The organism is Duganella fentianensis, assembly GCF_964031615.1.
Lineage (GTDB): Bacteria > Pseudomonadota > Gammaproteobacteria > Burkholderiales > Burkholderiaceae_D > Rugamonas > Rugamonas fentianensis_A.
This window is the reverse complement of record NZ_CAXIQN010000005.1, coordinates 1-57,671: the sequence shown is the minus strand read 5'-3', so window position 1 is coordinate 57,671 and position 57,671 is coordinate 1. Positions and strand designations below refer to the sequence as shown.

Below are 57,671 nucleotides of genomic sequence, written 5' to 3'. Positions count from 1 at the left end.
TCTTGTGCTCGACCAGCAGCACCGTCTTATCGCGCATGGCTTTGATCTGATGGATCAGTTCCAGCAGCACGGGCACTTCATCCACACTCATGCCCGCAGTCGGTTCATCGAACATGAAGATTTCCGGATCGAGCGCCAACAGCATGGCCACTTCCAGCTTGCGCTGATTACCGTGCGATAGCGTGGCCGCGATCTGCTCGCGCAGCGGCCCCATAGTTACCTGCTCGAGTATCTGCGCCGTACGCTGGTTGACCGCCTTCTGCTCCGACCACACAGAGAACATGCGCATACCCACACCGGCGCGGCTCTGCACGGCCAGCCGGATATTCTCCTGCACGCTCAGTTGCGGGAACAGATTGGTCAGCTGGAAGGCGCGGCCTATGCCAAGGCGAGTGCGGCGCGCGGCGCTGAACGATGTCACGTCCTGCCCGTGTAGCCGCACACTGCCGCTGGTGGCGGCAAGCTGGCCCGAAATCAGATTGAAATAGGTAGTCTTGCCCGCGCCATTGGGGCCGACGATGGCCGTCAGCTCGCCGGCGCGGAAACTGGCCGTCACATCCTGCACGGCCTGATGCCCGCCGAAGCGGATACCAAGGCCTTCTGTGGCAAGGGTGACGCGGTGGCTATCACTCATGTGCTTGAACTATCAAGGTTTGTTATTGATCGGGATAGGCAGCTGATTGGCTGGAATCTCGCGCACCAGTTCCAGCAGATCCCACTCGTTCTTCTGCTTATCCTTGGCCTTGATGCGGAAGTGGTACATCGGCTGCATGGCCTGATGGTCTTCCTTGCGGAAGCTCATGGTGCCCTTGGGCGTCTCGAAATTCATGCCTTCCATCGCACCAATCAGCTTCTCGGTGTCGCTGCTGCCCTTGGTTGCACGCAGCGCCTGCACCACAGCACTGGCGGCTGCTGCGCCACCGGCCACGAAGAAGTCCGGCGGCGTACCGGCAAAGCGCTTCTTGTGCTCGGCCACCAGCCAGCGATTCATGGCGTTGGTAGGGAAATCATAGTAGTAGTACAGCGAGCCTTCCGAACCGGCGTAGGCGCTCCATCCCTTCATGACCGGCAGCAGATTCCCGCCCGGTACCAGCGTAATGTTGTAGCGGCCCGGCTGCAGATTGGCCAGCTTGTTGACAGGGCTACTGCCTGCCCATGCCACCACGAGGAAGCGCGGCTCCGGCGCTTTTTTCAGCGCGTCGATCAAGCGCTGGCCGGCCGCTGTGAAATCGGTGCTGGCCGGTGGGGCATATTCTTCATGTACCACCTTGGCCTTGCTGCCCATCTTGCTCAGGCAGTCGCGCGCAGCGGCGATGCCGTCCTTGCCGAATACATTGTCCTGCGCCAGAAACGCCAGACTGGCAGGCGCCATGGTGGCGGCAGCGCCAGCGCAGGCATCATGGAAGGAATTGCGCGAAGTCTTGAATACATAGCGGTTATAGAACTTGCCCGTGATGTCGGAAGCCACCGCCGCTTCCACCACCAGCACCTTCTTCATTTCCGCTGCCACGGGGAGCATCGCCAGTGCCGCACCGGAAGTAGTCGTGCCGACGGCGATATCGGCACCATCATCCACATAGGCTTCCGTCAGCAGTGCTTTGGCCATATCCGGCTTGCCCTGATCATCCTTGCTGATCACGACGATCTTGCGGCCTTCCACCGTCATAGTGCCTTGCGTCAGATATTCCAGTCCCAGCATGAAACCGGCTTCGGTCTGGCGCGCATAGGCTTCGAAGGCGGGGTGGCTTTTACTGGTGATCAGCGCGACCTTGAGTGGCGCGGCCTGTGCCAGCGCGGTGCAGGCCAGCAGACTGATAGCGGCCCAGACGGTATTACGCAGCTTGTGCGGCATGGCTAACTCCTATTTGATTGGGAAAGTGAATCAGCATCAGCGACTGGCCTACCAGAGCGGGCCGCTCCTGCCCTTCTATTTCGACACTGCAGTCTAATCCTACCAGCACCCGTTCGCCGGGCTTGGCCACGGCCGAGCGCAGCACGATGGAACTGCGCACACGTGCACCGCAGCGCACCGGCGCAAGAAAGCGCAGACTCTCGACGCCATAGTTAAGCACCTCGTCGGCGCCCAGCACATCGAGCAGCGCATGCAGACAGCTAGGCGCCAGCATGGACATGGTAAGGAAGCCATGCGCGATGGTGCCGCCCAGCGGGCTTTCGCGCCGCGCCCGATCAGGATCGGTATGCAGCCAGTAATGGTCGCCCGTAGCTTCGGCAAAACCGTCGATGCGCGACTGCTCGATGCAGACCCAGTCCGACAGCCACAGACGCTCGCCCACACGCGCCTGCACGCGCGCCACATGGTCAGTTGAAATCATCGTCATCCGTTGAACTCCGCTCACGGCACGACGGCAAGGAAAGCGCTCAATGCCGCCTGCGCCTCCACTTCATCCAGCATCGGTGCATGTCCTACACCGGGCACTTCCACCACCTTCATGTGCGGCGCATCTGCGCGCATGGCAGCGATCTGTGGTGCTTCGATCAGATCCGAGATACCGCCATACAGCAGCATAGTCGGCACACGACGCGCCAGCCGGCGAAACGCCCAGCGTGCCATCAGCGAACTGGTTTTTACTTTGCCCTGTTTGATGGCAATCGCGATGGCCGGATCGTATTGCGGACGGAAGCTGCCATCGGCATTCTGGCCGAACGTGCGGTGCGCCCAGTGCAGCCAGTCGGCATCCGTGTAATGCGGGAAGGCCACGGCATTGATGCCCTTGCAGGCTGCTGCTGCCGCCTGCCATGTATCGACCGGCACGCCTGTACCCACATAGCCGGCAATGCGCGACAGTCCGCGTTGCGACAGCTGCGGGCCCACATCGTTCAGCACCGCTGCGGCGATCAGGTGACGGTAGCGCATCGCCATCGTCATGGTGATGATGCCACCCATCGAAGTACCGATAAAGACGGCGCGGGAAATACCCAGTTCTTCCAGCAACTGCGCCACATCGCGCGCATACACTAGCGGATTGTAGTTGTCGCTGTTGCTGTCGTATTCGGATTTACCACGGCCACGGATATCCACCGAGATCACGCGGCGACCCTGCGCCGCCAGCCATGGCGCCACCATTTCGAAGTCGGCGCTGTTGCGCGTCAGGCCGTGGATGCAGATGATGGGGCAGCGTGCCGGACCGGCCGCAGGCGCATAGTCGCGCGCCATCAGGCGCAGACCATCGTGGCTACGCCAGCTCCGCTCGACGTAGGGAAGTTCGGAAGTAATCATAGGACTCCGTGCAGAAAAACAAAAACGGCGCACGACGCTCGCGCGCCGTGCGCCGTCTGTTACTTAGAACTTCACCGACAGCGAAGCTTTAACGGTACGTGGATCACCGTAGAAGGTGGTCACGGTATTGAAGAAGCCGCCGAAGGCATAGCCAGCCACTTTGTAGCGCTTATCCAGCAGGTTGCGACCATTCACAGCCAGTTGCAGTTTGCGGTCGCTGCTGGTCCATACCAGACCGGCATCCCACAGGCCGAAGCCTTCCTGTGCCAGCATCAGATTCTGTGGCACAGTCGCGTCGATCGAGGCGATGCCCGTCATGCGCACCATCTCGCTCTGATACACCTTGCTCTTGTAGGACACGGTGTTATTCAGCGACAGCGTACCGGCACGACCGAAGGCGGCAAACGGCCAGTCGTAGGTAGCGCTCAGGTTAGCCGAAGTCTTAGGCGTATTCTGGAACTCAGCCTGATCAGCCACATTGGCCAGCGTCTTGCCATTGGCGACCATCCATTCCTTATACTTGGCATCGATCGCGCTGAACATGGCACTCACGGTGAACTGGTCGGTCACGCGGGCAATCGCTTCCAGTTCCAGACCGGTGATCTTGGCCTTACCGGCATTGGTCAGCGTGCCGGCGAAGCCGTTCACGCTACCGTCGGCGGCGAAGGTAGGAATCGAGCCGGGAATCTGCACGTTCTTATAGTCGCTGTAGAACACTGCCACATTGGTCTGCAGACGGCCGCCATTCAGGTTGGACTTCAGCCCCATTTCGTAGGAGTTCACTTCTTCCGGCGCTACACCCTGACGCTTCTGCAGAGAAGCCGCCGTGTTCGGGCCGCCAGATGCCACCAGATCCATACGCGGATCGAACATGCCGCCCTTGAAGCCTACCGAATAGGAAGCGTACAGATTGTTCTGACGGTCGATCTTCCAGCCCAGACCCAGTTTAGGGGTGAACTTGGTATCGGTACGGTTCAGATCATTCTTGCCCATATCCGTATTGGCTGCGCCACCCACTGCAGCAGGGTTGCCCAGCGTAGGCGAGCCTTTCAGACCCAGATAGGTACGCTTGTAGATAGCAGCCTGACGTTCGTCGCTGGTGTAACGGCCACCCACGTTGATGTTGAAATCATCGCTGACGTTGTAGCTGGCATCGGCAAACGCGGCCCAGGTCTTGCTGTCGATGTCGTCGCGGGTGTACAGCGACAGGCCACCGGCTGCGTTGTACAGCACGTCGAATTCATTGAAGGCATTGGTCTTCATGTAGAACACCCCTGCCACACCCTGCCAGCGCGAGCCAGTGTAGGTGAGCTGGATTTCCTGACTGGCCTGACGGTCGGTATAGATGGCTGGCGCTTCGAACAGCGGCGTATTGAGCGAATCGAAATCGATCGGCGCATACGATTTGCTGCTACGGTATGCCGTGATCGATTTGATCGACAGGGTAGGATCGATGGTGTAGTCCACCAGCAGGCTGCCGCCTTCGGTGGTCACCTGCTGCTCGTGACCCAGCACCGTGTACAGATTGGCGCGGGTATCGTAAGGGCCGGACAGCGGGGTCTCGTTGGCCGGTGCCGGTCCATTGGTCAGACGATAGCCCTGCTTAGGCAGCGAATCATCTACCGTGCGGTCAGCCGACAGGCGCACGAACAGCGAAGACGATGGCGTCAGTTCGGCGCTAACGCGGCCAGCCACCACCTTCTTATTGTAGTTATCGAGGCCATTCAGTACGTTCTTGCCGTAGCCATCGCGGTTGAAGGTGGCCACGGTGCCGCCGATACGCAGCATGTCGGAAATCTCGCCACTGGCTTTCACCACCAGATCGCGCTGGTTGTAGCTGCCGATGGTGCCTTTCATGTCCAGCGTATTGCCTTTGGCCAGACGGCGCGTGACGTATTTGACAGCGCCACCGATGGTGTTACGGCCATACAGCGTACCTTGCGGGCCACGCAGCACTTCGATGCGGTCCAGATCGTAGATATCGGTCAGCGCGCCTTGTGGGCGGGCCAGATACACGTCGTCGAGGTAGATGCCCACGCCCTGCTCGTAGCCTGCCACCGGATCCTGCTGGCCGATACCGCGGATGAAGGCAGTCAGCGTGGTGTTGGTAGCACGCGAAGTTTTCAGCGTGGTGTTCGGCAGCGCATCAGCGAGGCCGGTAATATCGGGGATGCCAGCTTTTTCCAGTGCCGATCCGGAGATAGCCGTGACCGAACCCGGCACGTCCTGAATCAGCTCGGCGCGACGGCGGGCCGTAACGATCACCTTGTCCGGTTCGTTCGCAGCAGGGGCAGCAGCAGGATCGGCGGCGACGTCCGCAGCGGCGGCTGCGGCAGCATCTGCGGAAGCAGCAGCGGCAGCAAATGCCTGCCCGGCCGCCAGACCGGAAATGGCCGAAGCGGCCACCATCATTGCAACGGAACGACGCAGCACCAGCGTGCCTTGTTTAGAAAAACGCATAGCATCTCCTCCAGATATTTTTAGTATTTATATGCACCATGTCGGGCATTGCGCTGAAGTGTGCCCGTTATGACAACATAGATAAAGATGAAGCCATGCACGGCATGTGTGCAGAAATGCACAGCTCCCTCCGACATTGCCGTGATGCATTAAATTGCCCGCTCACGGCCTTCCCAGTAGGGCGCGCGCAGTTCGCGTTTGAGGATTTTTCCTGCGGCGTTACGGGGAAAACTGCTGACCAGCGCGACTGCGCTGACTCGTTGGTACCGTGCGGCAACGCGCACATTAATCCAGTCACGTAATTGCTCTGGGGTGCAGACCTTACCGAAAGTCTGTTTCATTTGCACCACAGCGAATGGTGTCTCGCCCCACTTTTCATCGGGCACACCGAATACCACCACCTCGGCCACGTCGGGATGGGTAGCAATCACCTCCTCGATATCGCGCGGATAGACTTTCACGCCACCGCTATCGATCATGTCCTTCTTGCGGTCGACCAGATACAGATAGCCTTCCTCATCGATGCGGCCGATATCGCCCGAATACAGCCAGCCATCGACGATGGTCTGCGCCGTCAGCTCGGGCTGGCCGTAGTAGCCGGACATCAGCAGCGGGCCCCGTCCGGCAATCTCGCCCGTCTCGCCCACCTCCGCTTCACTGCCATCCTCGCGCACAATGCGCAGTTCGAAGAACGGCGGCGGCACACCTACCGAGCCCAGTTTGCGCGCCGTATCGCGCCTATCCAGCACCGTGATAAAGCCTTCCGTCAGGCCGTACAGCTCGTGCAGCCGCCCCGGCAGCAAAGACTCCAGCGCCTGCTTGCGCGCCAGCGGCAGCGGCGCGCCCAGCGACAGCACCACCTGCAATGAAACCAGTTGCAACGGATCGAGATCGGGCAGATCAAGTATCGCCGCGATCTGCGATGGCACCAGCATGGTATGGGTGACTTTTTCGCGCGCCACAGCCGCCACAAACGCACGCGCATCGAACGCGCCATGCAGCACGTAGCGCGCGCCCTGCGCAAAGGCCGGCATCATCATCACGTAGGCACCGTTAAACACGATGGCACCCGTATGCAGCACCACCGATTCCGGCGTCAGCCGGAAGATACTGGCCATCAGCGTGGCATAGTGTGCGCGCACTCTATGGGTGAGCAGAATGCCTTTCGGCTGTCCCGTAGTGCCGCTGGTGTACATGATGTTGCAAGGATGTTCGGGCGTCAGCTGTGGACGTTGCGGCATCGGCGCGCAACCGGCAACAAAGGCGGCATAGCTGTGCGCTGTCGGTGCTGCTGCAACGCACACCATCTGCACCGGCACGCTCAGTGCGGCGATGGCCGCACTCACATCGGCCTGTGTAGCGTCGCTGGCAAACACGATCTTCGGTGCCGCATCCTGCAGCAGCGACTGCAACCCGCTGCACTGCAACAGTGGCGACAACGGCACAGCCACGGCGCCCATATCGGCACAGGCCCAATAGATGGTCAGCAGTTCCAGGCAATTTCCCAGCACTGTAGCCACGCGGTCGCCCGGTTGCACACCGGCTTGCGCCATGGCCTGCGCCAGCTGGCCGCAGCGTGCAGCAAACTCGCGCCAGTTCAGGCGCTGTTCGCCAAACACCACCGCCACCGCTTCCGGCTGATAGCGCGCGTGGTGCGCAAGCAGGCCGGCAATACACAAGGCATCCATAACATCCTCTAGGTCGGGAATTCAATGTGTGCGGATTTTAGAGACAAGAAACCACGACGGAAACGGGAATTCTTGCCAACCCGTTGTGCGTTGTTGCACAATCAATCGCATGAATAAACTGCCCGAGTGGACTGACCTGCGCTACTTTCTGGAGCTGGCCCGTGCCGGCACCCTGACGGGCGCTGCGCGCCGGCTCGCGGTAGACCACACCACTGTGGCGCGCCGCATACAGCGGCTGGAACACGAATTCGGTACGCCGCTATTCGACCACCGCCGCGAAGGTTATGAACTCACCGAGCAGGGCCGCGCACTGGTGCCCCATGCGGAGCTGATGGAAACGGCGGCCATGTCAGCGCTCGAACAACTGGCCGGAAAAATGCAGGGTGCACGCGGCGTGGTGCGGCTAGGCTCCCCCGAAGTACTGGGCTCCGTGCTGGTGGCACCGCGCGTACAGGAACTGGTGACCGTCAATCCGGAACTGCATCTCGATCTGCTGCTGCTGCCCCGTTTCGCCAATCTGGCCAACCGCGAGGCAGACCTCAGCATCACGCTGGATGCGCCGGAAACGGGGCGCTATATGGTCACGCGCCTGAGTTGCTTCCGCTACTACCTGTTCGGCTCGCGCAGCTATCTGGCCAAGTTCGCGCCCATCACGCGCAAGGAAGATCTGGCCGAGCACCTGTTCATCGACTACGTGCAGACGCAATTGATGAGCACAGGCTTGAACTATCTGGATGAAATCGGCATCGTGCCGAAACGGCGCTTCTGCGCCACCGGCATGCTGGCGCAATGCGAAGCAGCCAACGCCGGCATAGGGCTGGTGATGGCGCCGCCGTATGCAGCGCGCAAATATCCCGATCTGGTGCCGGTACTGCCCGATATCGTGTATGCCCACCGCACGCTGTGGCTGGTCGCGCCATCCGACCTATATGGCCAGAAGCGCGTGCGTACCGTGTGGGACTGGCTGCGTGCCACGGTGGAAAGCCAGAAAGACCAGCTATTCCTGCCGTCGCACTACACGCCGGGAATGATAGAGCCACGCATGGAGCCGGTGGCCGTCAACGTCTGACCGATAACGAATGCTTAGCCGATCCGGTGCACCATCAGACCGGCGCGCAGCCCCACCCGCACATCGGGATTCGGGAACACCACCAGTTCTTCCGCATGCTGCACCGTGTAGATAGTATCGCCATCGCGCGCAATCTCTTCGCCCTGACGCATAGCCGTAAAGTTGTGCGTCTCGCGGCCGAAGGCCATGCGGAAGTTATCGCTTAATTTGATAATCTGGCGCGCCGTGGCAAAGATGTGCGGCTGGCGTGCCTGCGTGGCTGGTGCCACACCGCGCAGCAGCGCATCGAGCGCCGCCGACGCATCGGCAAACTGGCCGATGTCGTTATTACCCAGCGTACCGATACGTCCCAGTTCGATGGTGGTGCCAGCCGCCTGATGATGCTCGGCCGAGTAGTAGCTATACGTGCCCACCGATGCCGGATTCATGATGACAGCGCCCACACCGGCATGGCCGAGCCACTGCAGCAATTGCTGGCGCGGCTGTTCCGCGATCAGCTCGGGCACGATGGCAAACGCGGGATATACGGAAGGCCGGATGGCCGTGTGCAGATCAAGGTGCCAGCGCACCGGCCCCGCATTCTGGAAGAACTCACTGGTCGCGGCCACCATCACATCGGCGCGTGCCGCTTCGGCCGTACCGGCCAGCGTACCGCGCTCGGTGCGGAACATGCGGTTCAGGTCCGCATCGATAAAACGCTTACCGGCACGGATCGCATCGATATTCCCCACGCACAGCATCAGATCGACGGCCAGCGCGGCCGGCTGCTGCGCCACGTCGAGCGATAGCTGATCGAGCAGATAGGCCAGCACTTCGATCGGCCCCGTCTCGTCGCCATGCACGCCCACCGACAGCAGCACAGCAGAGCGCGGTGGCGAGGAGGCGCCAGCCTTGATGGTAAGGATGCCGTCGGCCGGCTGGCCGACAGCATATCCGGCAGCAGTGAAACGCTGCGCGACCACGCTGAAATCTGCTTCAGCGAGGGCGCGCACTGCTGCAGGCAGTGCAGTACTGATCTGACTCATTGCACCTGCCTTAGCCTTAAGCTGCCAGTGGAGCAGCCGTCGCTTCCGACAGCGCCCACACATCCAGCATGGCCTGTTCCAGATCGCTGGCCAGCGCGAAGCCGGACAGGTCCAGCGCATTCACCACCAGCTCCACCGCTTCGGTCGGGCTATGGCTGCTGTCGGCATGCTTGAGTACCTGAGCCAGCAGACGCTGCTGGGTACGACGCAGCGCGTTCTGCGCATAGCTGCGCAGCTGTTCCTGCGAACGGTTCAGTGCTGGCAGCTTGAGGCCGCGTTCCAGCGTATCGATGCCCACCTGTGCACGCAGTGCCATGCCCACCTGAACGAAGGCTGGCAGGTCCATACCTGCCGGACGTTTCACGGCCAGCGCAGCAAACACGAAGGCGGCAATGGCTTCGATGCCATCCACTGCCTGCCATGCCTGCACGAATTCGGCGCGCAGACCGGCGGTCGATTCAGCGTCAGCCGAACCATCGGCCGCACCGATCTTGGCCAGCGTTTCCGGCTGGGCGAACAGCTTGCTCAGCTCTGCCACGCCAGCACGCAGCTGGTCGGCAGGCACGGCCAGCACGCCTTCGATCACAGCCTTCTGCAGCACGCGGGTGCGGCCATCGACCTTGATCGACACGGCACGTGGAATCTTCAGCGCATCGGCATCCAGCGTATTGAACACGGGTGCCAGATTCAGTGCCGACCAAGCCTGACCCCATGCCAGAATCACGTCGGACTCGCTCACGCCATGTTCGGCAGCGACCTGACGCAGCATCAGCGGGCCGCAGCGGTTGACCGATTCATTCGCCAGCACGGTCGCCAGAATCGCGTTAGCCAGCGGGTGCGCCAGCGCAGAGCGGGTGGCTACCAGCAGATCAGGGAAGTAAGGCGTGAGCACGGATTCGGCCCAGCCCAGATCCGTCAGCGGCAGCGCCGACAGGATGCGCTTGTAGCGGTTCTTCACGTTGGCAATCACCACTGCCAGTTCCGGCGTGGTCAGGCCGCGGCCATCAGCCTTGCGGCGTGCCAGTTCGGCGACCGATGGCAGTTGTTCCAGTTCACGCGACAGCGCGCCCTCTTCTTCCAGACTAGCGATCAGGGCAGCATAGCCATCCTGTACGCCGGCGTCGCCCTGTGCCTGGGCTTCGCGCACCAGCAACTGGGTCTGCAGCGTGTTATCGCGCAGTACCAGACGTTCGATATCAGCCGTCATGTCGTTCAGCACGCGGTTACGCTCAGCTTCGCTGAGCTGGCCCGCATTCATTTCCACGTCCAGCCACATCTTCGCATTCACTTCGTGGTCGGAGCAATCCACACCGGCCGAGTTATCGATCGCATCGGTGAAGATGCGGCCACCCGTCAGTGCAAACTCGATACGGCCAGCCTGCGTGGCACCGAGGTTACCGCCTTCCGTTACCACTTTGCAGCGCAGCTGATTACCATCGACCCGGATGTTGTCGTTGGCACGATCTTTCACCTGTGCGTGGGTTTCAGTGGAAGCCTTGATGTAGGTACCGATACCGCCGTTGTAGAACAGATCGACCGGCGCTTTGAGGATGCGGTGCATCAGTTCTTCCGGTGCCAGCGCGGTTTCTTCGATATCCAGCACGGTGCGGATTTCTGGCGACAGTTCGATCGAACGGGCGCTACGTGGGTACACGCCGCCGCCAGCCGAAATCAGATCCTTGCTGTAGTCTTCCCACGACGAGCGTGGCAGCGCAAACATGCGGGCACGTTCGTTGAACGATTTTTCCATGTCCGGATTCGGATCGAGGAAGATGTGGCGGTGATCGAAGGCTGCCACGATTTTCAGTTTGCGCGACAGCAGCGCACCGTTACCGAACACGTCACCCGACATATCGCCCACACCCACCATAGTGACTGGTTCGGCGTGGATGTCGTGATCCATTTCGTAGAAGTGGCGCTTCACAGCCTCGAATGCACCCTTGGCGGTGATACCCATTTTCTTGTGGTCGTAACCATTCGAGCCGCCCGAAGCAAACGCATCACCGAGCCAGAAGCCGCGCTGCACAGCGATGCCGTTGGCGATGTCGGAGAAGGTCGCCGTGCCTTTGTCAGCCGCCACCACCAGATACGGGTCGTTGCCGTCGTAGCACACGGTATCGGCTGGCGGCACGATCTTGCCCAGCACGCGGTTGTCGGTCACTTCCAGCAGGCTGGCGATGAACAGACGGTAGACGGCTTCGCCTTCTGCCGCGATGGTTTCACGCACAGCGTCTTTCGGCATCTGCTTGCAGACGAAACCGCCCTTGGCACCGGCCGGCACGATCACGGCGTTCTTCACCATCTGCGCTTTCACCAGACCCAGCACCTCGGTGCGGTAATCTTCCATCCGGTCGGACCAGCGCAGACCGCCGCGTGCCACAGGGCCGCCGCGCAGGTGTACGCCTTCAAAGCGACGCGAGAACACGAAGATTTCACGGAACGGACGTGGTTCCGGCACCAGCGCCAGATTGCTGGTATCGAATTTGAAGATGATCTTGTCGCCTTGCTGGCCGTTCTGGAAGTAGTTGGTACGCACGGTGGCGCCCATCAGGTCAGCCATGGCACCCAGCACTTCTTCGCTGTCAGCGTGGTTGATGGCAGGCAGACGGCTCTTGATGGCGGCCAGCGCTTCCAGCGCCGCAGCGCGGGTGGCTTCATCGTTGGCAGGATCGAAGCGCTGCAGGAAGGCATCCACCAGCTGCTTCACTACCACCGGCTGCTTGCGCAGGGTTTCAGCGATATAGCGTACCGAGAAGCGGCTGCCGGTCTGGCGCCAGTAGCTCATGTAGGCACGCACCAGCTGAATGTGACGCACGCTCAGACCACCGAGCACCACCAGACCATTCAGGCGGCCATCTTCGGCTTCGTTGTTGAGCAGGGATGCCAGCAGTTCTTCCGTCACGCCGACGATACCGTCACGCGCCAGTGCTTCGGCGCTGGCAGCATCCACCGCCAGACTGGTGACGTAGTGACGCTGACCGTCCACACGCAGCGCGTGGGTCTGTTCGCGATCCACCAGCACGCCGGCGTTATGCAGGGCCGGCAGAATCGCCGACAGGGCCGGTACGCGTTCTACCGAGTACAGACGGATGGTGGTGCCGCTATCGGCGATCTGCACGCGCACATTGACGCGGTTCATATCGCTGCGACGCAGGATCACGCCCAGATCGAGGAAGGCTGCCTGCGGCGTGGTGGTGGCCACGTAATCGACCGGCAGGGTAGCGCACATGCGGCGCAGGCTGGCGCGCAGCGCCACGTCGGCCACGGCATCGGCCTGTGCCGAGAACTGGTCATGCCAGCCGTCCAGCACGGATAGCAGCGGTTGCTGGATATCGCTTTCCAGATCGAGCGGATATCGAGCAGCGTGAGCGATCAGATACACACGGGCCAGTGGACCATCGGCCACCAGCGTCTGCGAGCTCACATGGCTGGCGCCCGAACTGGCTTGCAGCGCTTTGGCCAGCGCCGAAGCGACACCGGCGCTGTAACGCTCGCGCGGCAGATACACCAGCACATTCAGGTGGCGTGCGTACACGTCACGGCGGGCAAACACTTTGGTGCGCGGCTGCTTGTACAGCGACACCACGGCGCCGCACACTTCGGCTAGCCATTCGGTCTCCCCTTCCAGCGCTTCGGTGCGCGGCAGCGATTCCAGAATCTCGATGAATTTCTCGGCGCGGAAACCTTCCTGACGCACACCGGCAATGCTCAGCACCTTGGCTACGCGGCCACGGGCGAACGGCAGACGGTTCAGCGGCGTCGCGGTGGCAGCGCGGGTGAACAGACCAACGAAGCAGTATTCGCCCAGAATCGCGCCTTGCGCATCCGTGTGGCGCACACCGATGAAGTCCAGTTGCTGCTCGCGGTGCAGCGTGCCTTCCACGTCGGCCTTGACGATGGACAGGGCATTGGCGCGTTTCGACAGGGTGTCGAAGTCGCCCGGAATATTAGCGAGGCAGGTGCCGTACACCGGATGGGAAGTATCCTGCAGCACGCCGATACGGCTAGGGATATCGCGCTCCAGTTCACGCACACCGGCTTTCACCTGATAGTAGGCGTAGCCGAACGGCTCGAAGCCTTCGCTGCGCGCCCAGTCGAGGAAGGCTGCCACTTCCTTGCCTTCTTCGCCTTGCGCAGCCGCTTCAGCGCCGATGCGCTCGAACTGCGCCAGCATGGCAGCCGTATCGCGCCGCACCACGGCAGCGTCGCGCGACACCATTTCCAGACGCTCGACCAGCATGCCCAGTTCCGCTTCCGGCAGATCTTCCGTCAGCAGCACCAGCACATACGATTCCAGCTTGTCGCCGCTCTGGCCCACGGCAGTCACCGCGCCATCGGCATTGCGGCCTACTGCCAGCACGCCATTCAGCACCGCATTCACGCCCACGCGCAGTTTGCGCGCTGCCATCACGATCGAATCGACCAGATATGGCATGTCGTCATTCAGAATCAGCAGCGCAGTGGCGTTGCCGCCGCGGCCATCGTCGTAGCGCAGACGGGCAATCTGCGCAGCGCTGCCGCGCCGCTGGGAAGCCTGAGTGAAACCATCCCACAGTACCGGCGCCAGACTGGCAGGCGCAGTGCCGGCCAGATCTTCGTCGTCCAGTGCACCGAGCCAGGCGCTGATCAGCGCAACGACGTGGGTGCTAGCGGCAGCAGGCTGGCGGGCATTGACCAGTTCCAGCGTCTGTGCGCGCAGGTCTTGTGACATTTGTTTCATTGTTGCTTCTCCAATACGTTATGAGTATTTTTGCTTGCAGAACCGCGCCGGCTTGTGGCTGCGCGGCTGTGGTTGAATTCAAAACCTAGCCTCATTAGACACCAAATAGGCGCCAAATGTTAGACAGGAGCAATATCCTGTCTTACAAATCATACAGCCCGGGCAAACCGAGGATGCGGCTCAGTTCTTCCAGAGCCGTGTGCACCTCGATCGCCAGCGCCGGATCGGCCAGATCGGCCGGCTCCAGCCGGTCGCGGTAATGCTTCTCGACCCATGCCACCAGCGTGTGGTACAGGGATTCCGTCATCACCACGCCTTGATGCATGGCAGCCGCTTCGGCCTCCGTCAGCGCCACGCGCAGACGCAGACAGGCAGGGCCACCACCATTGCGCATCGACTGGCGCAGATCGAAGTGGATCAGTTCATCGACCGCGTCGCCACTGGCCACCAGCCCTTGCAGATAGGCGGCAACGGCGGCGTTTTCCTGACATTCGTGCGGAATCACCAGCGCCATCTTGCCGTTGTCCTTGCTCAGCAACTGGCTGTTGAACAGGTAGCTGGCCACCGCGTCGGACACCGACACCAGCGCCGTATCGACCCGGATGGCATTGAGTTTGGCACCCACGCCATCCATGGCCTGACGCAGCTGTTCCAGACTGTTGGCCGTGTCGGCAAACGCCTGCTCGTGATAGAACAGCACATTGGCATTGCCAACCGCGATGACGTCGTTATGGAACACACCCTGGTCGATCACGTCCGGATTCTGCTGGATGTAGACCGTGCGGCCAGCGGACAGGCCATGCAGACGGGCTACCGCCTGCGACGCTTCCAGCGTCTGACGGGCCGGATATTTCTGCGGTGCGGGCACGGCGACATCGAACTCCGAACGGCCGTAGACGAACAGCTCCACTGCGGAATTGCCATGTGCGCTGCACAAACGGGTGTGGTTGGCCGCGCCTTCATCGCCAAACGCGGGCGTACCGGGCAAAGCATCGTGCACGGCAAAGTGCTTCTCGTCCTTGAAGATGGCACGCAGCGCACGGGCCGACTGGGTATGCTCGTGGGCGCGATGCAGCTTGTTATTCAGATTGGCCGGCGTGAAATGAGTGCGGCCATCAGCCGTATCAGCCGACGGGCTAACGGTGGCCGCATTGGCCGTCCACATAGGCGAAGCGGAATAGGCGCAGGCCAGCAGCACCGGCGCTTCCTTGGCGGCGCGCGACAGCACCTCGGCATCCGTGCCGGTGAAGCCGACACTGCGCAGCAGACGGAAGTTAGGCCGGTCCTGCGGCGGCAGCAGCGCCTGACCGAAACCGCGCTGGGCCAGCGCACGCATCTTGGCCAGTCCCTGCAGGGCCGCCAGCTTGGGATTGGAAGCGCTCTTGACGTTGCTGAACGAAGCCACGTTGCCGAACGACAGACCGGCGTAGTTGTGCGATGGCCCTACCAGACCGTCAAAATTGAATTCGCGGGCGCTCATGCCGGCTCCTTAGAAGTGCATGCCGGGCGACAGCTTGGCCGGCATTTCCAGTACATTATTTTCGATCGACGCGACCGGATAGGCACAGTAGTCGGCTGCGTAGTAGGCGCTCGGACGGTGGTTGCCCGATTTGCCTACGCCACCGAACGGCGCGCTGCTGGCCGCACCCGTGGTGGGACGGTTCCAGTTGACGATGCCGGCGCGGGCACGCACCTGGAAAGTCTTCCACAGCTGTTCGTCGTTGGAGATCAGTGCCGCCGCCAGACCGAATTCGGTGGCGTTGGCAGCCTTCATGGCGGCGTCGAAATCAGCCACGCGGATTACCTGCAGCAGCGGGCCAAACCATTCTTCGTCAGGGATGCCCTGTGCGTTCGTCACATCAACGATACCGGCCGATACAAAGCCCGTATTCTCGTCCAGTTGACGCATCTGCAGCAGGCTCACACCGCCTTTGGCGATCATGTCGGCCTGTGCCTGCACCAGACGTTTAGCTACGGCGGCCGAAACCACCGGGCCCATGAACGGTGCCGGTTCGGCGGCCGAAGCGCCGATCGTCAGACGGCTAGCCACATCGACCAGACGTGCAACAATCGCATCGCCTTCCGCGCCAGCGCGCACGATCAGACGACGCGCGCAGGTGCAGCGCTGGCCGGCCGAAATAAAGGCCGACGAAATCGCCATGAACACGGCCGCATCGATGTCTTTAACGTCCCACACCACCAGCGGATTGTTACCGCCCATTTCCAGCGCCAGCATCTTGCCCGGCTGGCCGCCGAACTGCTTGTGCAGCGCGCTGCCGGTCTGGCAGCTACCGGTGAACAGCACGCCATCCAGATGGGCGTTCTGGCCCAGCGCCACGCCCGTATCGCGCGCACCGTTGACCAGATTGATCACGCCTTTCGGCACGCCAGCCTGCTCCCACAACTGCACGGTTTTCACGGCAGTGCGTGGCGCATATTCGCTAGGCTTGAACACCACCGTGTTACCGGCGATCAGGGCTGGCACGATGTGGCCGTTAGGCAGGTGGCCGGGGAAGTTGTACGGACCGAACACGCCGAACACGCCGTGCGGACGGTGGCGCAGCACGGCTTCGCCATCAGCCACCTTGGCATGGGTTTCGCCCGTGCGCGCGCCATACGACTGCACCGAGATATCGATCTTGTTGGCCATGGTGGTCACTTCAGTGCGGGCTTCCCACATCGGCTTGCCCACTTCTTCGGCGATCAAGAGCGCCAGCGCTTCGGCATCCTGCTTGAGCAGATCGCGGAAACGGGTGCAAACGGCAATGCGCTCTTCCAGCGGCGTCAGCGCCCACGACTCGAACGCGGCGCGCGCAGCGGCGCAAGCCTGTTCCACATCCTGTGCCGTCGATTCGCGGCTGGCCCAGGTCTGCTTGCCATTCGATGGATCGATGGTAACCAGTTCGGCACCGCTACCGGCGCTCCAGACGCCGTTGATGAAATTGCTCAGCACATTAGACATGGGGATTCTTCCTCGGATTGAGTGTCAGGGTACGCACGCTATCGCCGGGTTGGCAATGCAGGATCTGTTGTTCGTCTTCTGGCAGCGCGATAGCGCCGTTGACGGGTGCCGTCTGCGACAGGATCATGCGGAAGTCGCTCAGGTTGGTGTTCGAAATCAGCACAGGATCGCTGGCATCGGCATGCGGTGCGCAGGCGATTTCGCCCGCCATCACCGGGCCGATTTCAGCCAGCATACTTTCGCGCATGGCGCGCAGTTCCGAGACGCGGGCCTGCAGCACAGGGCCGGCGTCGAAAATATCGACATAGCCTTCGAAGTACAGGCCTTCCTGCTCCAGCAGGCGGCGCGCCGGCGCGGTCGAAGTGTGCACTTTGCCGATCACGTCCTGCGCATCCTGCGGCAGATAATCGACATACATAGGCTGGCGCGGCATCAGTTCGGCGATGAAGGATTTCTTGCCCACGGCGGTCAGCGCATCGACGTGATCGAACTCCATCTTGAAGAAGTGGCGGCCCAGACCTTCGTAGAACGGCGAACGGCCACTCTCCTCCTGATAGCCGCGCATTTCTGCAATCAGCTTTTCAGTGAACAGATGCGGGAACTGGGCGATGAACAGGAAGCGGCACTTGGACAGCAGCTTGCCGTTATTGCCCGTGCGGTAGTCCGGATGCAGGAACAGCGAGCACAGTTCCGTGCTACCCGTCAGATCGTTCGACAGGTACAGGGTTTCCATGCGCGTGAACACATCGATCTCGCGGCTCGAATGCACCAGCGTGCCGATGCGGTAGTTATAGAACGGTTCCGTCAGACCCACTGCGCCTTTGATGGCGCACACGCCGGCGATGCGGCCGTTGTCGGTGTCTTCCATCACGAACATGTAGTCGCGCTTTTCCGGCGCGATGGTTTCTGCGAACGAGGCCACCGCCACGGCCAGACGGTCGCTCATCATCTTCATGTCGGGCTTGAGGGTGGTCATGCCGCTGCCAACCTGCGTCGCCATGACATACAGGGCATCGAGATCGTTAGCAGTAATAGCGCGTACAACTAGCATAGTGGCTCCACCTTAGATACGGACACAGATCACGGTATCGCCTTCGGTCACGCGCAGGGCCTCCTGCACATCGGCCGACAGCGACACGTTGACTTGCGATTCCAGCGCCGCACAGTGGGTCACCACTGCACGGAATTGATGTTCGGCGGCAGCCGCCACGGCGTAGCGCACTTGCGGCTCGCGGCCACGGTCGGGCGCTTCGTCGGCCAGCGCCACACGGCGCTGCAGCGCACCGCTGAAGGTACGCAGCGAATTCTTGTGCGCCTGCAGGATAGGCCCACCGTCAAAGATATCGATGTAGTCGTCCGCTTCGAAGCCTTCTGCCGTCAGCAGGTTGAAGGCCAGTTCGCCGGACGGATGGATCTGCCCCATGGCAGCCTGCGCATCGCCGGGCAGCAGCGGCACATAGACCGGATAGTGCGGCATCAGTTCGACGATCAGCGTGCGGTTACGCGCACCACCGATCACCCGTTCTGCATCGAGGAAGTCCATCTTGAAGAATTTGCGGCCCAGCGCATCCCAGAACGGTGAACCGCCCGTGCTATCGGTCACACCGGCCAGCGGCACGAAGAAGCGGTCCGAGAAGCGGTGCGGTGCCAGCACGGCAAACATCAGCCGCGCGCGCGACAACAGTGCCGCTTCGGCCGTGCCGTGTTCGCGTTCGCCCACGTAGAAGCTCGACAGCTGCGAATAGCCGGTCAGCTCCGAGCACAGCGTCAGCGCATGCACGCTGTGGCTGATGTTCAGATCACGCGACACCTGCTGGATCACGTCATTACGGAACGAGAAATAGGTGCCGTTGGAACCTGCCGCCGCGAAGATTGCTGCCGTACCCACGATGCCGGGCTCGCCCGGCGCTTCCAGCACCAGCAGATAGGCTTCTTCGCTAGGGATATCGACGTGGGCGGCAAACGAAGCGATGGAGCGTTCCACCATGGCGACGATTTTCTCGCGCGTCTTCGGCAAGGTGTGCACACCCGGCATGCTCACCGCCGCCAGCGCTTCAAGGGCGGCAATATCCGTCAGCTCGACCGGACGAACTACATACATGTGGACTCCTTCGTGTGGTGCACAGTGCAATACGAACTAGCCCGGCAGATCATGCCGGGCCTAAATGAAAGACGGCGGAACCAGTCCGCCGTTACTACCTGCTACCTATCAGGCTGCAGCTTTGATCATCTGATCCAGCGACAGGCGCAGGATGCGATCCGCTTCGGCGATCTGCTCGTCGCTGACGATCAGCGCAGGTGCCAGACGCAGCACGTCCATGCCGGCGATCAGCACCATCAGGCCATTGCCTTCGGCTGCGCGCTGGATGTCTTTCGAGCGGCCTTTCCATGCATCCGTCACAACCAGACCCAGCAGCAGGCCGGCGCCACGCACCTGACCGAATACCTGCGAGTAGTCGGCCACCAGTTTTTCCATGGTCGAACGCAGCTTGGCGCTGGCTTCTTTCACGCGGGCCAGGAAAGCTGGCTGGTTGATGGTGTCGAGCACGGTCAGCGCCACGCTGGTCGCCAGCGGGTTGCCGCCGTAGGTGGTGCCGTGGGTGCCCACGCTCAGCGCCTGCGCCAGTTCGTTGGTGGTCAGCATAGCGCCGATCGGATAGCCATTGCCCAGCGCCTTGGCCGAGGTCAGGATGTCCGGAGTGATACCGTAGGTCATGTAGTGGAACAGATCGCCGGTACGGCCCATGCCGCACTGTACTTCGTCGAAGATCAGCAGCGCGCCGGTCTTGTTGCACAGCTCGCGCAGTTCTTTCAGGAAGGCCGGATCGGCTGGCAGCACGCCGCCTTCGCCTTGCAGTGGCTCGACCACCACGGCGCACACATCATCGCCAATCGCAGCGCGGGCGCTTTCGATATCGTTGAACACGATGTGATCGATCGATGGAGGCAGTGGCTCGAAGCCTTCGGTGTACTTAGGCTGGCCGCCGACGGACACGGTGAACAGGGTACGGCCGTGGAACGACTGCAGGCACGATACGATGCGCGATTTGTGCGCGCCGAATTTGGTGTGAGCGTATTTACGCGCCAGCTTGAAAGCGGCTTCGTTGGCTTCTGCGCCGGAGTTGCAGAAGAAAGCGCGGTCAGCAAAAGTGGCTTCGGTCAGCGCCTTGGCCAGACGCAGCACAGGCTCGTTGGTGTAGCCATTGCCCAGATGCCACAGAGTGTTGGCCTGACGGGTCAGGGTGTCCACCACGGCAGGGTGGCAGTGGCCCAGTGCAGCCACGGCGATGCCGGAGGTGAAGTCCAGATAGTGCTTACCATTCTGGTCCCACAGATCCAGCCCAGCGCCTCGTACTGGCACCATCGCTGCTGGTGCATAGGTCGGCACCAGAACTTCGTCAAAAGTTTGACGCGTTACAGGACGGTTGGCGATGGTTGAATCTAGCTTGGCGTTCATGGCATTCCCTATCAATGTTGGGTCAGTGCGGCACAGCACCGCGTGGACCCATTATAAAAAGCGGAATGCTAAAACTCTTTTCTAATGGCGACAAGGATTTTCACTTTTCCCCGCACGAATAAACTTGCCAGAAAGATCAACAACTTGGCGTACTAGGCCGGGGGTGCCAGTTTGCGCTGGCGCTCCTCGCGCGGGGTATTGCCGAACAAGGCACCAAACGCCGTGGAAAAGTGCGAGCCGGAGGAAAAACCGCACATCAGCCCCACCTGCACGATGGAATGATTAGTTTCCAGCAGCAACTGGCGGGCACGCTGCAGCCGCAGTTCCAGATAGTAGCGCGACGGCAGGCTACCTAAGTACTGCTTGAACAGGCGTTCGAGCTGACGGCGCGACAGCCCCACCAGATTGGCGATATCGTCGGTGGACAGCGGTTCTTCCAGATTGGTTTCCATCAGCGTCACCGCTTCGGACAGGCGCGGCTGCAAGGCACCGAAGCGCGCCTGCAAGGCCACACGCTGGCGCTCGTCATGGCCGCGCACCCGTTCCACGCACAGGCTTTCCTTGATATTCGCCTGCACGGTGGCACCAAACAGCGCTTCGATCAGGGTCAGGGAAAAATCGATACTGGCCGCGCCGCCGCAGCAGCTCAGGTGACGGCCATCGAGCGCAAACAGATTCGGCGTGAGCACGGCGCGTTCGCTAAAGCTTTCCGTCTCCGCATACAGCGACCACGGCAGCGCAATCCGCACACCGGCCATGGCACCAGCTGCCGCCAGCCACAGCACGCCCGCGCCGACGCCGCCCCAGTAATCGGCAGAACGGCAGCGCTCGATCACGGCGCGTATCAGTTCGGGCGCCAGCGGCGCCTGCTGCTCATCGGCCACCAGCAACGCGATATGCCAGCCCGGCTGGGCCAGCACCACCTGCGTGGGCGACATGGTTTCCAGATGCAGCACTTCGCGCCCCAGCGCGGCCGCGGCAAGGCGCAGCGGCTGTACCAGTCCGGCCCAGCTGATGGCGTCCGCCTCCCCTGCATTCACCAGCAGTATGCGCAGGGGGCGCTGTTGCGCCAGAGGGGCGAGAGCTTCGAAAGACATGGGCCGCTAGTTTACTCCGGTGCCAGCGCCGTAGCGGGACGTTCGGTACTCCACTGGCTGACGATCATGCCGGAGATCAGCAGACCGGCTCCCAGCAGGCCATTCCACGCCAGCGTTTCACCGAGCCAGAAATAGGCGAAGATGGCAGCGCAGCCCGGCTCGAATGCATAGATCACGGCCGCCTCGTTGGCGCTGCTGTGGCTTTGTCCCCACGTTTGCAGCGAGATAATCGCGGCCGTGGCCACCGTGCCCAGATACAGCAGGTTCCAGCCATAGGTATGCAGACCGGTCAGGATGTAGGCTATGTAATTCGGCAATTCTTCGGCGCGCTCGGCACTGCCCAGCGGTACTTCGCGGATCAGCAGCCAGATCGCCGCACACAGCGCCACGGTGACGATCTGGGCCGCCGTCAGCGTCATCAGGCGCTCGACCTTGCGAGTGGTGGTTTCCATCAGCTTGACGTAGATGCCAAAGAACAGCGCACATAGCAGCGCCAGCGTGTCACCCCGGCCCCACGTGAAACTGCCTTCCCAGCACAGCGCGAACAGGCCGGCCAGCGCCAGCGCCAAGGCCAGCATGATGCGGCGTTCCAGCTTCGCGCCCATCAGCACACCCAGCAGCGGGGGCACCATCACATTCAGGCCCGTGACGAAAGCATTGCGGTTGGAACTGGTCAGCGCCAGCCCTTCGATCTGGAACACGTAGCACAGAAACAACACCATGCCCGCCACCGCGCCCCAGCCGAGGTCGCGCAGACGGGCGCGCCACAGAAATGGCAACAGCAGCAGGCTGGCCAGGGCAAAGCGGCACAGCACGATCCAGCTGGCCGATAGATAACCCGTCATGTCTTTCATTGCAGGGAAAGTCGTGCCCCAGACGAGGGTAACGACGAGTAAAGCGCTAATGCCTCGCAAGTGTTGTGACATTTCTGGCAATCCAAATGAGCAGAGCCAACATTGTACGCTGCAGCGTTTCAGTTGGCGATGCGGCTATAATCATGGCCTATGGGTGAACGATTCTTGAAGAGCATCCGGCTGCTGGCCGAATGTATGCAGGGCTATGAGCGCCTCTCTGGCTGTTATGTACGCCAGAGCGGTCTGACGCATGCCCAGTTCGACATCATCGCCACGCTGGGCAATACGGCCGGCATGTCCTACAAGGAGCTGGGTGAAAAGACCCTGATCACCAAGGGCACGCTGACGGGTGTGATCGAACGGCTGGAACAGAAAGGGCTGGTGGAGCGCCAGCGCAGCGATTGCGACAAGCGTTCCTTCTTCGTCCGTCTGACGGCTGAAGGCGAACGCACCTTTGCCTGCGCCTTTCCGCAAGTGGTGCAGCAAAGCGGCAAAGCTTTTGCTCACTACAGCGAAGACGATTTCAGCGCCCTTGAAGCCAGCCTGAGCGCGCTCAAGGCCGCCATCATGACCAGTTTGCAGGAATGCCCGTCCACCCCTGACTCAACCAAGGAAAACTTTTGAAAACGACATTGATCGCCGGCGTCAAGCCAGCCAAATTCGACAAACACATCATCGGCAACCTGCTGCTGAATCAGGCAACGGAAGACGAAGTACGCATGGAAAAACTGCTGATCGGCGTGCGCAATGAAGAAGGCGAAATCTATCGCCTGATCGGCGCCACCAAACCGAACAGCTTCATGAACGCAGTAGAAGAACTGGGCGAACTGGATCTGATCGACGAACTGAAAGACTACGACGATCCGCAGGATGGCTACGACGCCATCTTCAGCGAAGAGTAATTCCTCACGACTCGTCGCGTATCCCCAACTCGGCGCGCCAGCTTTTCAGCAGCACGCCGCGCCGTACGGGATAGCGCTCCGCCAGCGTCTGCACGGCACTGATGCGGTCGATGCGGAAATGCCGGTAGGCGGAACGCATCTCGCACCATGCGGCCAGCAAGCGCTTGCCTTCGAAAAAGGCCAGCGCAAACGGCCACACCATGCGCTCGGTCGCGCGTCCCTGTTCATCGCAGTAGGACAGCAGCAAGCGCTGCTGGTAGCGGATCGCCTCGCGCACAGGCTGCACATGCACATCGCTAACAGCGCTGGCATCATCTCCGATCGGCACCCACAGACTAGTCTCGGCCATATCATCGCGCAGATCTTTCGGCGTGGCTGCCGCAATGCGCGCCAGCGCACTCTGCGCGGCAGTAGCCAGCGCCGCATCGCCCTGCCGCCGGACCCAGCGCGCACCCAGCACCAGCGCCTCGATTTCATCCACATTGAACATCAGCGGTGGCAGAAAGCTGCCCGACTTGAGGCGATAGCCGATGCCGGCCTCACCTTCCAGCGGCGCGCCCAGATCCCCCAGCGTCTTGATATCCCGATAGATAGTCCGCTCGGACACCCCCAGCTGCTCGGCCAGCCGTGCCGCCGTCACGGGATGACGATAGCCCCGCAACGCATCCATCAGCACAAACAAACGCCCACTACGACTCATCACCTCTCCAACCTTGGGGTCAGGTCGGGCAAAGTGCAGGTGTCAGGTCGGGCGCTGGTGCATTTTTTGAGAATTATCAAAAACTGCACTTTGCCCGACCTGACACCTGCCACTTGCCCGACCTGACCCCTCAAATAAAAAAATCCCCCGATGAACTGCGCGCTCAGCGGGGGATCGTTGCTTCCATCAGCGCTTAGACTACGGCGCCGTCGGTTTCGTCTTTTTCTTTCACCGGCTTGATCAGGTCTTCACGCTTCACACCCAGCCACATGGCCACGGCAGCAGCCACGAACACGGACGAGTAGATACCGAAGCAGATACCGATGGTCAGCGCCATGGCGAAGAAGTGCAGCGTCGGGCCGCCCAGGAACAGCATCGACAGCACCATCATCTGGGTACAACCGTGGGTGATGATGGTACGCGAGATGGTCGAGGTGATCGCGTTGTCGATCACTTCATGCACCGAAGCTTTACGCTGCTTGCGGAAGTTCTCGCGAATACGGTCGAAAATCACCACCGATTCATTCACCGAGTAACCCAGCACGGCCAGCACACCAGCCAGCACGGTCAGCGAGAATTCCCACTGGAAGAAGGCGAAGAAACCCAGAATGATCACCACGTCGTGCAAGTTAGCGATAATCGCTGCAACCGCAAACTTCCACTCGAAGCGGATGGCCAGATAGATCATCACGCCAACCACCACGGCAGCCAGTGCCTTCAGACCATTCTCGGTCAGCTCGTCGCCCACCTGCGGACCAACGAACTCCACCTTCTGCAGCGACACCGCTTCGGCGCCAGCCGCATCGGCACAGCTCTGCTTGACCACGTGCTCGCCCTTGGCGGTGACCGTGTCGATCTCTTTCAGGCTGCCGCTTTCAGCTTTGCACAGTGCATCGAACACCTGTGCCGAAGCGTCTTTCGGCGTAACGTTCTTCACCACCGGCAGACGCAGCATCACGTCATGGGCAGTGCCGAAGCTGGTCGCTTCCGGCTGTTCGTAGCCGATCTTTTCCAGCGTGCCGCGGATCCGTTCCAGATTCGCAGCCTGCTGGTAGCGCAGTTCCATCACCGTACCGCCGGTGAATTCCACCGACAGGTGTAATCCCTTATGCAGCAGGAAGAACACGGCCGCGACGAAGGTCAACGCCGAAACGACGTTGAACACCAGCGCGTGGCGCATGAACGGGATGTCTTTTTTAATGCGGAAAAATTCCATGTTTACAGTCCCTGTTTATCTCTGACTATTTCTGATCCGGTACCCAGACGGTACCGATGGCGATCGATTGCAGCTTCTTCTTGCGGCCGTACCACAGGTTGACCACACCGCGCGAGACGAATACGGCGGAGAACATCGAGGTCAGAATACCCAGCGTGTGTACCACGGCGAAGCCGCGCACGGGACCGGAACCGAACGCCCACAGTGCCAGACCAACGATCAGGGTGGTCACGTTGGAATCGATAATCGTGGCCCATGCGCGCTCGAAGCCGGCAGCAATTGCGGCCTGCGGCGAGGCGCCAGCCCGCAGTTCTTCCCGCACGCGCTCGTTAATCAGCACGTTGGAGTCAATCGCCATGCCCAGCGCCAGCGCAATTGCGGCCATACCGGGCAGCGTCAGCGTGGCCTGCATCAGCGACAGCAGCGCTACCAGCAGCAGCAGGTTGACGCCCAGCGCCAGCACGCTGAAGAAGCCGAACATCATGTAGTACACCAGCATGAACACGGCAATCGCGGCAAAGCCGTAGATGGTCGAGTGCATACCTTTGGCGATGTTTTCCGCACCCAGCGCAGGGCCGATGGTACGTTCTTCGATCACTTCCATCGGTGCCGACAGTGCGCCGGAGCGCAGCAGCAGCGCCAGCTCGGCCGAGTTTTCGGCGTTGCCCATACCGGTGATCTGGAAGCTGCTACCGAATTCGCTCTGGATGGTGGCGACCGACAGCACTTCCGGCTTGCCTTTTTCAAACAACACGATGGCCATGCGCTTGCCCACGTTGTCGCGGGTCAGGTCACGCATCTTGCGGCCACCATCACCGTTCAGGGTGATGCTGACAGCCGCCTGCTGGTTCTGGTCGAAGCTGGCAATCGCGCTGGAGATGTAATCACCGGTGATGACCACGTCTTTGCTCAGCACCACAGGCACGTTGCGGCCCACGGTGAACAGCTCGGAGTTGAACGGAATCGCCGACGACAGTTCGGTGCCCGGGGTGATCGAGTTATCCACCATGCGCACTTCCAGCGTGGCGGTACGGCCGATCACGGCACGCGCACGGGCCACGTCCTGCACGCCCGGCAGCTGCACCACGATACGGTCAGGGCCTTGCTGCTGGATGACCGGCTCGGCCACGCCCAGTTCGTTCACACGCTTGGACAGGGTGGAGATATTCTGCTTCACGCCATCGTCGATGGTCTGCTTGAGGGCAGCCGGTTTCAGGCTCACTACGGTTTTCAGCGCATCGCCTTCGCCGCTATCGACGAACGACAGTTCGCCCAGCTGGCTAGCCAGTACGTCCTTGGCTTTCTGGCGGGTGGCATCGTCGCGGAAGCGGATTTCGATGCTGTCGCCCACGCGGTCGATACCGGCGTGGCGCACATTCTTGTCGCGCAGCTGGCTACGCGCCGCAGCCTGAATACCCTGCACGCGCTTGTTCAGCACGGCCTTGGTATCCACCTGCATCAGGAAGTGCACACCGCCGCGCAGGTCCAGACCGAGGTACATCGGCAGGGCGTGCAGCGATTGCATCCATTTAGGGGTGTCCGATTGCAGATTCAGTGCCACCAGATAGGTCGGGTCGGCCGGATCGGCATTCAGGCCTTTTTCCAGCACGGCCTTGGCGCGGAACTGGATATCGGGATCGGCAAAGCGGGCACGCACGGAGGCGTAGGTGCCGCTGCCATCGAAGGCGATGCCGTTGTTGGCGATGTTGGCTGCTTTCAGCACATCGTCCACTTTGGCCACCATATCGGCCGTCATCTTGACGGTGGATTTACCACTCGTCACTTGAACCGCAGGCGACTGGCCGAAGTAGTTGGGCGCCGTGAACAGTGCGCCCAGCAGCACGGCCGCGAGGATCAGTATGTATTTCCAGAGAGGATAGCGATTCATAATTTCAACGTTGTAGTGTGGCGTTGGATGCAACACGGCCCGCGTCTAAGCGGGCCGCAGCAATTACAGCGTTTTCAGCGTGCCCTTAGGCAGCAGCATGGTGACGGAGTTTTTCTGCACCACCAGTTCGGCGCCGCTGGAGATTTCCAGGGTCACGTACAGATCGGTCACTTTGACCACTTTGCCCAGTACGCCGCCGGCGGTGACGACTTCGTCGCCTTTAACCAGTGCGTCCATCATGGCTTTCTGTTCTTTCATGCGCTTTTGCTGAGGACGGATCATCAGGAAATACATCGCAACGAACATCAGGATCAGTGGCAGGAAGCTACCGATGTTGCCACCCAGACCGAGTGCGTCGAGCGGGGAAGCGGATTGGGCGTATGCGTTAGAAATGAACACAGGTGACTCCGATAATAGTTAAAAAAATTAGCGCTGTATTCTAGCACTGGCCGGAAGGCGCTAGGACTTCTGGCCATATGGGAGGGATAAATCTTTTTACAAGACTCATCCCTGGCAATTTAGGCAATCTGTTGTTGTTTAAACACCACGCGCGCGGTCGGCATGGAATTGCAGCGTCCATGCGTGGAAACGGTCCTCGTCCAGCGCTTCGCGCATCTGGCGCATGATGTCGAGGTAGTAGTGCAGGTTGTGAATGGTGTTCAGGCGCGCACCGAGAATTTCCTGCGTACGGTTCAGGTGGTGCAGATAGGCACGCGAGAAATTGCGGCAGGCGTAGCAGGTGCAGCTCGCATCCAGCGGTTCCTTGTCATCCTTGTAACGCGCATTCTTGATTTTAACGTCGCCGAAACGCGTGAAAATCCAGCCGTTACGGGCGTTACGGGTCGGCATTACGCAGTCGAACATGTCCACGCCGTTCGACACACCAGCCACCAGATCTTCCGGCGTACCCACGCCCATCAGGTAGTGCGGCTTGTTAGGCGGCAGTTTCGGGCCCACGTGAGCCAGAATCCGCATCATGTCTTCTTTCGGTTCGCCCACCGACAGGCCGCCGATGGCCAGACCGGGGAAGTCGATCTTTTCCAGACCTTCCAGCGATTCGTCGCGCAGCATTTCGAACATGCCGCCCTGCACGATGCCGAACAGCGCGTTCGGATTCTCGCCACGGTGGAATTCGTCGTGCGAGCGCTGGGCCCAGCGCAGCGACATGCGCATCGACTTAGCCGCTTCATCCAGCGTGGCCGGACGGTCGCCGATCTTGTACGGCGTGCATTCGTCGAACTGCATGACGATGTCGGAATTCAGCACGCGCTGGATCTGCATGGAGATTTCTGGCGACAGGAACAGCTTGTCGCCATTGATAGGCGAATTGAAGTGCACGCCCTCTTCCGTGATCTTGCGCATGGCGCCCAGCGAGAACACCTGAAAACCGCCCGAGTCCGTCAGAATAGGCTTATCCCAGCCCATAAAGTCATGCAGGCCGCCGAACTTGGCCATCACATCGTTGCCGGGACGCAGCCACAGGTGGAAAGTATTGCCGAGAATGATCTGGGCATTGATTTCCTTCAGCTCCAGCGGCGACATGGCTTTCACCGAGCCATAGGTGCCCACCGGCATGAAGATCGGGGTCTGCACTTCACCGTGGTTGAGTTTCAGGGTGCCGCGGCGGGCCTTGGTCAGACCGCTGCTATCGGTCTTGAGCAGTTTAAATTCCAGCATGGTTATCCTTTATTTGCACGCGCTTGGGTGGTCAGCAGCATGGCATCGCCATAGCTGAAGAAGCGGTATTCATTAGCGATCGCATGGGCGTAAGCCTTGCGGATCGGTTCAAAACCGGCGAAAGCCGACACCAGCATCAGCAGGGTCGATTTAGGCAGGTGGAAGTTGGTGATCAGACGGGTGACCGTCTTGAATGCATAGCCGGGCGTGATGAACAGCGCCGTATCGGCACTGCCCGCTTCGAGCTGGCCGCTCTGCGACGCCGATTCCAGCGCACGCAGGCTGGTGGTGCCCACCGCTACCACATCGCGCCCTGCAGCACGGGCGGCGCGCACGGCATCCACAGTTTCCTGCGGCATGGTGTACCACTCGGTGTGCATCTTGTGCTCGGATAGCACTTCGTTGCGCACCGGCTGGAAGGTGCCGGCACCCACGTGCAGCGTCACGAAGGCAAAGTTCACACCCTTGGCTTTCAGCGTCGCCAGCAGCTTTTCATCGAAATGCAGGCCGGCCGTGGGCGCAGCCACGGCACCGGGCACCTTGTTGAACACGGTCTGGTAGCGGTTTTCGTCAAAGCTGTCGGCCGCGTGCTCGATGTAGGGCGGCAACGGCAGACGGCCATAGGCTTCGATGAGTTCGAATACATCGCCATCGAAATGCAGCGTGAAGAACTCGCCCGCGCGCTCGCCCACCGTGACCGTAAAGGCATCGGCCAGCCGGATTTTTACACCGGGGCCGGGCGACTTCGAAGCTTTCACCTGCGCCAGCACCGTGCGCGAGTCCAGCACGCGCTCGACCAGTGCTTCGATCTTGCCGCCGCTTTCCTTCACACCGTAGAAGCGCGCTTTCAGCACACGGGTATCATTCATCACCAGCAGATCGCCGGCCTGCAGCAGATCGACGATATCGGCAAAATGGCGGTCGATGATCTGTTCTCCATCGAGATGGAGCAGGCGCGAAGCACTGCGATCTGGCAGGGGGAATTGCGCAATACGCTCTTGCGGCAAGTTAAAATCGAAATCGGAAAGCGTGTACATAGACGAACTTCTGGAAACTGTTGACGAAAATACGGGTAGGCCCAAAACCGGTGCTAGCCTTACAATACTGGCGGCCAACCCTCTATTTTACGCTAGCGCCCGAAAATTGCTCGAATATGCCTGTTGCAAGCTCTAAACCCAGTCCCGGCGCGCCCGCCAAAGGCGCGCGCAAAACCGTCAGCCCGCAAGCCAGACTGGCCAAGCTGGGTCTGCACACGGACATGGATCTGGTGCTGCACCTCCCCATGCGCTACGAAGATGAAACGCAGGTCATCAGCATCGAAGAGGCCTGCCTGCACGGCGGCCAGACCTCGCAGGTGGAAGGCGTGGTGGTCAAGAACGAGATCGCCTTCAAGCCGCGCCGCCAGCTACTCGTGCATATCGCCGACGAAACGGGCGATTTGCAACTGCGCTTCATGAACTTCTACGGTAGTCAGGTCAAACAGCTAGCCGAAGGCACCCGGGTGCGTGCCCGTGGCGAGCTCAAACACGGCTTCTTCGGTGCCGAGATGGTGCACCCTGCCTACAAGGTGATCAACGAGGGTGCTCCGCTGCCCACGTCGCTCACGCCCGTCTATCCGGCCGGCGAGGGCCTGTCCCAGCCCATCCTGCGGCGCGCCATTGGCGACGCCATGAAACGCATCGACTGGACCGACACCCTGCCCGCGCAACTGCGCCAGCGTATGCAGCTCAGCGACTTCGAACCAGCCGTGAAACTGCTGCACTATCCGCCCCAGCAAGTAGACGAACACGCACTGGCCGACCGTACCCATCCCGCATGGACGCGCATGAAGTTCGACGAACTGCTGGCCCAGCAGCTGTCACTCAAACGCGCCCAGCGCGCCCGCCGCGCCAAAGGTGCGGCTGTGCTGAGCGTGACGGGTGATCTGTCGGCGCGCTTCGAAGCTTCGCTGCCGTTCAAACTGACGGGCGCCCAGCAGCGCGTGCTGGGCGAAATCCGCAACGACCTGCGCCACCCGTATCCGATGCAGCGCCTGCTGCTGGGCGACGTGGGCAGCGGCAAGACCGTGGTGTCGGCACTGGCCGCGACACAGGCTATCGATAGCGGCTATCAGGCAGCGCTGATGGCGCCTACCGAAATTCTGGCCGACCAGCACTTCCGCAAAATCGCCGCGTGGATGGAACCGCTGGGCGTGAAAGTAGCGTGGCTGACGGGCAGCCTGAAGAAAAAAGACAAGCTGGCTGCTTACGCCATGATCGAATCCGGCGAAGCGCAACTGGTGATCGGCACCCATGCGCTGATACAGGATGCGGTGAACTTTGCCAATCTGGGGCTGGTGATCGTCGACGAGCAGCACCGCTTCGGCGTGGGCCAGCGCCTCACGCTGCGCAACAAAGGCGTGGAAGGCGCGATACCGCACCAGCTGATGATGTCGGCCACCCCGATACCGCGCACCCTGGCCATGACCTATTACGCCGATCTGGAAGTCTCCGTGATCGACGAACTGCCGCCCGGCCGCAGCCCCATCGTCACGCGCGTGATCGACCAGAACCGCCGCGATGAAGTGATAGAACGGGTACACGCGGCCGCGCTGGAAGGCCGCCAGATCTACTGGGTCTGTCCGCTGATCGAAGAATCGGAAGCGCTGCAGCTGCAGACCGCTACCGACACCCACGCCCTGCTGGCCGAAGCCCTGCCCGATCTGAACGTGGGGCTGGTGCATGGCCGCATGAAGCCGCAAGAGAAGCAGCAGGTCATGGATGCCTTCAGCGCCAACCAGATGCAGGTACTGGTGGCCACCACCGTGATCGAAGTGGGCGTGGACGTGCCGAATGCATCGCTAATGGTGATCGAACATGCCGAGCGTTTCGGCCTGTCGCAGTTACACCAGTTACGGGGAAGGGTAGGACGGGGATCGGCTGCCAGCGTCTGCCTGCTGCTGTATCAGAGCCCGCTGGGTGGCGTGGCCAAGCAGCGCCTGATGACGATGCGCGAAACCACCGATGGTTTTGAAATTGCTCGGCGCGATCTGGAAATCCGCGGCCCCGGCGAATTCCTCGGTGCGCGCCAGTCCGGTCAGGCCATGTTGCGCTTTGCCGATCTGGAAACGGATGGCTGGCTGGTGGATCAGGCGCGCGACGTGGCGCACGATCTGCTGCACGCCAACACGCCCGAAAAAGCCGCCACGGTGGAAGCCCATCTGGCCCGCTGGCTAGGCGGGCGCGAAGAGTTCCTGAAGGTATAAGGCTTACTTGTAGATGCCGCAGCCGATGATCAGATCATCGACTTTTTCCACATAAGTAGATTTGGCTTCCACCGCCTGCGTTACGGGATTCGGCCACTGGTAGTTGATCCAGCCGCTGCCCTTGGACTTGGCCGTTTCGACAAATTCTTTGATCAGAAAAATCCCGTTCGGATCACGCAACTGGATCAGGTCTTTGCCTATCAGCTTGGGATTGGCACCATGGGCCAGATTGAAACCCTTCATGTCGTACACCATAATGTACAGATCACGGTCACGAAACTGACCTTTGGGATCATTAAAGGCAGCGAAAGCTTTATCGCGGCCATTGGCTTTCAGATAGTCGGCTGCCTTGCGCACCATCGCCATGGCCTGATCGGCCGTGCCGCGTTCCTGTGCCATGACACTGCCCTGCAGTCCCAGCGCCAGCAACACCAGCGCCATCAGCTTGAACAATTTGCTCATGATGTCTCCCGTTTTTTTGTGACATTACTGAACTACTCTGTCACGTTTATGGAAACCTCAGACTAGCACTAATCGGCAAACTGTTCACCTAACTGTGGCGTAACCGCCAAAGCAGCAAATATCAAAAACACATGTAGAAGCGGTTGGCCAGATCGAGCAGGAAGGATGGCTGCAGATAGGCCATGAACACCAGCGCCAGCACAGCCACGCCGGCCGCACGCAGCAGCCAAAGGCGTAGCATCATGCCGCCTTCAGCGCATCGCGCTGCAAGGTACGCTCGTTGATCGGCAGGTTGATCAGGCCTGCCATCACGCCGAGCGCAATGGCAATGCCCCAGACGATGTCATAACTGCCCTGCCGGGCGAACAGATAGCCGCCCAGCCAGACGCCGAGGAAGCTGCCCACCTGATGGGAGAAGAACACCACACCGGCCAGCATCGACATGTGTTTGACGCCGAAGATACCGGCAATGATGCCGTTCGTCAGCGGCACGGTGGACAGCCAGATCAGCCCCATGGCCGCCGCGAAGATGTACACCGAATACGGTGTCAGGGGCGCCAGCAGGAACAGGCTGATCACCACAGAGCGGGTCAGATAGATGGACGACAGCAGATAGCGCTTAGGCAGACGGCCACCCAGCTTGCCCGCATAGTAGGAGCCGATGATATTGGTCAGCCCGATCAGCGCCAGCGCCATCACGGCCACGCTAGGGTCCATGATGCCTTTGTCTTTCAGATAGGCTGGCAGGTGGGCACCGATGAACACCACCTGAAAACCGCAGACGAAATAGCCCGTCATGAGGAACAGGAAAGAACGGTTGCCGAACGCTTCACCGAGCGCCTCACGCACGCTCTGCTGCGGGCCATGATGATGCTCCACACGTGGTTCGCGCAGGAAGAAAGCCATTGGCACCATGGCCAGTACCACCAGCCCTGCCAGCAGGAAGAAAGCATGCTGCCAGCCTGCGGCAGAAATCAGCTGCTGCTCGACAGGCATCATCATGAACTGGCCGAACGAACTGGCCGCACCGGAAATGCCGAACGCCCAAGAACGTTTCTCAACGGGCGCGACGCGGCCAATAATGCCGCTAACGGCACCGAAAGCCGTACAGGCCAGACCGAAGCCGATCAGCACACCGGAACCGACCACGAACAGCGTAGCATCCTGCACCAGCGCCATCCACAGCAAGCCCGCCATATAGCTGATAGCGCCGGTAATCACCACGCGCATGGTGCCGAAACGGTCTGCCGCCATACCGGCAAACGGACCGAACACGCCCCACATCAGATTCTGCAGCGCCAGCGCCAGCGAATAAGTCTCGCGCGTCCAGCCATTAGCCTGTGAAATCGGCTGCATCCAGAAGCCCAGACCGTGGCGCACACCCATGGCCAGCGTCAGCACCACGCCAGTCGCGATTAACACAGTTTTCAGAGAGGGAGCACGGTGATCGAGCGACATATTAGCTTTCCAGCAAGTTTAAAGGCTTGGGGTCAGGTCGGGCAAAGTGTCGGTGTCAGGTCGGGCATTGGTGCGTTTCTTGAGAATTCTCAAATATCGACACATTGCCCGACCTGACACCTGCACTTTGCCCGACCTGACCCCGGTTGGTAGATTCTACCTAGTTTGCGGAATCGGCGCTGTAGACCAGTCCGATCTGGCGGCGGATCTCGTCCAGCGTGCCCATGATGGCCAGCGTGTCGTCGTGCGACATGACCGGGCTTTCGATCAGGCCGGCGCGCAGGCAGCGTCCTACTTCCTGCGCTTCATGGGTATAGCCATTCCCGGCAATCGGCAACTGCACGGTGCGCTCGCTACGGCTGCTGCCATCCACCAGCACCACGCTCAGCGTGCTGGTGTTGTGGAAGCGGTCGTGCAGGCGCAGATAGCCCTTGGTGCCGGAGATAACCAGCTCGGTGGGGCTGCGCGAACGCAGGCTGCACGAACAGGCCGAGACCCCGCCCTGCTGGTGTTTGAGGGTGAATACCGTCTGCATGTCCACGCCGCTTTCGGTCATTTCCGCCAGCGCCTGCACGCCCGTGACCGGGCCGAGGAAATAGGCCGCCATCGACAGCGGGTAGATCCCTAGATCGAGCAAGGCACCGCCGCCCAGAGCAGGATTGAACACCCGATGCTCAGGGCCGAAGTTGGCAGTAAAGCCGAAATCGGCGCTGACATTAGCCGGCACGCCGATTTCGCCGCTCTCGATAATCCGCTTGGCTTCTACCATGGCGGGAATGAAACGCGTCCACATGGCTTCCATCACGAACAGCTTTTTGCGGCGCGCCAGTGCGATGACTTCCTCGGCCTGACGGCGGTTCATGGTGAACGACTTTTCCACCAGCACAGCCTTGCCGCCATTCAGGCACAGCAAAGCGTTCTCGTGGTGCATAGGATGGGGCGTGGCGATGTAGATCACATCGACTTCGGGATCATCGGCCAGCGCCTGATAGCTGCCGTGCGCACGCTCGGCGCCGAACTCCTGCGCGAACGGGGCGGCGCTTTCCATGCTGCGCGAAGCCACTGCCACCAGTTTCGCGTCCGGCGTGATCTGCAGCGCGGCCGCGAAAGCTTTGGCGATTTTGCCGGTGCCGAGTATGCCCCAGCGTATGGTGGGATTAGTGGCGCCTTGCGTCATGCTGTGCTCTTTCTGCCGCCGCAGCGGCGCTATCGTCTATCAGATTTATTCGGGCTGTCGCTTGGGGCGGAACACGCTGGTATCGCCATAGAATCCGGCATCCTGCTGCGGCCACCAGCCCGGCACGCCCAGCGCCTGCATGGGCATGAAGTCGGCCGTACTGAGGCCATGCTCGGCCAGTTCCTGCGTGACCTTGGCATCGATCCAGTGACGCCGCCCCGTATGGTCTAGCGTGAAGAATTCATCGTCGGCCCACACCACGCGAGTATGCGCCGTAATGGCTTTGCGCGGTGCCACCAGCTTTTCCATCAGCGCGTGGCCGAACAGCCATACTTGCGCATCGGGGCCGAAATGCGCGCGCATATCGAGGAAGGCGGTCTGCCACTGATGCTCGCGCAGGGCGTTCACCAAAGCATGGCCGTCAGCGTTATCGCGCACTACCAGCAGGGCAGCATTCTCGTCGAAGATGGTGGCGCCATCGCGCGCAGGGCCGCGCGACTTGCCCACGCCATCACGGGCGATCTGCGCTGCCTGCAAAGCATTCAACTGCACCTTGATGCGGGGGAAGGTCAGCCACACCAGACCATTGAAGAAATCATGCAGATTCTCGCGCGTGGGCACGCCACCGGTGGCGCCGATAAACGCTTCGTAGGCGGTACCGTCGGGCAGTGCCGCCTGCGGTACGAAGTGAGTCGGCAAGTCCTGATGGTTACGCAGACCCAGCGCTGCCGCCTGCTGGTTCAGCGTCTCCATGAACGGCACGTCGGCCGACAGAAAGCCAGCCGCCGTGCGGATCGAGTCGTACCACGGACGCGACCAGTCGATTGCTGACTGCACGCCTTAAACCATTTTCCAGTTGATGGTTTCGCCAGCGTTGAGCGGCACGACCTGCTGGTCGGCCAGCGGCAGGGTTTGCGGCAGCGTCCACTGCTCGCGCTTGAGGGTGATGGTGCCGCTATTGCGTGGCAGGCCGTAGAAGGCCGGACCATTGAAGCTGGCGAAGGCTTCCAGCTTGTCCAGCGCACCGGCGCGCTCGAAGGCTTCCGCATACAGCTCCATCGCGTGCAGCGCGGTGTAGCAACCGGCGCAGCCGCAAGCAGCTTCCTTGGCGCCCTGTGCGTGCGGTGCCGAATCGGTGCCGAGGAAGAAGCGCTCGTCGCCGCTGGTGGCCGCCGTCACCAATGCCAGACGGTGTTCTTCGCGCTTCAGCACAGGCAGGCAGTAGTAGTGCGGACGGATACCGCCTTTGAAAATGTCGTTACGGTTGTACAGCAGGTGGTGCGCGGTAATCGTCGCCGCAATCGGGCCTTCCGCTTCAGCCACGTACTGCGCCGCGTGCTTGGTGGTGATGTGCTCGAACACGATGTTCAGCGCAGGGAAATCACGACGCAACGGGCGCATCACGCGCTCGATGAACACGGCTTCGCGGTCGAACAGATCGATCTCGGGATCGGTCACTTCGCCGTGTACGAGGAAAGGCATGCCCACTTCCTGCATCACTTCCAGCGTCTTGTAGCAGTTGGACAGATCGGTTACACCGGCATCCGAGTTGGTGGTAGCGCCAGCCGGATACAGCTTCACCGCATGCACGATGCCGCTCTCCTGCGCGCGGCGGATCTCGTCCGGCGCCGTGTTATTGGTCAGATACAGCGTCATCAGCGGATCGAACGACATCCCTTCCGGCAGCGCGGCCAGAATCCGGCTACGGTAAGCCTCGGCAGCCGCCGTGGTAGTGACCGGAGGTTTCAAATTTGGCATCACAATCGCGCGGCCGAACTGGCGCGCACTGTGCGGCAGCACGCTGGCCAGCGTTGCGCCGTCGCGCAGATGCAGGTGCCAGTCGTCTGGACGGGTAATGGTGATGCTGTCTTGGGTAGTTTCGAGGTTGGACATGTCGACGCGCTTTCAGGCTAATTCAGGCTAACAATGGCGAATTCCACCATTTTACCCCTACCAGCCCCCTAACTGGCAGCCCGTCCCCCTGCTCAGTGCACGATCCGGGCCAGAAACTCGCGCGCACGCTCGGAGCGCGGAGCGGCGAAAAAGGCTTCCTTGCTGCTGTCTTCCACGATCCGGCCCTGATCCATGAACAGTACCCGGTTGGCCACGCGGCGCGCAAAGCCCATTTCGTGCGTCACTACCAGCATGGTCATGCCGTCCTGCGCCAGCCCTACCATCACGTCCAGCACTTCGTTGATCATTTCCGGATCAAGCGCCGAGGTAGGCTCGTCGAACAGCATGGCGATAGGGTCCATGGCCAGCGCGCGGGCAATCGCCACGCGCTGCTGCTGTCCGCCCGAGAGCTGGCTGGGGAATTTATCCTGCTGCGCCAGCAGCCCCACCCGCTCCAGATAGTGCAGCCCGCGCGCCACCGCTTCGTCGCGGCTACGCCCCAGCACCTTGATCTGGCCCAGCGTCAGGTTGTCGCGCACGGACAGATGGGGAAACAGCTCGAAATTCTGGAACACCATGCCGATGCGCGCACGCAGCGCCGGCAGATCGGTGGCCTTGTCATTGACTTTGACGCCATCCACGCGGATTTCGCCCTGCTGCACGGGTTCCAGCCCGTTCACGGTCTTGATCAGGGTGGATTTGCCGGAGCCGGACGGCCCGCAGATCACCATCACATCCCCCTTTTCCACCCGTGCCGAGCAGTCCACGAGCACCTGAAACTGGCCATACCACTTGCTGACGTTGTTAATTTCGATCATATTTGAGCTGCTTAAAAAAACCGCACCAGCGGCTGTGGATGCGGCGCTGCAAGCGCTTGACAGCACCTAAGACCACAAGGATACTGCCAAACTTGCCAATAGTTTCATCAGCCGGACCATAAAATACCAGCTGCAGTCTGCGTCAGAACCTTTATGCGGCGGCCACCCCGCCCTCTGCGCAGGCACAGAGAGACACTACCACAGGGAACACACAACATGCAGAAACAAAGCCGATTGACCACTTACATCCTCGTGGGCCTAGCGCTCGGCATCTTTGCCGGCTACCTCGCCAACGTCAACATGGCCAAACCGGTGGAGTTTGCCGATTACATGGCGCTGATTACCACCCTGTTCCTTCGCCTGATTAAAATGATCATCGCGCCGCTGGTGTTCTCCACGCTGGTGTGCGGCATCGCCAAGATGGGCGATACCTCGGAAGTGGGCCGCATTGGCCTGAAAACGCTGGGCTGGTTCTTCGTCGCTTCGGTGATGTCGCTCAGCCTGGGGCTGATACTGGTTAACATCTTCCGCCCTGGCGACGCGCTGCTGGGCCACATGGCCGCAGCAACTGGCAAGGTCGATCTGGTGACCTCGGGCCTGACGCTGAAAGAATTCGTCACCCACCTGGTGCCTTCCTCCATCGTGGACGGCATGGCCAAGAACGAAATCCTGCAGATCGTGATTTTCTCGCTGTTCTTCGGTTCCGCCGCTGCGGCTGTCGGTGACAAGGCCAAAGTGATGGTCGATGCGCTGGACGGCGTGGCACACGTAATGCTGAAAGTAACCGGCTACGTGATGCAGTTCGCACCAATCGCCGTTTTCGCTGCCGTATCGGGCGTCATCGCCAAGAACGGTCTGGGCGTGCTGTCCACCTACGGCGTGTTCATGGCCGAGTTCTACTTCGGTATCGCGCTGCTGTGGGTACTGCTGATCGTGGTCGGCTTCCTGTTCCTCAAAGGCCGCATCTTCTCGCTGCTGCGCGAACTGCGCAGCCCTACCCTGCTGGCCTTCTCCACCGCGTCGAGCGAAGCAGCCTATCCGAAAACCCTGGAAGGTCTGGAGCGCTTCGGTGTGCGTAACCGTCTGGCCGCCTTCGTACTGCCGATCGGCTACTCGTTCAACCTCGATGGCTCGATGATGTACTGCACCTTCGCCACCGTGTTCATCGCTCAGGCTTACGGCATCGAAATGTCGCTGGGCCAGCAGATGACCATGATGATGGTGCTGATGCTGACCTCCAAAGGCATGGCCGGTGTGCCACGCGCATCGCTGGTGGTGATCGCTGCCACGCTGGGTCAGTTCAACATTCCGGAAGCCGGCATGCTGCTGCTGCTCGGTATCGACCACTTCCTCGACATGGCTCGCTCCGCCACCAACGTGATCGGTAACGGCGTAGCCACCGCCGTTGTGGCCAAGTGGGAAGGCGAGCTTGCCGCGCCGGGCGAAACCGATATGGTACGCGCGCGCTAAGACAGCGCCCACCGCACAAAATAAAGGCCGCTAATGCGGCCTTTATTTTTTTGCGTCGCCGCCAGCGTCAGCGATTCAGCTCAGGGCTGGCCAGCGTAGGTACGCACCAGCTCATGCAGGAAGGCGCGACCTTCCATCAGCGACTGCACGCCGATGTATTCGTTGAGGCCGTGGATATTACCCAGATCCGGCGTGAGGAAAATCCCGCTGATGCCATAGGTGGGAATCCCGGTCGCATTAAGGAACTGGCCGTCCGTCGCCCCCGATTGCAGGATAGGCAGCACGGGCACACCGGGCCACATTTTTGCCGTCAGCTTCTCCACCGGCTCCATGATGGCGCGGGTCAGTTCCGGCGGCGCCGAATTCTCGCCACGGATTTCCAGCGTCTCCACTTTCACTGCCGGATCGTTGATAGCCTTGACCAGCGCGAGGCGTACTTCTTCCTGAGACACGCCGGGGAAGATACGGCAGTTGACGTTGGCACGGGCACGCTGCGGCAGCGCGTTGGTGGCATGACCGGCATCGAGCATGGTCGCCACGCAGGTGGTGTGCAGCATGGTGGCCCAGCTGATATCGCGGCTATCGAGCAGCGCGACCGACTTGGCATCTTTCGGATTTTTCTCCACTGCCAGCATGGCCTTGGCCACGTCCGGATGTCCTTCGGCCGCCTGTATCTTGGCCATACCTTTCAGGTAGCCACGGCTGCCGTCCGTCAGCTGGTTAGGGAAGCTGAAGGTCTCGATTTTTTTCAGCGCACCAGCCAGTTGATAGATCGCGTTGATCTTCTGCGGGCGCGAGCTGTGGCCACCACGGTTGGTCACTTCAAGGCGATAGTTCTGCGCCACTTTTTCGCCTGCCTGCACCGTCATCGACACGCGGCGGCCGGCGGCATTGAGCTCACCGCCCGCACCTTCGTTCAGCGCGAAGCCCGCGTCGATCAGTTCGCGGCGGTTCTTGGTCAGCCATTCAGCGCCATTGAAGGCACCGGCCGTCTCTTCGCCGCAAGTCAGCGCCATCTTCAGCGTATGGCGCGGCACATAGCCTTCCGACTTGAAGCGCACCAGCGTATCGGCCCAGATAGCTGCCTGTGCCTTGTCATCGACCACACCACGGGCGAAGAACTTGCCGTCTTCCTCGATCAGCGTGAACGGATCACGCGTCCAGTCTTCGCGCTTGGCTTCCACCACATCGATATGCGCCAGCAGCAGGATAGCCTTGGCTTTCGGGTCACTACCGGGCAGCACGGCCACCAGGCCACCTTCCTTCGGATGCGCCGGATCGGCAAACAGATGCAAGTCCGCTTCAGGGAAGCCCGCCGTTTTCAACCGCGCAGCGATACGTTCGGCCGCCAGTGTGCAGCTACCGGACGACAGCGTGGTATTGGTTTCCACCAGCTCCTTATAGAGCGCACGGAACTGCTGTTCGGTCGGATCGGACGATGCATAGGCAGTCTGCACGCCGGCCATCAGCAGGCTGGCAGCTCCCAGCGTAACAAGGGACTTCATCGGAGACTTCATCTTGGCTTCCTTAGTTTAATGAAACTGCTTGTTCCAGATCGCTGGCTGGCGATGCGGGGTTCTCTTCGGCCGACGCCTGCTGGCGTTGCCACATTTGTGCATACAGCCCGTTCGCGGCCAGCAGGCTCTGATGGGTGCCACGTTCGACGATGCGGCCATGATCGAGCACCAGTATCTGCTCTGCGTCGGCCACGGTGGACAGTCGGTGAGCGATGACCATGGTGGTGCGGTTGCGCGCGATTTCCTTCAGTTGCTGCTGGATCGCCTGCTCGGCCTTGGAATCCAGTGCCGACGTGGCTTCATCGAAAATCAGAATAGCAGGATTTTTCAGCAGGGTACGGGCGATTGCCACGCGCTGCTTCTCGCCGCCAGACAGTTTCAGCCCGCGTTCGCCCACCATGGTGGCATAGCCATCGGGCAGGCTCTCGACGAAATCATGGATGGAGGCAGCACGTGCTGCCGCCACGATCTGCTCGTGCGTCGCCCCCGGCTTACCGTAAGCGATGTTGTATTCGATGGTGTCGTTGAACAGCACCGTATCCTGCGGCACGATGCCGATGGCATGGCGCAGCGAATCCTGCGTAATGGCACGCAGATCCTGCCCGTCGATGGTGATGCTGCCCTGATTAACTTCGTAGAAACGGAACAGCAATCGTGACAAAGTAGATTTGCCCGAACCGCTATGCCCCACCACGGCAGTCGTGGTACCGGCCGCGATGGTAAAGTCCACGCCGAACAGTATCTGGCGTTTCGGGTCGTAGCTGAACTCCACGTTATTGAAGCGTACTTCGGCGCCTTGAGTCTGCAGTGGCCGCGCGTCGGGCGCATCGGCCACTTCACGGTTCTGATCCAGCAGCGAGAACAGCTTCTCCATATCGGCCAGACTCTGTTTGATTTCGCGGTAGATCACTCCGAGGAAGTTGAGCGGGATGTACAACTGGATCATGAAGGCATTGACCAGCACCAGATCACCGAGCGTCATTTTGCCGTCGATGACGCCCTGCGTGGCACGCCATAGAATCAGCGTGACGGCCGTGGCGATAATCAGCGACTGTCCTGTATTCAGCAGCGACAGCGAAGTCTGCGATTTCACCGCCGCCGATTCGTAGCGCTGCAGCCCCTCGTCATAGCGCCTGGCCTCGTAGTCCTCGTTACCGAAGTACTTGACCGTCTCGTAATTGAGCAGCGAATCGATGGCCTTGGTATTCGCCTTGGAATCGAGGTCATTCATGGCGCGGCGGAAGTGGGTGCGCCAGTCGGTGATGAAAATGGTAAACGATATATACGTGACTAGCGCCACCACGGTAATCACGGTGAACCAGATGTCGTAGTGAGTGACCAGATAGCCCAGCACCAGCGCGATCTCCACCAGCGTCGGCAGAATGTTAAACAGTGTGTACGAAATCAGCGAACCGACAGCGCGCGTGCCCCGCTCGATATCGCGCGTCATCCCGCCCGTCTGACGGTTCAGGTGAAAGCGCAGCGACAGCGCGTGCAGATGGCGAAACACCTTGAGCGCAATGGTACGCACGGCACGCTGGGTCACACGCGCAAATAGGAACTCGCGCAGTTCGGTGAAAAAGGTGGTCGATACACGCAGCACGCCATACGCTACCAGCGCGCCCAGCGGCAGCACCAGCAGCGCCTGCGGATGGCTGGGCGAAATAGTCATCTGGTCGATCAGACTCTTCATCACCACTGGTACGCCCACGTTGGCCAGCTTGGCGCCGACCAGGCAGCCTAGCGCCAGCAGCACGCGCCACTTGTACACCCACAGATAGGGCAGCAGCGTCTTGATGGTAGCCATATCGCTACGGGTAGCGGCAGTCTGGCTGGCGGGGGCGGGCGAGGAATTAGAATAGCGGCGCATGGCGAAGGTCGGCGTTTTATGGTTCAATCCCGTTAATTGTAGCCCTTCAAGAGATTTCACGATGACCACCCCTGAAAATACCCCAGCCGTTGCCGTTCAAACCATCAACCGCGGTCTGCCCGCCGGTAAGATGCCGGAACTGCGCATGATGCCCGCGCCCTCCGATGCCAACGTGTATGGCGACGTATTCGGCGGCTGGATCATGGCGCAGGTCGACATTGCCGGTTCCCTGCCTGCCACCCGCCGCGCCAATGGCCGCGTTGCTACGATTTCGGTGAACTCCTTTGTATTCAAAAATCCCGTATTCGTGGGCGATCTGCTGTCCTTCTACGCCGACATCGTCCGCGTGGGGAACACCTCGATCACCGTCAACGTCGAGGTGTACGCCGAGCGCAACCGCCTGCAGGCCGATACCGTCAAAGTGACGGAAGCCACCCTGACCTATGTGGCCACGGACTCCGACCGCAAGCCGCGCAAAGTGCCACCGATCGAAACCCTGCTGCACCCATAAGATCCATTTCGCCGCGACCTGCACCAGCATGGACAGTCCGCGCCGCCAGTTCCTGCTGACCGGCGCCCGTCTGGGTGCGCTGACAGCGACCGGCCTGACAGGCAATGCAAGTGCCATGCCTGCCAGCGCCAGCAACTACCCGTTCAGTCTCGGCGTGGCATCCGGTTCGCCGCTGCCCAACGCAGTGGTGATCTGGACCCGCATCCTGCACGATCCCTTCAACGCTGCCGCCACGCCGCCACTGGCCTATGTGGTGCGCTGGCAGATGGCCGAGGACGAGCAGTTCCGCCGCATCGTCGCGGAAGGCACGGCCAGTGCTGCACCGGCACTCGCGCACAGCGTGCACGTCGACGTCACCGGCCTCGCACCCGAACGCTGGTACTGGTATCGCTTCATGCTGGGCGATGCCGTCAGCCCCGTAGGACGAACCCGCACAGCACCAGCGACTGGCAGCATGCCCGCCCAACTCAAACTGGCCGTAGCCTCCTGCCAGCACTGGGAATTCGGCAGCTATGCAGCGCACCGCCACATCGCCGCCACCGCGCCCGATCTGGTGGCCTTCCTGGGCGATTACATCTACGAATGGGGCCCTTACCAGCGCCAGCATCCGGCCAGCGCCGTGCGCAGCAACGAGAGCTTTACGCTGGCCGAATATCGCGCCCGCTACGCCCAGTACAAAAGCGACGCCGACCTGCAGGCCGCCCATCTGGTCGCACCATGGATAGTCACTTGGGATGATCATGAAGTCGCCAACGACTATGCCAACGACCGCGACGAGCGCCTATCGCCCGACTTCATGGCACGCCGCGCCGCAGCCTATCAGGCGTTCTACGAACACATGCCGCTGCGCCTGCCGCCGGCCGACTTTGCCAATCTGCGCATGTACCAGCGCTATGACTGGGGCCAGCTAGCGCGCTTCCATGTGCTCGACGACCGCCAGTACCGCGCCTACCAGCCCTGCACGCCGGCAGGCCGTGGCGGTTCGAGTTCCATGCTGGAGCGCGCCTGCAGCGCACTCAACGCCCCCACCCGCAGCATGCTGGGGCCGGAGCAGCAACGCTGGCTGGAACAGGGACTAGCCAGTTCTAGCGCGCGCTGGAACATCCTCGCCCAGCAGACACTAATGGCACCCAACAGCCAGCTACCGCTGCTGCATGACAATGATGGCCGCTACTGGACCGATGGCTGGGATGGTTATCCGGCCGCGCGCCAGCGCCTGTTCGACGCCCTTTACAACAGCCGCGCCAGCAATCCCCTGATCCTTGGCGGCGATGTCCACAGCTTCTTCGCCGCAGAACTGAACCGCCAGCCCACACGCCCGCGCTCACCGACTAATCCTGTGATCGCCACCGAATTCGTCGGCACCTCGGTCACCTCGTCGTCACGCCCGCAAGCCCGCACCGAGCAATACGTCAGCATGAACCACAGCCTGCGCTATGGCCGCAGCGACAAGCGCGGCTTCATGCTGCTGCATCTTACGCCTACCGACTGCACCACCTTATTCCTCGCGCTCGACGACGTGCATCAGGCCGACAGCGCCATCCGCACCTGCGCCAGCTTCCTCGTCCAGAATGGCCGCCCAGGCCTAATCCGTACATAAACTTGGGGTCAGGTCGGGCAAAGTGTCGGTGTCAGGTCGGGCATTGGTGCATTCCTTGAGATTACTCAAACTTCTGCACATTGCCCGACCTGACGCCTGCACATTGCCCGACCTGACCCCATAAAAAAAATCGCCTGGCGAAGCAGGCGATCTCTGGGAGCTATCCGTGCAGCTTAGGCAGCGGCTTTTTCGTCGCGCAACTGGCGACGCAGGATCTTGCCCACGTTGGTCTTCGGCAGCTCGTCGCGGAACTCGATGTACTTGGGCTTTTTGTAGGCCGTCAGTTCATGCTTGCAGAAGTCCAGCAGCTGGTCCGCCGTCAGGGCCGGATCTTTGCGCACTACGAATAGCTTCACGGCTTCGCCCGAATGCTTGTCCGGCACGCCGATGCAGGCTACTTCCAGCACGCCCGGATGGGAAGCAATCACGCCTTCCACTTCGTTCGGATAGACGTTGAAGCCGGAGACGATGATCATGTCCTTCTTGCGGTCGACAATGCGGGTGAAGCCGCGTTCATCCATCACGCCCACGTCGCCCGTCTTGAAGAAGCCATCTGCCGTCATCGATTTGGCCGTTTCGTCGGCACGGTTCCAGTAACCAGCCATCACCTGCGGACCACGGACAGCGATCTCGCCGGCCTGACCCAGCGGCAGTTCCTTGCCATCGTCATCGAGAATGCAGATGTCGGTCGATGGAATCGGCAGGCCGATAGTGCCAGTGAACTCCTTGATGTCGATGCGGTTGGCCGTTGCCACTGGCGAAGTCTCGGACATGCCGTAACCTTCAATGATAGGAGTGCCCGTCAGCTTCAGCCAGCGGTCGGCCACGGCCTGTTGCACTGCCATGCCTCCACCGTTGCAGACCGAATAGGAAGAGAAGTCCAGCTTGGCGAAGTCAGGGTTGTTGAGCAATGCGTTGTACAGCGTATTCACAGCGGGGAATACGGCCACCGGATACTTGGCCAGTTCTTTCACAAAGCCGGGAATATCGCGCGGATTCGGAATCAGCAAGTTCAGGCCGCCCATGCGCGTGCCCATGAAGGCGCTCACGGTCAGCGAATAGATGTGGTACAGCGGCAGCGCGCAGACGAACACCAGTTGCTGATTCTGCTGCTTGAACTGCAACCAGGCTTCATTCTGCAGCACGTTGGCAATGATGTTACGGTGCAGCAGCACCGCGCCCTTGGAGACGCCCGTGGTACCGCCCGTGTACTGCAGGAAGGCGATATCCTCGAGGCCCTGTTTGACCGGCTCCAGCTTCAGGCGCGCGCCTTCGGCTAGCACGCGCTTGAACGACACGGCCTGCGGCAGTGAATATGCCGGCACCATCTTCTTCACTTTGCGCACCACCAGATTCACCAGCGCGCCTTTGAAAGTGCCCAGCATATCGCCCATGGTGGCCACGATCACATGCTTGACCTTGGTATGCGCTACCACCTGCTCCACCGTGGTGGCAAAGTTTTCCAGCACGATGATGGCTTCCGCACCGGAGTCCAGCAGTTGGTGCTGCAGTTCGCGCGGCGTGTACAGCGGGTTGACGTTCACCACCGCATAACCGGCACGCAAAATGGCTGCCATCGCTACCGGATACTGCAGCACGTTCGGCAGCATGATGGCAACGCGCGCGCCTGCATGCAGGCCTTTGCTTTGCAGCCATGCGCCCATCTGCTGCGACAGCTTATCCAGCTCGCGGTAGGTGAGGAACTTGTCCATGCACACATACGCATTGCGGTCGGCGTATTTGCTGAACGCTTCTTCCAGCAGATGGGTCACCGAGCGGTACTGGTTAACGTCGATCTCGGCAGGAACGCCTTCCGGGTAGGACTTGAGCCAAATCTTTTCCATGTGTTATGCAGCTTTCTGGTTCTGGCCGGGCGCTTCATCACGCAGCATGCGCCGCAGGATTTTCCCGACATTGGTTTTGGGTAGCTCCTCGCGGAACTCGATATATTTCGGCTTTTTATAGCCGGTAAATTGTTCTTTGCAGTAGGCCATCAGGTCTTCCTGCGTCAGGTTAGGATCGCGCTTCACCACGAAGACTTTCACGGCTTCGCCCGAGTGTTCGTCCGGCACGCCGATGCAGGCGCACTCCAGTACGCCGGGGTGGGCCGCAATCACGGCTTCCAGTTCATTCGGATAGACGTTGAAACCGGATACGAGAATCATGTCCTTCTTGCGGTCGACGATACGCACATAGCCGTTCTCGTCCATCACACCCACGTCACCCGATTTGAAGAAACCGTCCGGTGTCATCACCTTGGCGGTTTCGTCAGGACGATTCCAGTAGCCCGCCATCACCTGTGGACCACGAATAGCGATCTCGCCCGACTGGCCCAGGGGCACAGGGTTGCCGTCGTCATCGAGAATGGCGATATCGGTCGATGGCACAGGCAGGCCGATGGTGCCGGTAAACGCAGGGCTATCGGCGCGGTTACAGGTGGCAACCGGCGATGTCTCGGACAAGCCATAGCCTTCGATAATCGGCACGCCTGTGGCCTTCAGCCATTTGTCGTTGACCGTTTTCTGCAGCGCCATACCACCTGCGTTACAGATCTTCAGGCCTGAGAAATCCAGCGCCGCAAAGCCGGGGTGATTCACCAGCGCGTTGTACAGCGTGTTCACGGCCGGCAGCATATTGAATTTGTACTTGTGCAGCTCTTTGATGAAGCCGCCGATATCGCGCGGATTCGGAATCAGAATATTCAGTGCGCCCACACGGGTGCCCCACATAGCGCAGGCGGTCAGCGCGAAGATGTGATACAGCGGCAGCGCGCAGACGATGGAAATCTGTTCTTTCACGGAACCCAGCGCCGGCACCGACCACGCTTCCGTCTGCAGCAAATTGGCCACCACATTGGTGTGAGTCAGCGTGGCGCCTTTGGAGACACCCGTGGTGCCGCCCGTGTACTGCAGGAAGGCGGGATCGCTGGCTTCCAGCGCCACCGGCGTCAGCTTCATACCGGCGCCCTGTGCCAGCGCATCCTTGAAGCGCACGGCATTCGGCAGCGAGTAGGGCGGCACCAGTTTCTTGACGTTGCGCACCACGAAATTGACCAGCATGCCTTTCAGGCCGCCCAGCATTTCGCCCATATTGGCCACGATGATGTGTTTGACAGGCGTGCGGGTCAGCACCTGCTCCAGCGTGGTGGCAAAGTTCTCCAGCACGATGATGGCTTCGCTACCCGAATCGTTGAGCTGGTGTTCGAGTTCACGCGGCGTGTACAGCGGATTGACGTTGACCACGGTGTAACCGGCACGCAGGATGGCAGCAATGGCAATCGGGTATTGCAGCACGTTCGGCATCATGATGGCCACGCGCGCCCCTTTTTTCAGGCCGCGGCTTTGCAGCCATGCACCCAGACGTTTGGAGTACAGATCCACCTCGGCATAGCTGAGGTATTTATCCATGCACACATACGCCTTGCGATCTGCAAACTTGTGGAAGGACTCTTCCATCAGTTGCACCAACGAACTGTATTGACTTGCGTCTATCTCTGTCGGCATCCCGGGCGGGTAAGACTTCAACCAGATTTTTTCCATGCTGTGCCTCGTGTCTCGTGATCGTTATAAGGGTTCCGGCGCACAGTGCCGGTACGGGTGCCGGTGTGTCGTCTATGCGCACTTCCGGAGCCTACTTATGTCGATGCTATCGGGCAGCAAGCTCAGACGCAAGCGCATTTAACCACATTTGAACACCCCTTCTAACGGGTATTTCTTGCTGCATCGCAGCATCATTTTGCTGGTTCTACGCCTGAAACCGATTGCGGCGCGATGTCGGCATGCAGCATTACAGGAGGACTCAGTTGCTGCAAGCGTTGCTGACGTTGAGGCAAATCAAGAGATGCCAGATTTTGCACTGCACCATAAAATCGAACGAACGTTCGTTCTTGCTTTAGGAGATTGCGGAAAGCAGGCAACAGTTCGTGGTAAGTTCCCACTGCGCTCAGGTGGGCGTTATTCAGTGGCTCGGCAAACCAGCGGTCATAACCGACATAGCCACCCCAGCTCATTTTCAGTTGCTGATACTGGTCTTGCAGGTGCTGGAAGATGGCCGCTTTGCGCATCCGTTTGTGGCGTGCGCTGGTCTTTTCAGCATAGAGCTGTTCGAGCATGTTGCGGTGCGTTAGCAACAAGCCAAGAAAGGCCTGACGGCGCGCGTTGTACTGCACGTATGCGGCGCGCATGGCCTCGTTGCCATACAGTGCCAGCCAGCGTTCCAGCCCGGCTTCTTCGACAGCCGTGGCAAAGCTTTCGTTAAACGTGCTATCGCCCGCCACATACACCACCTGATGCGCCAGTTCGTGGAAGATCATACGTGCCAGTTCGGCATCGGAATAATGAATGAAGGTCGATAGCAGCGGATCGCTGAACCAGCCTAAGGTGGAATAAGCAGGCACGCCGCCCACCTGCACATCCCTGCCCTCGGCACGCAAGCCCTCGGCAAACGCCTGTGCGTCATCCTTGCTGTAGTAGCCCCGATAACTGACACAGCCAGCGATGGGAAAACACCAGCGTAAGGGCTCCAGCGAGAATTCCGGCGTGGCCACCACATTCCACAAAACAAACGGGCGGCTCAGCGCAGCATAGTTGCGGTAGCTGGCATTGTCGGGTAGCCCCAGTTCGTGCACGGCGAAACGCCGTATCAGCAGGGCTTTTTCCAGCCGCGCCTTGAGTTTGGGATCGGTCGCGGGATCGCCCAGCCAGTCTTCGATGGGCCGAGCATCAGACCATAGCGCATACTGGCCTTGCGCTGCCTGCACGTAGTACTGCAACTGGGCGCAACCAGCCAGCCCCAGCAATAACAAGCCTATCCGCCAGCGTGCCAGCCAGAGTCTGGCGCGGGCACAGTGGCGGACAGGCTGGAACATACATCACCTTCAGGTGGCGGCTCTTTCGACTTCGACCAGTGTATCGTAAAAGGTGGGCGCACGGCCCATGTCGGTCAGGCGCTGGCTGGTCACTTCATTGGCGTTCTTGCCATCGCGCGCCAGTTTCTTCCACCACACCGACAACCCCACCACCAGACCGGCACGGGCTTTGTCCGTCACGCGTGCCTTGGCGATGAAACTGCCGCGATCATTGAAGATGCGCACCATGTCGCCATCGCTGATGCCGCGTGCCGCACTATCGTCCGGATGGATATCCAGATGAGGCTCGCCTTCGGCCGAACGCAAGCTCTTCACGTTCACAAACGTGGAATTCAGGAAGTTACGGGCCGGCGGCGAAATCATCGCCAGCGGATAGCGCTTGGCCAGTTCCGGATTGCTGGCCACCGATTCATACGGTGCGATATAGGCCGGCAGCGGGTCCAGTCCATCAGCCGCCATGCTGGCCGAATAGAACTCGCATTTGCCCGATGGCGTAGGGAAGCCGCCTTGCGCGAACGGGGCATCCGGCATATTCAGTTTCTGCCAGCCCTTCTGCTTGAGCGCATCCCAGTCAAAGTGGACGGCGCGCGCATCCTGACGGTTAAAGGCCATGGCAGCGAGTTCATCGTCGCTATCTTTGAAGCAGGGATCGCTAAAGCCCATGCGCTGCGCCAGCAGGCGGAATACTTCCGTATTCGGCTTGGCTTCGCCCAGCGGTGCAATCGCCGCATTATTGGCCATCATGTACAGATGGCCGTAGGCGCTGTGCGCATCGACATGTTCCAGCTGGGTAGTGGCAGGCAACACGATGTCGGCATAGTCCACCGTATCGGTCTGGAAGTGTTCCAGTACCACGGTGAACAGATCTTCGCGGGCAAAGCCGGCCATCACCTTGGACGAGTCCGGTGCAATCGCCAGCGGGTTAGCGTTGTAGACGATCACCGCTTCCACTGCCGGACCGAACTCTGGCGAGGCAGCGCGCAGCAGATCGTCGCCGATGGTGGTCATGTTGATGGTGCGTGGCTGCTTGGTCAGCAGGTCGGGCCGCTGCAACGCCGCCTTATTGGTAGGGAAGCCACCGCTGGCCGATAGCTGCACACCACCGGCCGCGTGGCGCCATGCGCCCACCAGTGCCGGCAAACAGGTCAGGTTACGCACCGCCATGCCGCCGCCATGCACGCGCTGTACGCCGTAGTTGGTGCGGATCGCCACCGGCTCACCGGCTTTCGCCATGCCGCCATACAGGCGCGCCAGTTCCACCACTTCCGCCACCGTGATCCCGCAGGTTTCGGCCGTACGTTCGGGCGTCCATTCCGCCACGCGCTGCTTGAGCGCCTCAAAGCCGACGGTGTAGTTGGCGATGTAGTCGTGATCGAGCAAGTCTTCGGCGATCAGCACATGCATCAGCCCCAGTGCCAGCGCCGCATCCGTGCCGGGCAGCAGCGCGATGTGCTGATGGCATTTCTCCGCCGTCAGCGAGCGATACGGGTCAATGGCAATCAGCTTGGCGCCGCGCCGCTTGGCTTCCTGCGCACGGGTCCAGAAGTGCAGATTCGAAGCGATCGGGTTGCCGCCCCAGATCAATATCAGCTTGGCGTTCTGGAACTGTTCAAGGTCGGTGCCGATGGTGGCACCGATGGTGTACTTGTAACCAGTAAATCCGGCCGTCGCGCAGATGGTGCGGTCCAGCAGCGAAGCCCCCAGCTGGTGGAAGAAGCGCGCCGACATCGATTCGCCCTGCACCAATCCCATGGTGCCGCAATAGCTATACGGCAGGATGGCTTGCGGATCGCGCGCGGCGATGCTGCCCAGCCGGCTGGCGATGGTGTCCAGTGCTTCCCCCCAGCTGATGCGCTCGAACTTGCCCTCGCCCTTCTTGCCCACGCGGCGCAGCGGGTACAGCAGGCGCTCCTCGTGGTAAGTGCGCTCGGTATAGCGCGACACCTTGGTGCACAGCACACCGGCCGTGGTCGGGTGGTCGGGATCGCCTTTGACGGCGGTGGCCACGCCATCTTCCACCGTCACCAGCAGCGCGCAGGTGTCAGGGCAATCGTGGGGGCAGGTGGCGCGAACAACTTGTGTGCTTGTCATGTCTTTAATCCGGATTACAGCTTCTGAAACCCGTATCGTAGCCGATTCTGGCCTTGCTGGATTTGTTTGGCTGACAAGGGCTACAATGGCTGTTCTCGCTGCCCACGAGGCAGGCGAACCAAATACTGGAGACGCAGATGAAATTAGTTGATCCCATCATTGCATTTCAAGCGGAAATACAGCAGATCCGCCGCGACCTGCACGCCCATCCCGAACTCTGTTACGAAGAACAGCGCACCTCCGATATCGTCGCGGCCCAGTTGACGGCGTGGGGCATCCCCGTGATCCGCGGCCTCGGCAAGACCGGCGTAGTCGGCATCATCAAGAATGGCACGTCAAGCCGCGCGATCGGCCTGCGCGCCGATATGGATGCCTTGCCCATGCAGGAAATTAACACCTTCGCCCACGCTTCGCGCCATGCGGGCAAGATGCACGCCTGCGGCCACGATGGCCACACGGCCATGCTACTGGGTGCGGCCAAGTATCTGGCCGAGCAGCGCAATTTCGATGGCACCGTGTATCTGGTATTCCAGCCGGCCGAAGAAGGCGGCGCCGGTGCGCGCAGCATGATAGAAGACGGCCTGTTCGAGCAATGCCCGATGGACGAGATTTACGGCATGCACAACTGGCCGGGCGCTGCGGCCGGCACCATGAGCGTGACGGCCGGCCCCATGATGGCATCCAGTAACGAGTTCTACGTCACCGTCAAAGGCAAGGGCGCTCACGCCGCCCAGCCGCACAAGGGCATCGATCCTGTGATGATCGCCGTGCAGATTGCCCAGAGCTGGCAGACCATCATCAGCCGGCAGAAAAGCCCGCTGGATACGGCCGTGCTGTCGATCACCCAGATTCACGCCGGCAGCGCCACCAACGTGATCCCCGACGAAGCCAATCTGGTCGGCACCGTACGTACCTTCACCCAGCCCGTACTGGACATGATAGAGCAGCGCATGGGCGAAGTGGCGCAGCATACCGCCGCTGCCTTTGGTGCCGAAGTGGAATTCAAGTTCCGCCGCAACTACCCGCCGCTGGTCAACCATGCCCAGCAGACCCGCTTTGCGGTGGAAGTCATGAAGGAAGTGGTGGGTGCGGAAAATGTCGACGATCAGGTCGAGCCGACCATGGGCGCGGAAGACTTCGCCTTCTTCCTGCAGGCCAAGCCGGGCTGCTACGTCTTTATCGGCAACGGCGAAGGCGAGCATCGCGACGGTGGTCACGGGCTCGGCCCCTGCGTGCTGCACAACGCCAGCTACGACTTCAACGACAATCTGCTGCCTATCGGTGCCAGCTTCTGGGTCAAGCTGGTGGAAAAGGCGCTGGCGCCGGCCTGAGCCTTAAGCTAGCCGATCCGGTGCGTCGCCCAGGCGCACGCCCGGATTGAGCGCCTCTAGTCCCAGCAATCCGGCCGCATGGTCAGCCTGCGGCACTGTCTGCACCAGCGACTGGTAGCGCTCGGTCACCAGCTGCGTAATCGGCAGCTGCAATCCCGCTGCATGTGCGGCCGCCAGAATATTCTGCTGGTCTTTCAACTGTGTCTTGACCTGACCACCGGCAACAAAATTCCGTTCCAGCATACGCTGGCCATGTACATCAAGAATTTTGCTCTCGGCAAAGCCACCGCGGATGGCTGCGCGCATGGCTGCGGGATCGGCGCCTGCCGCCTGTGCCAGCAGCAGCGCCTCCGCCACCACGTTGATGGTGGCGCCCACGATCAGCTGATTGCACAGCTTGGCCACCTGCCCGCTACCGGCCGGCCCCACCAGCGTCGGGCGCCCCATGGCCTGCAGCACCGGAACCGCTTCGTCGAAGTCAGCCTGCGTACCGCCCGCCATGATAGCCAGCGTGCCAGCCGCCGCACCGCCCACGCCGCCCGATACAGGCGCATCGATAAAGCGCCGCCCCTGCGCCGTCAGCAACGCATGGAAAGCTTGCGCTTCATCCTGACGGGTGGAACTCATATCGATCCACAGCGCTTGCGGCGCCAGCGCCGGCAAAGCATCCTGCAGCACGGCACCCACCACAGGCCCCGCTTCCAGCATCGAGATGACGATGCCTGCGCCCTGTACGGCACTGGCCAGATCCGGCGCCACCGTTGCTCCCGCTTCGGCCAGCGGCAGCGCCTTGGCCGCCGTACGGTTCCACACCGTCACCGCATGGCCGGCTGCCAGCAAACGCCGCACCATGGGATCTCCCATCAGACCTATACCCAGAAAGGCAATACCTGTCGCCAAAACCCACTCCTGAAATCAACAATTATTCGGATGCCGGAATTATTCTGCAAACACCGGTACAATCTTCTCAGCCGTATAAATTTTAGATACAGCATCACTTCAGTAAGGATACTATGTTCACGAAAAAAGTTTTGGCGTCCGTCGCCACGCTGTTGGCTATGCAAGGTGCATACGCCGCCAATGACCAGCTGGTCGACTCCGTTTCGGTCGATGTTGGCACTGCTGCCAAAGTGCAGATGGTGCGCCTGAGCGCCGCCAAGGACTGGGATGTACGCTGGTTCCAGTCGAATGGCACGCACCTGAGCGGCTACTGGGAACTCAGTGCTGGCGCATGGAAGGAAAGCCAGTACAAGAATATCCCGGGCAATACCGCCCACCTGTGGGATGTCGGCTTCACGCCGGTGTTCCGCTTCCAGAACGATAACAAGAAGGGTCTGTACTACGAAGGCGGCATCGGTGTACACCGCCTGTCCAAACTGTACGACAACGATACCTATCGCCTGTCCACCCACTTCCAGTTCGGTGACCATGTGGGTATCGGCTATGTGTTCGACAACAACTGGGAAGTGGCCGGCAAGATCCAGCACTTCTCCAACGGCGGCTACAAGAAGCCGAATACGGGTGTGAACTTCCTTGAAGTCAAAGCTGCTTACCGCTTCTAAACGCTAACGCCGCAAAGTAAAAAGCCCCTTGAGATCAAGGGGCTTTTTGTTATCAGGACAGATTCGACTCGGCGACGATCTTCCAGTTCTTGCCTTCGCGCGCCCAGTACTGCTTCTTGCGCACGGCATGGCGGAACTTACCGGCCACAATCTGCTGGGTAAAACTGCTGACGATCATTTCTTCCTGACTAGGCTGACGGAAGAAAGCAGAATCTGTCACCGTCACACTGATGTTCTTCACACCGGGCAGGTAACGGTTCTTGTCCAGCCAAGTGCTCAGGTCACCATCATTGGAGGACTTGAAACGGGCCGAATACAGCGAACGCAGCGCCACCTCGTCACGGTTCTCCACATCGCGCCGCCACGTCTCCACCAGCCCGCTGGCCACGCGCAGATCGCGCTCCAGTTGTTCCTTGCTGACGAACTCCACCTGATCACCGATCAGCACCGGCGTCTTGCCCACTTCCACGATACGGGTCAGCAGATTCAGGTCGTCATTGCTGACGACCACACAGCCGTCGGTGGACAGCGGCGGACGGCTGAAGGTTTCGTTCGGCACGCCGTGCACCCATATGCCGGAGCCACCACGGCCCTGTATCTTGTCCCAGTCGTTCGGGTAATCGAGCGGTAACGCCCCCTTGCCATACAGGTCAGGCAGCTTCACGCCGGGCAGACGGCCGATGATGGTGTACACGCCCACCGGCGTACGCATATCACCTTCCTTGAGCTTGTTAATCCCTAACTTGCCCTGACTCACATAGAAGTCCTGCAGCAGGCGGATCTGATCGTTACGGTTCTCGTACAGATACAGGCGCGAATGCTTGGCATCGACAATCAGGGCATGGCGCTGGTCCTTACGCATCTGCAGCAGTGCGCGCGGCAGCAGCGTCGGCGCTGGACGGCCCGGCTCAGCCTGCATACGCACAGTGGCTTCGCGGCGCAGATCGGCCAACTTGGCATCCGTGCCGACGGGCGCAGTCGGCACCATGGCCGCCGCACCCAACGCCGCCACGGGGCGGGTATGCATAAGCAAAATATCGCCACGGATCAGATGACCCAGACGGAAAGTCGGGTAAGCCTCGACAAGAGCATCGGCTTTCTGCTGCGCTGCGCGAAGATTATGCTGGGCCAGTTCCTTGTGGATCTCCGCCAGCATGGCTTCCGGATTGGGCTTCGCGGGCGCAACGGCCCGCGCTGGCTTTCTAGCGGCGTAACTGACTTCGCCAGCCAGCAGGCCGAAAAAAACGACGGACAGCGCAAGGCGCGTCCGCCATGAGGTTTTAAATCTTGAAGTTGACATCAGCTACCCGAGGACTCCTGCTTGATCTGCCATTTTCCACCATTTTTGGTGAGCACGAGCACTTTACGGCTTCTTGCCGTCAGACGATCCGATTCATAGGTCTGGCGGAAGGTAACTTTCGCGGTATTTCCCGTCACCACTACTTCTGGCGAACTGATTTCCACACGGATGCGTCCCTTGCCTTCGATACGGCTACGGCGCTCTTCCGCCCACTGCTTATGGGTCATGCCCTTAGGCGGTTCGAAATCACGGCCATAGTAACCGAGGTAGGAATCCACATTCTGTGCCGCCCAGGCTTTCGCCCAGCCATTGACCTGAGCCAGTACCGCATCGCGTTCACTAGTATCAGGTTTAGCCGGCTTAGGCGCTTCCGGCTTGGCAGGCTTAGGCGGTTCGACTTTGACAGGCTCCGGTTTAGCGACGACTGGCGCAGGCGCAGGCTTGGCAGGCTCGGTCTTAGCCAGCACCGGTACTGGCAGCGGCACAGGCACCGCTGGCTTGGCAGCAGGAGCAGGGGCAGGCGTCGGCGCGGGAACGGGCGCCGGAGCCGGTGCTGGTTTAGCCGCAGATGGAGCTGGTGCTGGTGGCGTCACCGACAGCGCAGGAATCCGCGTCAGCATGGTGTTCTTGCCGCTATCTGCCGGAATCTGGGAAATCAGCGGCGGTGCAGCAGGACGCCCAGCCTGCGCCACTTGCGGCGCAGGTGCCGGTGCAGCGGCTGGCGCAGGTGGGGCGGGTATCAGTTCAGGCCCATTGCCTTTGGCGCCGGTGGTGCTGGAGAAGCTGCGCAACAGCGTGAGGCGCGATTTCGCCGGCGTATTATTAGCGCCCAGTGCCAGCGCCTTATCATAAGCCTGACTGGCCATCTTGCCATACACGTCACCCAGATTTTCATAGGCCGTCATATAGCTGGGATTGGTGCGGATGGCTTTTTCCAGCGCGATGCGGGCCTTGTCATACTGACCACTGGCGGCATACAGCACTGCCAGATTGTTATACGGCTCCGGGAGATCTTTGTAATCTTCGGTTAGTTTGGTAAAGACGGCGATCGCCTCTTCGGACTTGTTCTGCTCCGTCAGCAATACGCCTTTCATGAAGCGCATCTGCGGATCGGCCGGATGTTTGGCCAGATATTCGTTGGCTTTGCTCAGTGCTTCTACCACTTTGCCAGCCTTGGCCAGCTTACCTACATCAGCGATCTCGTCAGCATAGGCTGGCGCAAACAAACACAGGGATGCCACGATACCAGCGGCAGTCAAAGCACGGTACAGCGCTGTCTTATTTTTCATCAGGATAGAAAGCAAGCACGAAAGTCCACATGGTACACCTTTAGTTTCTCTAACTCAAAATCTAGAGTGTTAATACCATGTGTTTTTTGCTACACAAATGCAAAAACCCCCACCTGCACTGTATGCGATCAATTCGCATATGGCGGTGGGGGCTTTCTTAATAACTAGCTTGACGATAACCTACTTTCACACTGGTTGCAGCACTATCATCGGCGCAGAGTTGTTTCACGGTCCTGTTCGGGATGGGAAGGGGTGGGA

General features: G+C 60.7%; 47 protein-coding genes (1 of these 47 running past the window's edge). 10 read left to right on the top strand and 37 right to left on the bottom strand.

Going from position 1 to position 57,671, the window contains the following annotated elements:
• The 6 genes from ABNT42_RS02780 to ABNT42_RS02755 all read right to left on the bottom strand — a co-directional run.
• Positions 1-634, bottom strand: the 5' portion of a protein-coding gene (locus tag ABNT42_RS02780; RefSeq protein WP_348693717.1) for an ABC transporter ATP-binding protein. The gene continues 143 nt to the left of window position 1, outside the view; the window shows 634 of its 777 coding nt (coding positions 1-634); it begins with the start codon at positions 632-634; its stop codon lies beyond the left edge, outside the window.
• Between the two features lie 12 nt (positions 635-646).
• Positions 647-1,852: a substrate-binding domain-containing protein gene (locus ABNT42_RS02775; RefSeq protein ID WP_348693714.1), complete on the bottom strand. Its 1,206-nt coding sequence runs from the start codon at positions 1,850-1,852 to the stop codon at positions 647-649.
• Complete coding sequence (locus tag ABNT42_RS02770; RefSeq protein WP_348693711.1) at positions 1,833-2,339, bottom strand: MaoC family dehydratase; 507 nt, start codon at positions 2,337-2,339, stop codon at positions 1,833-1,835. Before ABNT42_RS02770 ends, ABNT42_RS02775 begins: the two co-directional genes overlap by 20 nt.
• A gap of 14 nt (positions 2,340-2,353) precedes the next feature.
• Positions 2,354-3,238: an alpha/beta hydrolase gene (locus tag ABNT42_RS02765; protein WP_348693708.1), complete on the bottom strand. Its 885-nt coding sequence runs from the start codon at positions 3,236-3,238 to the stop codon at positions 2,354-2,356.
• 63 nt (positions 3,239-3,301) lie between these two features.
• A complete protein-coding gene (locus ABNT42_RS02760) occupies positions 3,302-5,698 on the bottom strand; it encodes a TonB-dependent receptor (protein ID WP_348693705.1) in 2,397 nt (798 codons plus the stop codon).
• A gap of 149 nt (positions 5,699-5,847) precedes the next feature.
• The gene (locus tag ABNT42_RS02755) at positions 5,848-7,386 is read right to left on the bottom strand and encodes an AMP-binding protein (protein ID WP_348693702.1); all 1,539 of its coding nucleotides are present in this window, start codon (positions 7,384-7,386) and stop codon (positions 5,848-5,850) included.
• A 109-nt stretch (positions 7,387-7,495) separates the two neighbouring features.
• Between ABNT42_RS02755 and ABNT42_RS02750 the strand changes: the two genes are divergently transcribed.
• Positions 7,496-8,455: a LysR family transcriptional regulator gene (locus ABNT42_RS02750; RefSeq protein ID WP_348693699.1), complete on the top strand. Its 960-nt coding sequence runs from the start codon at positions 7,496-7,498 to the stop codon at positions 8,453-8,455.
• Positions 8,456-8,469: 14 nt separating this feature from the next.
• On the opposite strand, the gene ABNT42_RS02745 is transcribed toward ABNT42_RS02750, so the two are convergent.
• The 9 genes from ABNT42_RS02745 to ABNT42_RS02705 form a co-directional block, all read right to left on the bottom strand.
• Complete coding sequence (locus ABNT42_RS02745) at positions 8,470-9,480, bottom strand: succinylglutamate desuccinylase (protein WP_348693696.1); 1,011 nt, start codon at positions 9,478-9,480, stop codon at positions 8,470-8,472.
• A 16-nt stretch (positions 9,481-9,496) separates the two neighbouring features.
• The gene (locus ABNT42_RS02740; RefSeq protein WP_348693694.1) at positions 9,497-14,200 is read right to left on the bottom strand and encodes an NAD-glutamate dehydrogenase domain-containing protein; all 4,704 of its coding nucleotides are present in this window, start codon (positions 14,198-14,200) and stop codon (positions 9,497-9,499) included.
• A 142-nt stretch (positions 14,201-14,342) separates the two neighbouring features.
• Positions 14,343-15,680: an N-succinylarginine dihydrolase gene (astB, locus tag ABNT42_RS02735; protein WP_348693692.1), complete on the bottom strand. Its 1,338-nt coding sequence runs from the start codon at positions 15,678-15,680 to the stop codon at positions 14,343-14,345.
• A 9-nt stretch (positions 15,681-15,689) separates the two neighbouring features.
• On the bottom strand, positions 15,690-17,162 hold the full coding sequence (astD, locus tag ABNT42_RS02730; protein WP_348693689.1) for a succinylglutamate-semialdehyde dehydrogenase: 1,473 nt from the start codon (positions 17,160-17,162) through the stop codon (positions 15,690-15,692).
• Entirely contained in the window at positions 17,155-18,213 is a 1,059-nt protein-coding gene (gene astA, locus ABNT42_RS02725) for an arginine N-succinyltransferase (protein ID WP_348693687.1), read from the bottom strand. The genes astD and astA overlap by 8 nt, the downstream gene beginning before the upstream one ends.
• Positions 18,214-18,225: 12 nt before the next feature.
• Positions 18,226-19,263, bottom strand: a complete 1,038-nt coding sequence (locus ABNT42_RS02720) for an arginine N-succinyltransferase (RefSeq protein WP_155436598.1) — start codon at positions 19,261-19,263, stop codon at positions 18,226-18,228.
• Positions 19,264-19,371: 108 nt separating this feature from the next.
• On the bottom strand, positions 19,372-20,619 hold the full coding sequence (astC, locus tag ABNT42_RS02715) for an acetylornithine/succinylornithine family transaminase (RefSeq protein ID WP_348693683.1): 1,248 nt from the start codon (positions 20,617-20,619) through the stop codon (positions 19,372-19,374).
• A gap of 152 nt (positions 20,620-20,771) precedes the next feature.
• On the bottom strand, positions 20,772-21,716 hold the full coding sequence (locus ABNT42_RS02710; protein WP_348693680.1) for a helix-turn-helix domain-containing protein: 945 nt from the start codon (positions 21,714-21,716) through the stop codon (positions 20,772-20,774).
• Positions 21,717-21,727: 11 nt separating this feature from the next.
• On the bottom strand, positions 21,728-22,642 hold the full coding sequence (locus tag ABNT42_RS02705; RefSeq protein ID WP_348693678.1) for a DMT family transporter: 915 nt from the start codon (positions 22,640-22,642) through the stop codon (positions 21,728-21,730).
• Positions 22,643-22,720: 78 nt separating this feature from the next.
• On the opposite strand from ABNT42_RS02705, the gene ABNT42_RS02700 reads away from it, so the two are divergent.
• Together ABNT42_RS02700 and ABNT42_RS02695 are read left to right on the top strand one after the other, a co-directional pair.
• Positions 22,721-23,194 (top strand): MarR family transcriptional regulator, encoded by a 474-nt coding sequence (locus tag ABNT42_RS02700; protein WP_348693676.1) that lies wholly within the window; start codon positions 22,721-22,723, stop codon positions 23,192-23,194.
• A complete protein-coding gene (locus ABNT42_RS02695) occupies positions 23,191-23,472 on the top strand; it encodes a hypothetical protein (protein WP_348693674.1) in 282 nt (93 codons plus the stop codon). The genes ABNT42_RS02700 and ABNT42_RS02695 overlap by 4 nt, the downstream gene beginning before the upstream one ends.
• A 4-nt stretch (positions 23,473-23,476) precedes the next feature.
• On the opposite strand, the gene ABNT42_RS02690 is transcribed toward ABNT42_RS02695, so the two are convergent.
• The 6 genes from ABNT42_RS02690 to queA all read right to left on the bottom strand — a co-directional run bounded on the left by ABNT42_RS02690 (position 23,477) and on the right by queA (position 29,990).
• Positions 23,477-24,172, bottom strand: coding sequence for a YafY family protein (locus tag ABNT42_RS02690; RefSeq protein WP_348693672.1), 696 nt, complete (start codon positions 24,170-24,172; stop codon positions 23,477-23,479).
• A gap of 193 nt (positions 24,173-24,365) precedes the next feature.
• Positions 24,366-25,388, bottom strand: a complete 1,023-nt coding sequence (secF, locus tag ABNT42_RS02685) for a protein translocase subunit SecF (RefSeq protein ID WP_348693669.1) — start codon at positions 25,386-25,388, stop codon at positions 24,366-24,368.
• Positions 25,389-25,413: 25 nt separating this feature from the next.
• Complete coding sequence (gene secD / locus ABNT42_RS02680) at positions 25,414-27,276, bottom strand: protein translocase subunit SecD (protein WP_348693666.1); 1,863 nt, start codon at positions 27,274-27,276, stop codon at positions 25,414-25,416.
• Positions 27,277-27,339: 63 nt separating this feature from the next.
• A complete protein-coding gene (gene yajC / locus ABNT42_RS02675) occupies positions 27,340-27,675 on the bottom strand; it encodes a preprotein translocase subunit YajC (protein ID WP_348693663.1) in 336 nt (111 codons plus the stop codon).
• A gap of 138 nt (positions 27,676-27,813) precedes the next feature.
• On the bottom strand, positions 27,814-28,953 hold the full coding sequence (gene tgt, locus ABNT42_RS02670) for a tRNA guanosine(34) transglycosylase Tgt (protein WP_348693660.1): 1,140 nt from the start codon (positions 28,951-28,953) through the stop codon (positions 27,814-27,816).
• A 2-nt stretch (positions 28,954-28,955) separates the two neighbouring features.
• Positions 28,956-29,990: a tRNA preQ1(34) S-adenosylmethionine ribosyltransferase-isomerase QueA gene (queA, locus tag ABNT42_RS02665; RefSeq protein ID WP_348693658.1), complete on the bottom strand. Its 1,035-nt coding sequence runs from the start codon at positions 29,988-29,990 to the stop codon at positions 28,956-28,958.
• 116 nt (positions 29,991-30,106) lie between these two features.
• Between queA and recG the strand changes: the two genes are divergently transcribed.
• Complete coding sequence (recG, locus tag ABNT42_RS02660) at positions 30,107-32,197, top strand: ATP-dependent DNA helicase RecG (protein WP_348693656.1); 2,091 nt, start codon at positions 30,107-30,109, stop codon at positions 32,195-32,197.
• A gap of 3 nt (positions 32,198-32,200) precedes the next feature.
• Here recG and ABNT42_RS02655 read toward each other — a convergent pair whose 3' ends face one another.
• From ABNT42_RS02655 to ABNT42_RS02625, 7 genes are all read right to left on the bottom strand, one after another.
• A complete protein-coding gene (locus ABNT42_RS02655) occupies positions 32,201-32,659 on the bottom strand; it encodes a cache domain-containing protein (RefSeq protein WP_348693654.1) in 459 nt (152 codons plus the stop codon).
• A gap of 121 nt (positions 32,660-32,780) precedes the next feature.
• The gene (locus ABNT42_RS02650) at positions 32,781-32,903 is read right to left on the bottom strand and encodes a hypothetical protein (protein ID WP_267874321.1); all 123 of its coding nucleotides are present in this window, start codon (positions 32,901-32,903) and stop codon (positions 32,781-32,783) included.
• Positions 32,900-34,117 carry an MFS transporter gene (locus ABNT42_RS02645; RefSeq protein ID WP_348693652.1) on the bottom strand — a complete coding sequence of 406 codons (1,218 nt, stop codon included), beginning with the start codon at positions 34,115-34,117 and terminating at the stop codon, positions 32,900-32,902. Before ABNT42_RS02645 ends, ABNT42_RS02650 begins: the two co-directional genes overlap by 4 nt.
• Before the next feature lie 160 nt (positions 34,118-34,277).
• Complete coding sequence (locus ABNT42_RS02640; protein ID WP_348693650.1) at positions 34,278-35,294, bottom strand: Gfo/Idh/MocA family oxidoreductase; 1,017 nt, start codon at positions 35,292-35,294, stop codon at positions 34,278-34,280.
• Positions 35,295-35,339: 45 nt separating this feature from the next.
• Positions 35,340-36,131, bottom strand: a complete 792-nt coding sequence (locus ABNT42_RS02635) for a DUF3025 domain-containing protein (RefSeq protein WP_348693648.1) — start codon at positions 36,129-36,131, stop codon at positions 35,340-35,342.
• A gap of 3 nt (positions 36,132-36,134) precedes the next feature.
• The gene (pyrC, locus tag ABNT42_RS02630; protein ID WP_348693645.1) at positions 36,135-37,187 is read right to left on the bottom strand and encodes a dihydroorotase; all 1,053 of its coding nucleotides are present in this window, start codon (positions 37,185-37,187) and stop codon (positions 36,135-36,137) included.
• A gap of 92 nt (positions 37,188-37,279) precedes the next feature.
• Complete coding sequence (locus tag ABNT42_RS02625) at positions 37,280-38,005, bottom strand: amino acid ABC transporter ATP-binding protein (RefSeq protein WP_348693642.1); 726 nt, start codon at positions 38,003-38,005, stop codon at positions 37,280-37,282.
• A 216-nt stretch (positions 38,006-38,221) separates the two neighbouring features.
• Here ABNT42_RS02625 and ABNT42_RS02620 point away from each other — a divergent pair, with 216 nt between their 5' ends.
• The gene (locus tag ABNT42_RS02620) at positions 38,222-39,475 is read left to right on the top strand and encodes a dicarboxylate/amino acid:cation symporter (protein WP_348693639.1); all 1,254 of its coding nucleotides are present in this window, start codon (positions 38,222-38,224) and stop codon (positions 39,473-39,475) included.
• 80 nt (positions 39,476-39,555) lie between these two features.
• Here ABNT42_RS02620 and ABNT42_RS02615 read toward each other — a convergent pair whose 3' ends face one another.
• Together ABNT42_RS02615 and ABNT42_RS02610 are read right to left on the bottom strand one after the other, a co-directional pair.
• Positions 39,556-40,980 (bottom strand): M20/M25/M40 family metallo-hydrolase, encoded by a 1,425-nt coding sequence (locus ABNT42_RS02615; RefSeq protein ID WP_348693637.1) that lies wholly within the window; start codon positions 40,978-40,980, stop codon positions 39,556-39,558.
• 22 nt (positions 40,981-41,002) lie between these two features.
• The gene (locus tag ABNT42_RS02610) at positions 41,003-42,862 is read right to left on the bottom strand and encodes an ABC transporter ATP-binding protein/permease (protein WP_348693634.1); all 1,860 of its coding nucleotides are present in this window, start codon (positions 42,860-42,862) and stop codon (positions 41,003-41,005) included.
• A 61-nt stretch (positions 42,863-42,923) separates the two neighbouring features.
• On the opposite strand from ABNT42_RS02610, the gene ABNT42_RS02605 reads away from it, so the two are divergent.
• Both ABNT42_RS02605 and ABNT42_RS02600 read left to right on the top strand, forming a co-directional pair.
• The gene (locus ABNT42_RS02605; protein WP_155436619.1) at positions 42,924-43,373 is read left to right on the top strand and encodes an acyl-CoA thioesterase; all 450 of its coding nucleotides are present in this window, start codon (positions 42,924-42,926) and stop codon (positions 43,371-43,373) included.
• A 28-nt stretch (positions 43,374-43,401) separates the two neighbouring features.
• Positions 43,402-44,973, top strand: a complete 1,572-nt coding sequence (locus ABNT42_RS02600; protein ID WP_348693632.1) for an alkaline phosphatase D family protein — start codon at positions 43,402-43,404, stop codon at positions 44,971-44,973.
• A 173-nt stretch (positions 44,974-45,146) separates the two neighbouring features.
• Here ABNT42_RS02600 and ABNT42_RS02595 read toward each other — a convergent pair whose 3' ends face one another.
• The 4 genes from ABNT42_RS02595 to ABNT42_RS02580 all read right to left on the bottom strand — a co-directional run bounded on the left by ABNT42_RS02595 (position 45,147) and on the right by ABNT42_RS02580 (position 51,931).
• Positions 45,147-46,817, bottom strand: a complete 1,671-nt coding sequence (locus ABNT42_RS02595) for a long-chain-fatty-acid--CoA ligase (RefSeq protein WP_348693630.1) — start codon at positions 46,815-46,817, stop codon at positions 45,147-45,149.
• A 3-nt stretch (positions 46,818-46,820) separates the two neighbouring features.
• The gene (locus ABNT42_RS02590) at positions 46,821-48,512 is read right to left on the bottom strand and encodes a long-chain-fatty-acid--CoA ligase (RefSeq protein WP_348693627.1); all 1,692 of its coding nucleotides are present in this window, start codon (positions 48,510-48,512) and stop codon (positions 46,821-46,823) included.
• A 191-nt stretch (positions 48,513-48,703) separates the two neighbouring features.
• Positions 48,704-49,840 carry an aminopeptidase gene (locus ABNT42_RS02585; RefSeq protein ID WP_348693625.1) on the bottom strand — a complete coding sequence of 379 codons (1,137 nt, stop codon included), beginning with the start codon at positions 49,838-49,840 and terminating at the stop codon, positions 48,704-48,706.
• 9 nt (positions 49,841-49,849) lie between these two features.
• Complete coding sequence (locus tag ABNT42_RS02580) at positions 49,850-51,931, bottom strand: molybdopterin oxidoreductase family protein (RefSeq protein WP_348693623.1); 2,082 nt, start codon at positions 51,929-51,931, stop codon at positions 49,850-49,852.
• 137 nt (positions 51,932-52,068) lie between these two features.
• On the opposite strand from ABNT42_RS02580, the gene ABNT42_RS02575 reads away from it, so the two are divergent.
• Entirely contained in the window at positions 52,069-53,262 is a 1,194-nt protein-coding gene (locus ABNT42_RS02575; protein WP_348693620.1) for a M20 aminoacylase family protein, read from the top strand.
• Between the two features lie 3 nt (positions 53,263-53,265).
• Here ABNT42_RS02575 and ABNT42_RS02570 read toward each other — a convergent pair whose 3' ends face one another.
• On the bottom strand, positions 53,266-54,162 hold the full coding sequence (locus ABNT42_RS02570) for an NAD(P)-dependent oxidoreductase (RefSeq protein WP_348693617.1): 897 nt from the start codon (positions 54,160-54,162) through the stop codon (positions 53,266-53,268).
• A 158-nt stretch (positions 54,163-54,320) separates the two neighbouring features.
• Between ABNT42_RS02570 and ABNT42_RS02565 the strand changes: the two genes are divergently transcribed.
• Positions 54,321-54,824, top strand: a complete 504-nt coding sequence (locus ABNT42_RS02565; protein WP_348693615.1) for an acyloxyacyl hydrolase — start codon at positions 54,321-54,323, stop codon at positions 54,822-54,824.
• 52 nt (positions 54,825-54,876) lie between these two features.
• On the opposite strand, the gene ABNT42_RS02560 is transcribed toward ABNT42_RS02565, so the two are convergent.
• The gene (locus ABNT42_RS02560) at positions 54,877-55,851 is read right to left on the bottom strand and encodes a L,D-transpeptidase family protein (RefSeq protein WP_348693612.1); all 975 of its coding nucleotides are present in this window, start codon (positions 55,849-55,851) and stop codon (positions 54,877-54,879) included.
• On the opposite strand from ABNT42_RS02560, the gene ABNT42_RS02555 reads away from it, so the two are divergent.
• Entirely contained in the window at positions 55,846-56,100 is a 255-nt protein-coding gene (locus tag ABNT42_RS02555; RefSeq protein ID WP_348693609.1) for a hypothetical protein, read from the top strand. The genes ABNT42_RS02560 and ABNT42_RS02555 overlap by 6 nt on opposite strands.
• 23 nt (positions 56,101-56,123) lie before the next feature.
• Here ABNT42_RS02555 and ABNT42_RS02550 read toward each other — a convergent pair whose 3' ends face one another.
• The gene (locus tag ABNT42_RS02550; RefSeq protein ID WP_348693607.1) at positions 56,124-57,413 is read right to left on the bottom strand and encodes a tetratricopeptide repeat protein; all 1,290 of its coding nucleotides are present in this window, start codon (positions 57,411-57,413) and stop codon (positions 56,124-56,126) included.
• Positions 57,414-57,671 lie beyond the last annotated feature (258 nt).

Excerpts from the sequence above, each read along its gene's own strand:
- ABNT42_RS02590 (WP_348693627.1), bottom strand. The coding sequence starts at position 48,512 with ATGGAAAAAATCTGGTTGAAGTCTTACCCGCCCGGGATGCCGACAGAG.
- ABNT42_RS02620 (WP_348693639.1), top strand. The coding sequence starts at position 38,222 with ATGCAGAAACAAAGCCGATTGACCACTTACATCCTCGTGGGCCTAGCG.
- ABNT42_RS02605 (WP_155436619.1), top strand. The coding sequence starts at position 42,924 with ATGACCACCCCTGAAAATACCCCAGCCGTTGCCGTTCAAACCATCAAC.
- ABNT42_RS02765 (WP_348693708.1), bottom strand. The coding sequence starts at position 3,238 with ATGATTACTTCCGAACTTCCCTACGTCGAGCGGAGCTGGCGTAGCCAC.
- ABNT42_RS02745 (WP_348693696.1), bottom strand. The coding sequence starts at position 9,480 with ATGAGTCAGATCAGTACTGCACTGCCTGCAGCAGTGCGCGCCCTCGCT.
- pyrC (WP_348693645.1), bottom strand. The coding sequence starts at position 37,187 with ATGTCCAACCTCGAAACTACCCAAGACAGCATCACCATTACCCGTCCA.
- ABNT42_RS02645 (WP_348693652.1), bottom strand. The coding sequence starts at position 34,117 with ATGTCGCTCGATCACCGTGCTCCCTCTCTGAAAACTGTGTTAATCGCG.
- ABNT42_RS02625 (WP_348693642.1), bottom strand. The coding sequence starts at position 38,005 with ATGATCGAAATTAACAACGTCAGCAAGTGGTATGGCCAGTTTCAGGTG.
- ABNT42_RS02650 (WP_267874321.1), bottom strand. The coding sequence starts at position 32,903 with ATGATGCTACGCCTTTGGCTGCTGCGTGCGGCCGGCGTGGCTGTGCTG.
- ABNT42_RS02720 (WP_155436598.1), bottom strand. The coding sequence starts at position 19,263 with ATGTATGTAGTTCGTCCGGTCGAGCTGACGGATATTGCCGCCCTTGAA.
- ABNT42_RS02595 (WP_348693630.1), bottom strand. The coding sequence starts at position 46,817 with ATGGAAAAGATTTGGCTCAAGTCCTACCCGGAAGGCGTTCCTGCCGAG.
- astC (WP_348693683.1), bottom strand. The coding sequence starts at position 20,619 with ATGAACGCCAAGCTAGATTCAACCATCGCCAACCGTCCTGTAACGCGT.
- secD (WP_348693666.1), bottom strand. The coding sequence starts at position 27,276 with ATGAATCGCTATCCTCTCTGGAAATACATACTGATCCTCGCGGCCGTG.
- ABNT42_RS02610 (WP_348693634.1), bottom strand. The coding sequence starts at position 42,862 with ATGCGCCGCTATTCTAATTCCTCGCCCGCCCCCGCCAGCCAGACTGCC.
- ABNT42_RS02565 (WP_348693615.1), top strand. The coding sequence starts at position 54,321 with ATGCAAGGTGCATACGCCGCCAATGACCAGCTGGTCGACTCCGTTTCG.
- ABNT42_RS02775 (WP_348693714.1), bottom strand. The coding sequence starts at position 1,852 with ATGCCGCACAAGCTGCGTAATACCGTCTGGGCCGCTATCAGTCTGCTG.
- ABNT42_RS02550 (WP_348693607.1), bottom strand. The coding sequence starts at position 57,413 with ATGAAAAATAAGACAGCGCTGTACCGTGCTTTGACTGCCGCTGGTATC.
- astB (WP_348693692.1), bottom strand. The coding sequence starts at position 15,680 with ATGAGCGCCCGCGAATTCAATTTTGACGGTCTGGTAGGGCCATCGCAC.
- queA (WP_348693658.1), bottom strand. The coding sequence starts at position 29,990 with ATGTACACGCTTTCCGATTTCGATTTTAACTTGCCGCAAGAGCGTATT.
- tgt (WP_348693660.1), bottom strand. The coding sequence starts at position 28,953 with ATGCTGGAATTTAAACTGCTCAAGACCGATAGCAGCGGTCTGACCAAG.
- ABNT42_RS02700 (WP_348693676.1), top strand. The coding sequence starts at position 22,721 with ATGGGTGAACGATTCTTGAAGAGCATCCGGCTGCTGGCCGAATGTATG.
- ABNT42_RS02555 (WP_348693609.1), top strand. The coding sequence starts at position 55,846 with ATGCATAAGCAAAATATCGCCACGGATCAGATGACCCAGACGGAAAGT.
- recG (WP_348693656.1), top strand. The coding sequence starts at position 30,107 with ATGCCTGTTGCAAGCTCTAAACCCAGTCCCGGCGCGCCCGCCAAAGGC.
- ABNT42_RS02580 (WP_348693623.1), bottom strand. The coding sequence starts at position 51,931 with ATGACAAGCACACAAGTTGTTCGCGCCACCTGCCCCCACGATTGCCCT.
- astA (WP_348693687.1), bottom strand. The coding sequence starts at position 18,213 with ATGCTAGTTGTACGCGCTATTACTGCTAACGATCTCGATGCCCTGTAT.
- ABNT42_RS02740 (WP_348693694.1), bottom strand. The coding sequence starts at position 14,200 with ATGAAACAAATGTCACAAGACCTGCGCGCACAGACGCTGGAACTGGTC.
- ABNT42_RS02640 (WP_348693650.1), bottom strand. The coding sequence starts at position 35,294 with ATGACGCAAGGCGCCACTAATCCCACCATACGCTGGGGCATACTCGGC.
- ABNT42_RS02560 (WP_348693612.1), bottom strand. The coding sequence starts at position 55,851 with ATGCATACCCGCCCCGTGGCGGCGTTGGGTGCGGCGGCCATGGTGCCG.
- ABNT42_RS02615 (WP_348693637.1), bottom strand. The coding sequence starts at position 40,980 with ATGAAGTCCCTTGTTACGCTGGGAGCTGCCAGCCTGCTGATGGCCGGC.
- ABNT42_RS02690 (WP_348693672.1), bottom strand. The coding sequence starts at position 24,172 with ATGAGTCGTAGTGGGCGTTTGTTTGTGCTGATGGATGCGTTGCGGGGC.
- secF (WP_348693669.1), bottom strand. The coding sequence starts at position 25,388 with ATGGAATTTTTCCGCATTAAAAAAGACATCCCGTTCATGCGCCACGCG.
- ABNT42_RS02600 (WP_348693632.1), top strand. The coding sequence starts at position 43,402 with ATGGACAGTCCGCGCCGCCAGTTCCTGCTGACCGGCGCCCGTCTGGGT.
- ABNT42_RS02585 (WP_348693625.1), bottom strand. The coding sequence starts at position 49,840 with ATGTTCCAGCCTGTCCGCCACTGTGCCCGCGCCAGACTCTGGCTGGCA.
- astD (WP_348693689.1), bottom strand. The coding sequence starts at position 17,162 with ATGTCTAATGTGCTGAGCAATTTCATCAACGGCGTCTGGAGCGCCGGT.
- ABNT42_RS02770 (WP_348693711.1), bottom strand. The coding sequence starts at position 2,339 with ATGACGATGATTTCAACTGACCATGTGGCGCGCGTGCAGGCGCGTGTG.
- ABNT42_RS02575 (WP_348693620.1), top strand. The coding sequence starts at position 52,069 with ATGAAATTAGTTGATCCCATCATTGCATTTCAAGCGGAAATACAGCAG.
- ABNT42_RS02705 (WP_348693678.1), bottom strand. The coding sequence starts at position 22,642 with ATGTCACAACACTTGCGAGGCATTAGCGCTTTACTCGTCGTTACCCTC.
- ABNT42_RS02750 (WP_348693699.1), top strand. The coding sequence starts at position 7,496 with ATGAATAAACTGCCCGAGTGGACTGACCTGCGCTACTTTCTGGAGCTG.
- ABNT42_RS02760 (WP_348693705.1), bottom strand. The coding sequence starts at position 5,698 with ATGCGTTTTTCTAAACAAGGCACGCTGGTGCTGCGTCGTTCCGTTGCA.
- ABNT42_RS02655 (WP_348693654.1), bottom strand. The coding sequence starts at position 32,659 with ATGAGCAAATTGTTCAAGCTGATGGCGCTGGTGTTGCTGGCGCTGGGA.
- ABNT42_RS02710 (WP_348693680.1), bottom strand. The coding sequence starts at position 21,716 with ATGTCTTTCGAAGCTCTCGCCCCTCTGGCGCAACAGCGCCCCCTGCGC.
- ABNT42_RS02755 (WP_348693702.1), bottom strand. The coding sequence starts at position 7,386 with ATGGATGCCTTGTGTATTGCCGGCCTGCTTGCGCACCACGCGCGCTAT.